Annotated in this window: 47 protein-coding genes and 1 pseudogene (1 of these 48 only partly in view); 17 read left to right on the top strand and 31 right to left on the bottom strand. The window is 71.7% G+C overall.

All coding sequences use genetic code 11. From position 1 onward, the window contains the following. Positions 1-206 precede the first annotated feature (206 nt). On the top strand, positions 207-668 hold the full coding sequence (locus IM770_RS10305; RefSeq protein ID WP_203581033.1) for a GNAT family N-acetyltransferase: 462 nt from the start codon (positions 207-209) through the stop codon (positions 666-668). Positions 669-758: 90 nt separating this feature from the next. On the opposite strand, the gene recQ is transcribed toward IM770_RS10305, so the two are convergent. Further along, positions 759-2,771, bottom strand: a complete 2,013-nt coding sequence (gene recQ, locus IM770_RS10300) for a DNA helicase RecQ (protein WP_203581032.1) — start codon at positions 2,769-2,771, stop codon at positions 759-761. 307 nt (positions 2,772-3,078) lie between these two features. Next, positions 3,079-3,669 (bottom strand): DUF1697 domain-containing protein, encoded by a 591-nt coding sequence (locus IM770_RS10295; protein WP_239065986.1) that lies wholly within the window; start codon positions 3,667-3,669, stop codon positions 3,079-3,081. Between the two features lie 99 nt (positions 3,670-3,768). Between IM770_RS10295 and IM770_RS10290 the strand changes: the two genes are divergently transcribed. Continuing rightward, positions 3,769-4,644, top strand: coding sequence for an SDR family oxidoreductase (locus IM770_RS10290; protein ID WP_203581031.1), 876 nt, complete (start codon positions 3,769-3,771; stop codon positions 4,642-4,644). A gap of 159 nt (positions 4,645-4,803) precedes the next feature. On the opposite strand, the gene IM770_RS10285 is transcribed toward IM770_RS10290, so the two are convergent. From IM770_RS10285 to IM770_RS10245, 9 genes are all read right to left on the bottom strand, one after another. Beyond that, positions 4,804-6,234 carry a hypothetical protein gene (locus IM770_RS10285; protein WP_203581030.1) on the bottom strand — a complete coding sequence of 477 codons (1,431 nt, stop codon included), beginning with the start codon at positions 6,232-6,234 and terminating at the stop codon, positions 4,804-4,806. A gap of 245 nt (positions 6,235-6,479) precedes the next feature. Next, positions 6,480-9,116: a DEAD/DEAH box helicase gene (locus IM770_RS10280; protein ID WP_443673273.1), complete on the bottom strand. Its 2,637-nt coding sequence runs from the start codon at positions 9,114-9,116 to the stop codon at positions 6,480-6,482. Further along, complete coding sequence (locus IM770_RS10275) at positions 9,113-10,579, bottom strand: sodium/solute symporter (protein WP_239065985.1); 1,467 nt, start codon at positions 10,577-10,579, stop codon at positions 9,113-9,115. Before IM770_RS10275 ends, IM770_RS10280 begins: the two co-directional genes overlap by 4 nt. Then, positions 10,579-10,989: a heavy metal transporter gene (locus tag IM770_RS10270; RefSeq protein WP_239065984.1), complete on the bottom strand. Its 411-nt coding sequence runs from the start codon at positions 10,987-10,989 to the stop codon at positions 10,579-10,581. The genes IM770_RS10275 and IM770_RS10270 overlap by 1 nt, the downstream gene beginning before the upstream one ends. Positions 10,990-11,083: 94 nt before the next feature. Beyond that, complete coding sequence (locus IM770_RS10265) at positions 11,084-11,863, bottom strand: LytR/AlgR family response regulator transcription factor (RefSeq protein ID WP_203581027.1); 780 nt, start codon at positions 11,861-11,863, stop codon at positions 11,084-11,086. Continuing rightward, positions 11,863-13,071, bottom strand: coding sequence for a sensor histidine kinase (locus tag IM770_RS10260; RefSeq protein ID WP_203581026.1), 1,209 nt, complete (start codon positions 13,069-13,071; stop codon positions 11,863-11,865). Before IM770_RS10260 ends, IM770_RS10265 begins: the two co-directional genes overlap by 1 nt. A 39-nt stretch (positions 13,072-13,110) precedes the next feature. Next, positions 13,111-13,347, bottom strand: coding sequence for a YbdD/YjiX family protein (locus IM770_RS10255; RefSeq protein ID WP_203581025.1), 237 nt, complete (start codon positions 13,345-13,347; stop codon positions 13,111-13,113). Positions 13,348-13,361: 14 nt separating this feature from the next. Continuing rightward, positions 13,362-15,632, bottom strand: a complete 2,271-nt coding sequence (locus tag IM770_RS10250) for a carbon starvation CstA family protein (RefSeq protein ID WP_203581024.1) — start codon at positions 15,630-15,632, stop codon at positions 13,362-13,364. A gap of 230 nt (positions 15,633-15,862) precedes the next feature. Next, positions 15,863-16,762: an SGNH/GDSL hydrolase family protein gene (locus IM770_RS10245; RefSeq protein ID WP_203581023.1), complete on the bottom strand. Its 900-nt coding sequence runs from the start codon at positions 16,760-16,762 to the stop codon at positions 15,863-15,865. A 204-nt stretch (positions 16,763-16,966) separates the two neighbouring features. Here IM770_RS10245 and IM770_RS10240 point away from each other — a divergent pair, with 204 nt between their 5' ends. Beyond that, the gene (locus IM770_RS10240; RefSeq protein WP_203581022.1) at positions 16,967-17,287 is read left to right on the top strand and encodes a GNAT family N-acetyltransferase; all 321 of its coding nucleotides are present in this window, start codon (positions 16,967-16,969) and stop codon (positions 17,285-17,287) included. A gap of 13 nt (positions 17,288-17,300) precedes the next feature. Beyond that, positions 17,301-18,290 (top strand): pirin family protein, encoded by a 990-nt coding sequence (locus tag IM770_RS10235; protein WP_203581021.1) that lies wholly within the window; start codon positions 17,301-17,303, stop codon positions 18,288-18,290. Positions 18,291-18,408: 118 nt separating this feature from the next. Here the strand turns inward: IM770_RS10235 and IM770_RS10230 are convergent, their stop codons facing one another. Beyond that, positions 18,409-21,426, bottom strand: coding sequence for a S8 family serine peptidase (locus IM770_RS10230; RefSeq protein WP_203581020.1), 3,018 nt, complete (start codon positions 21,424-21,426; stop codon positions 18,409-18,411). A 141-nt stretch (positions 21,427-21,567) separates the two neighbouring features. Between IM770_RS10230 and IM770_RS10225 the strand changes: the two genes are divergently transcribed. The 5 genes from IM770_RS10225 (at position 21,568) to IM770_RS10205 (ending at position 26,698) form a co-directional block, all read left to right on the top strand. Then, positions 21,568-22,119, top strand: coding sequence for an ECF transporter S component (locus tag IM770_RS10225; RefSeq protein WP_203581019.1), 552 nt, complete (start codon positions 21,568-21,570; stop codon positions 22,117-22,119). An 84-nt stretch (positions 22,120-22,203) separates the two neighbouring features. Further along, positions 22,204-24,165: an ABC transporter ATP-binding protein gene (locus IM770_RS10220; protein WP_203581018.1), complete on the top strand. Its 1,962-nt coding sequence runs from the start codon at positions 22,204-22,206 to the stop codon at positions 24,163-24,165. Beyond that, on the top strand, positions 24,162-25,013 hold the full coding sequence (locus IM770_RS10215) for an energy-coupling factor transporter transmembrane component T (RefSeq protein ID WP_203581017.1): 852 nt from the start codon (positions 24,162-24,164) through the stop codon (positions 25,011-25,013). Before IM770_RS10220 ends, IM770_RS10215 begins: the two co-directional genes overlap by 4 nt. 102 nt (positions 25,014-25,115) lie before the next feature. Next, positions 25,116-25,988 (top strand): siderophore-interacting protein, encoded by an 873-nt coding sequence (locus IM770_RS10210; protein WP_203581016.1) that lies wholly within the window; start codon positions 25,116-25,118, stop codon positions 25,986-25,988. Then, entirely contained in the window at positions 25,985-26,698 is a 714-nt protein-coding gene (locus tag IM770_RS10205; protein WP_307785428.1) for an ECF transporter S component, read from the top strand. Before IM770_RS10210 ends, IM770_RS10205 begins: the two co-directional genes overlap by 4 nt. Positions 26,699-26,895: 197 nt before the next feature. On the opposite strand, the gene IM770_RS10200 is transcribed toward IM770_RS10205, so the two are convergent. Further along, positions 26,896-28,059, bottom strand: coding sequence for an acyl-CoA dehydrogenase family protein (locus IM770_RS10200; RefSeq protein ID WP_203581015.1), 1,164 nt, complete (start codon positions 28,057-28,059; stop codon positions 26,896-26,898). A 144-nt stretch (positions 28,060-28,203) separates the two neighbouring features. Continuing rightward, positions 28,204-29,451 carry a M15 family metallopeptidase gene (locus tag IM770_RS10195; RefSeq protein WP_203581014.1) on the bottom strand — a complete coding sequence of 416 codons (1,248 nt, stop codon included), beginning with the start codon at positions 29,449-29,451 and terminating at the stop codon, positions 28,204-28,206. 249 nt (positions 29,452-29,700) lie between these two features. On the opposite strand from IM770_RS10195, the gene IM770_RS10190 reads away from it, so the two are divergent. Next, on the top strand, positions 29,701-31,869 hold the full coding sequence (locus IM770_RS10190; protein ID WP_203581013.1) for an intein-containing Rv2578c family radical SAM protein: 2,169 nt from the start codon (positions 29,701-29,703) through the stop codon (positions 31,867-31,869). A 9-nt stretch (positions 31,870-31,878) separates the two neighbouring features. On the opposite strand, the gene IM770_RS10185 is transcribed toward IM770_RS10190, so the two are convergent. Next, positions 31,879-32,817, bottom strand: coding sequence for an alpha/beta fold hydrolase (locus tag IM770_RS10185; protein ID WP_203581012.1), 939 nt, complete (start codon positions 32,815-32,817; stop codon positions 31,879-31,881). Between the two features lie 70 nt (positions 32,818-32,887). Between IM770_RS10185 and IM770_RS10180 the strand changes: the two genes are divergently transcribed. After that, the gene (locus IM770_RS10180; RefSeq protein ID WP_203581011.1) at positions 32,888-33,547 is read left to right on the top strand and encodes a TetR/AcrR family transcriptional regulator; all 660 of its coding nucleotides are present in this window, start codon (positions 32,888-32,890) and stop codon (positions 33,545-33,547) included. 60 nt (positions 33,548-33,607) lie between these two features. Here IM770_RS10180 and IM770_RS10175 read toward each other — a convergent pair whose 3' ends face one another. Together IM770_RS10175 and IM770_RS10170 are read right to left on the bottom strand one after the other, a co-directional pair. Further along, positions 33,608-34,561 carry an SGNH/GDSL hydrolase family protein gene (locus IM770_RS10175; protein ID WP_203581010.1) on the bottom strand — a complete coding sequence of 318 codons (954 nt, stop codon included), beginning with the start codon at positions 34,559-34,561 and terminating at the stop codon, positions 33,608-33,610. A 133-nt stretch (positions 34,562-34,694) separates the two neighbouring features. Then, positions 34,695-36,473 (bottom strand): glycosyl hydrolase family 18 protein, encoded by a 1,779-nt coding sequence (locus tag IM770_RS10170; RefSeq protein WP_203581009.1) that lies wholly within the window; start codon positions 36,471-36,473, stop codon positions 34,695-34,697. A 148-nt stretch (positions 36,474-36,621) separates the two neighbouring features. Between IM770_RS10170 and IM770_RS10165 the strand changes: the two genes are divergently transcribed. Then, a complete protein-coding gene (locus IM770_RS10165; RefSeq protein WP_203581008.1) occupies positions 36,622-37,914 on the top strand; it encodes a glycosyltransferase in 1,293 nt (430 codons plus the stop codon). Positions 37,915-37,984: 70 nt separating this feature from the next. Here the strand turns inward: IM770_RS10165 and IM770_RS10160 are convergent, their stop codons facing one another. After that, positions 37,985-39,763, bottom strand: a complete 1,779-nt coding sequence (locus IM770_RS10160; protein WP_203581007.1) for a DEAD/DEAH box helicase — start codon at positions 39,761-39,763, stop codon at positions 37,985-37,987. Positions 39,764-41,010: 1,247 nt separating this feature from the next. Between IM770_RS10160 and IM770_RS10155 the strand changes: the two genes are divergently transcribed. Beyond that, the gene (locus tag IM770_RS10155) at positions 41,011-41,625 is read left to right on the top strand and encodes an antibiotic biosynthesis monooxygenase (RefSeq protein WP_443673272.1); all 615 of its coding nucleotides are present in this window, start codon (positions 41,011-41,013) and stop codon (positions 41,623-41,625) included. A gap of 133 nt (positions 41,626-41,758) precedes the next feature. Then, on the top strand, positions 41,759-42,844 hold the full coding sequence (locus IM770_RS10150; RefSeq protein WP_203581005.1) for a DUF998 domain-containing protein: 1,086 nt from the start codon (positions 41,759-41,761) through the stop codon (positions 42,842-42,844). A gap of 85 nt (positions 42,845-42,929) precedes the next feature. On the opposite strand, the gene IM770_RS10145 is transcribed toward IM770_RS10150, so the two are convergent. Further along, a complete protein-coding gene (locus IM770_RS10145; protein WP_203581004.1) occupies positions 42,930-43,112 on the bottom strand; it encodes a hypothetical protein in 183 nt (60 codons plus the stop codon). Between the two features lie 157 nt (positions 43,113-43,269). On the opposite strand from IM770_RS10145, the gene IM770_RS10140 reads away from it, so the two are divergent. Together IM770_RS10140 and dinB are read left to right on the top strand one after the other, a co-directional pair. Continuing rightward, a complete protein-coding gene (locus IM770_RS10140; RefSeq protein ID WP_203581003.1) occupies positions 43,270-44,208 on the top strand; it encodes a DUF1214 domain-containing protein in 939 nt (312 codons plus the stop codon). A 68-nt stretch (positions 44,209-44,276) separates the two neighbouring features. Next, the gene (dinB, locus tag IM770_RS10135; protein ID WP_203581002.1) at positions 44,277-45,473 is read left to right on the top strand and encodes a DNA polymerase IV; all 1,197 of its coding nucleotides are present in this window, start codon (positions 44,277-44,279) and stop codon (positions 45,471-45,473) included. Between the two features lie 29 nt (positions 45,474-45,502). On the opposite strand, the gene IM770_RS10130 is transcribed toward dinB, so the two are convergent. From IM770_RS10130 to IM770_RS10110, 5 genes are all read right to left on the bottom strand, one after another. Further along, a complete protein-coding gene (locus tag IM770_RS10130) occupies positions 45,503-46,135 on the bottom strand; it encodes a hypothetical protein (protein ID WP_203581001.1) in 633 nt (210 codons plus the stop codon). A gap of 96 nt (positions 46,136-46,231) precedes the next feature. Beyond that, the gene (locus tag IM770_RS10125) at positions 46,232-46,693 is read right to left on the bottom strand and encodes a GNAT family N-acetyltransferase (protein ID WP_203581000.1); all 462 of its coding nucleotides are present in this window, start codon (positions 46,691-46,693) and stop codon (positions 46,232-46,234) included. Positions 46,694-46,773: 80 nt separating this feature from the next. Beyond that, positions 46,774-47,091 (bottom strand): hypothetical protein, encoded by a 318-nt coding sequence (locus IM770_RS10120; RefSeq protein WP_203580999.1) that lies wholly within the window; start codon positions 47,089-47,091, stop codon positions 46,774-46,776. A 97-nt stretch (positions 47,092-47,188) separates the two neighbouring features. Then, on the bottom strand, positions 47,189-47,416 hold the full coding sequence (locus IM770_RS10115; RefSeq protein WP_203580998.1) for an RNA-binding S4 domain-containing protein: 228 nt from the start codon (positions 47,414-47,416) through the stop codon (positions 47,189-47,191). Between the two features lie 63 nt (positions 47,417-47,479). Continuing rightward, positions 47,480-48,682 carry an MFS transporter gene (locus tag IM770_RS10110; RefSeq protein ID WP_203580997.1) on the bottom strand — a complete coding sequence of 401 codons (1,203 nt, stop codon included), beginning with the start codon at positions 48,680-48,682 and terminating at the stop codon, positions 47,480-47,482. Positions 48,683-48,808: 126 nt separating this feature from the next. Between IM770_RS10110 and IM770_RS10105 the strand changes: the two genes are divergently transcribed. After that, positions 48,809-49,312, top strand: a complete 504-nt coding sequence (locus IM770_RS10105) for a hypothetical protein (RefSeq protein WP_203580996.1) — start codon at positions 48,809-48,811, stop codon at positions 49,310-49,312. A 240-nt stretch (positions 49,313-49,552) separates the two neighbouring features. Here the strand turns inward: IM770_RS10105 and IM770_RS10100 are convergent, their stop codons facing one another. The 7 genes and pseudogenes from IM770_RS10100 to IM770_RS10070 form a co-directional block, all read right to left on the bottom strand. After that, entirely contained in the window at positions 49,553-50,074 is a 522-nt protein-coding gene (locus IM770_RS10100) for a hypothetical protein (RefSeq protein ID WP_203580995.1), read from the bottom strand. 1,263 nt (positions 50,075-51,337) lie between these two features. Continuing rightward, positions 51,338-54,472 (bottom strand): annotated as a pseudogene (locus tag IM770_RS10095) (efflux RND transporter permease subunit); the annotation flags it as partial. A 125-nt stretch (positions 54,473-54,597) separates the two neighbouring features. Further along, a complete protein-coding gene (gene crcB, locus IM770_RS10090) occupies positions 54,598-54,972 on the bottom strand; it encodes a fluoride efflux transporter CrcB (protein WP_203580993.1) in 375 nt (124 codons plus the stop codon). Next, complete coding sequence (locus tag IM770_RS10085; RefSeq protein WP_203580992.1) at positions 54,969-55,382, bottom strand: fluoride efflux transporter FluC; 414 nt, start codon at positions 55,380-55,382, stop codon at positions 54,969-54,971. The genes crcB and IM770_RS10085 overlap by 4 nt, the downstream gene beginning before the upstream one ends. 476 nt (positions 55,383-55,858) lie before the next feature. After that, positions 55,859-56,875, bottom strand: coding sequence for a DNA topoisomerase IB (locus IM770_RS10080; protein WP_203580991.1), 1,017 nt, complete (start codon positions 56,873-56,875; stop codon positions 55,859-55,861). Positions 56,876-56,959: 84 nt separating this feature from the next. Further along, the gene (locus tag IM770_RS10075; protein WP_203580990.1) at positions 56,960-57,226 is read right to left on the bottom strand and encodes a DUF7218 family protein; all 267 of its coding nucleotides are present in this window, start codon (positions 57,224-57,226) and stop codon (positions 56,960-56,962) included. Between the two features lie 45 nt (positions 57,227-57,271). Next, positions 57,272-57,671 carry the 3' portion of an SDR family oxidoreductase gene (locus IM770_RS10070; protein WP_203580989.1) on the bottom strand. It continues 488 nt past the right edge of the window, so only the last 400 of its 888 coding nucleotides appear in the window; the start codon falls outside the window, past its right edge — the gene reads right to left on this strand; it ends in the stop codon at positions 57,272-57,274.

Here is a 57,671-nt window from a genome sequence, read left to right as displayed (position 1 = left end):
ACGTGGCGGTCCCGCACCGGACGACGGACGACGGATGCCGCGTCCCACGGCCCCGTGCGAGCCGAAGTCGCGCGGGCGCGAGCGGCCCGGCCCCGCGCCGTTGCAGGGGCCGGAGCCGGCCCAATCGCGCGCCGGTCGCGCGTCGGCGGCCCCTCGCCCGACCGAGCCCCCTGGCGGATCGCTCGGGGCGTCCCTACCGTGGGGCCATGACCGAACCCCCGGTGCGCCGCGCCACGGTCGACGACGCCGAGACCGTCGCCGCACTGCTGCACGACTTCAACGAAGAGTTCGACACCGACACGCCCGGACCGGCCGTGCTGGCGGAGCGGCTGCGGTCGCTGCTCGCCGGGACGGGGATGTTCGCGCTCCTGGGCGGCGCTCCCGCCGTGGGCGTCGCTCTGGTCAGCCTGCGGCCCAACGTCTGGTACCCCGGACCGGTGGCGCTGCTCGACGAGATGTACGTCGCACCGTCCGCCCGAGGCGGCGGGATCGGCGGGGCGATCATCGAGCACCTCGTCGAGGACTGTCGGCGCGACGGCGTTTCGGCGATCGAGATCAACGTCGACCAGGCCGACGTCGATGCGCAGCGGTTCTATGAGCGGCACGGCTTCTCGGGCGTCGACCCCGACACCGGCGAGCGGGCGTACTACTTCTCGCAGGAGCTCTGAGCCTGCGCGCTCCGTCGCGGTGCGGCAGACCCGCGGGGCGACGGGGCCGATCTGGTCGAGACCCCGGCGGCCCGTGCACCGGGCGAGAGCTCAGGCGGCGGCGACGACGGCGAGCACGGCCTCGCCGTACGCCTCGCGCTTCTTCGCGCCGATGCCCGAGACCCCGTCGAGGTCGGCGAGGCTCTCGGGCCGGCGCTCGGCGAGGGCGCGCAGGGTCGCGTCGCCGAAGACGATGTAGGCCGGCACCCCGAGCTCCTTGGCGACGCCGGCGCGCCACGCGCGCAGGGCCTCGAACAGACCGGCGTTCGCAGGGTCGAGCGTCTCGGGGGCGTTGGTCTTGCGCACGCGGGCGACCCCGCCCGACCGGCCCATCACGTCGCGCCGCAGCGGCACGGGCGTCTCGCCACGCAGCACGCCGGCGGCGGGCTCACCCAGGGCGAGAGTGCCGTACTCGCCGCGGGCGACCAGGATGCCTCGCGCCAGCAGCTGCCGGATGACGCTGCGCCAATCCTGCTCGCTGAGGTCGGCGCCGAGCCCGTAGGTCGAGAGCTGGTCATGCCCTTGCTGGCGGATGCGATCGGTCGACGAGCCGCGGAGGATGTCGATGAGGTGCCCGGCGCCGAACGCCTGGCCTCGCTCTCGCTGCAGGCGCACGATCGTCGAGAGCAGCTTCTGCGCCGGAATGAGCCCGTCCCACGTCTCGGGCGAGTCGAGGCACGTGTCGCAGTTGCCGCACGGCTGCGAGGGTTCGCCGAAGTAGGCCAGCAGGTTCTGCCGGCGGCATCCGACCGTCTCGCAGAGACCCAGCATCGCGTCGAGATGCTGGCCCAATCGGGTCTTGAAGGCGCGGTCGCCCGGCGACTGGTCGATCATGCGGCGCTGCTGCACGACGTCGCCGAGACCGTAGGCCATCCAGGCGACGGATGCCTCGCCGTCGCGCCCCGCGCGGCCGGTCTCCTGGTAGTACCCCTCGACCGACTTGGGCAGGTCGATGTGCGCGACGAAGCGGACGTCGGGCTTGTCGATGCCCATGCCGAACGCGATCGTCGCGACCATCACGACGCCGTCCTCGCGGAGGAACCGCGACTGGTTCGCGGCCCGCGTCTCGGCGGGCAGTCCGGCGTGGTACGGCAGCGCATCGACGCCCTGGGCCGACAGGAACTCGGCGGTCTGCTCGACCGACTTGCGGCTGAGCGCGTAGACGATGCCGGCCGCCCCGGAGCCCTGCGAGCGGATGAAGGCGACGAGCTGTCGCCGCGGATCGGACTTGGCCTCGATGCGGTACTGGATGTTCGGCCGGTCGAAGCTCGAGACGAAGTGCCGGGCGCTCGGCAGCTGCAGCCGCTCGGTCATCTCGCGGTGCGTGGCGGGTGTCGCCGTCGCCGTGAGTGCGAGCCGGGGCACGCCGGGGAACCGCTCGGCGAGCGCGCCCAGCGCCAGGTAGTCTGGCCGGAAGTCGTGGCCCCATTGCGACACGCAGTGCGCCTCGTCGATCGCGATGACGCTGAGCATGCCGCGCGCGAGGAAGCGCAGCGTCGCCTCGGTGTTGAGCCGTTCGGGTGCGACGTAGAGCAGATCGAGCTCACCCGCGAGATAGGCGCGCTCGACTGCGGCCCGCTCGGGCGGCGCCTGGGTCGAGTTGAGGTACGCCGCACGCACACCGTTGGCGACGAGCGCGTCGACCTGGTCGTGCATGAGCGCGATGAGCGGGCTCACGACGAGGCCGGTGCCCGGCCGGACGAGCGCCGGCACCTGGTAGCAGACGCTCTTGCCGCCGCCGGTGGGCATGAGCACCACGGCGTCACCGCCCGCGATCACGTGATCGACGATCGCGCCCTGCTCGCCGCGGAACGAGTCGTACCCGTACACCTCCCGCAGCACCGTGACCGCGTCGGCGCCGGTGAAGTCCCGGCGCGGACCCGCCCCGGCGAAGGGGGCGAGCTGCGTCGCCCCACCCGCCATCGGATCGGGCGGGGGCATCCAGCCGTCCTCGGGCGGCGCCCACGAGTCGTCGGGCGGAGGCGCGAACTCTTCGGCAGGCGGCGCCCAGGCGTCGGCCTCCCACGCGATGTCGGCGTACGGGTCGCCCTGCGGGATCGTCATCGACTCCAGCGTAACCGCGGCATCCGACGCGGTCCCCCGTCGCCGGCAAGCCGTGGGCCCTCCGCTACGACCGCCCGCCCAGCTCGTCTGTGGAGGAGCCGCGGGGCGTCCTCAGTTGAGGAGGACTTCCTGTCCGGTCGAAGGCTTCCTCAGTTGAGGACGAGGGCCGAGTTGAGGAGCTCGACGCCCGGAGTGATCCGCATCTCGGCTCTCGTCCTCAGTTGAGGATCCAAGCGCAGTCCAGTCAGGGACCGAAGCGTCCTCGATCGAGGATCGAATCGGGTGCGAGCGTCGCAGGGGCCCCCGCTCAGCACCACTTCTCGGCGATCGCCCGGATCACCGTGCTGTTGCGGTTCGTCGCCACCCCGAGCAGCTTCGCCGCGTTCAGCGGATCGACGTAGCCCGCCTGGTAGCCGGGCCCGAGCAGCGCGTGCGCCGCGCGCCCGCGCACGACCATCTGCCCGGCATCCGTCGCTGACTGCTCGATCCGCGCGACGGCATCACGCGAAGGCGTCTCCTTCAGCAGATACACGTAGTGCCGCGCGAGGCCCGGATGCTCCTCGCTCAAGGTCGCCGCGTCGTCGGCGATCGCCCGAACCTCGGCGACCGTGAAGACGATCGTCGGCACGTCGAACCCGCGGTCGGCGGCGAACACGTCCTCGAGCGCCTTCTCGATCTTGGCGCGCGAGCGCATCGGCGTCGCGAACCGCACGTTGCCGGTGTTGATATGCGTCTCGACGTCGGTGAACCCGGCCTCCTCGACGACGCGCCGGATGTCGTCCTTCGCGAACTTGCGGGTCGCCCCGAGATTGATCGCGCGCAGGAACGCCACGTAGGTCGGCATACCGTCATCATCCCGGATGCCGGGTGCCACGGCATCCGTTATCGTCGTCGTCATGCAATGCCAGTGAGCCGCCTCCGTCACCACTCCGTCCGTCGCGCTCTGCACGGACGCCGAAACGGATGCCGTCACCCGGCGTCCACGGAAAGGCATCGCATGCACCCCTCAGACTCCCTGCCGCTGCGCGGCAAGACCGCCCTCGTCACCGGCGTCTCGCGCCGTCGCGGCATCGGCTTCGCCGTCGCGACGCAGTTCGCGCGGCTCGGCGCCGACGTGTTCGTCCACCACTACCGCCCGCACGACACCCGCCTGCCGTGGGGCGGCGACGACCTCGACGCCGTGCGCGACGGCCTCCGCGCCGAGCTCGCACCGGACGCGCAGCTCGGCGACCTCAGCGCCGACCTCAGGGACGCGGCATCCGTCCCGCTCCTCGTCGAAGCGGCGCGGGCCCTCACCGGGCGGCTCGACATCCTCGTCTGCAACCATGCGCAGTCGGGCGACGACGGATCGATCCTCGACATGACCGCCGAGCGGCTCGACGCGTTCTGGGCGACCAACACGCGCTCGACGCTGCTGCTCACGCGCGAGTTCGCGGCGCTGCACGCGGTCGCCCTCGACCCCGGCGCGCGGCCCGGCGAACGCGTCGGGCGCAGCGGCCCGTTCGCCGAGCCGACCGGACGCGTGTTCTGGATGACCTCGGGGCAGATCCACGGCGCGATGCGCGGCGAGGTCGCCTACGCCACGAGCAAGGCCGCACTCGCCGGCGTCACGAAGACCGTGGCGGCGGAGCTGCTCGACCTCGGGATCATCCTCAACACGATCGACCCCGGCCCTGTGAACACCGGCTACCTCGACCCGGAGACGACCGACCGGCCGCTCGACGAGATCGAGTCGTGGATGCGGTCGACGCCGTTCGGCCGGTACGGCGAGCCCGCCGACCCCGCACGCCTCATCGGCTGGCTCGCGACGCCCGATGGCGCATGGGTCGTCGGCCAGGTGCTCTCGACCGACGGCGGCCTCGCCCTCGCCTGACCCTCAGGCACGACCACGACGCGCAACTGCGCCAGATCCCTGCACCCGCGGCGCGCATCGACGCAGCAGGTGCAGAAAAGTGCAGCGGATGCCGCGTCAGCAGGCCTCCGACGCGCCCGGACCCCGCGCACGCGGCGCGGACCCCGGGCGTGTCCTCGCTCAGGCCAGCGCCGCCTCGCCGCCGGTCACCCGCGCGCGGTGGTTGACACGGTGGCCGATCCAGAACCCGAGGGCGATGAGCCCCGCCAGGGAGACGCCAAGCATCCAGGGCAGGACGTTCGGCGTGGTCGCGGCCGTCGCGGCCGCAAGGGTGTCGGAGCCGTCGGCGACCTGTCCGCTGCCGTCGGCGAGCGTGGTGGCTCCCACGGCGAGCGTCTCGCTGCCGTCCGCGAGCTGCTCGGAGCCGGCAGCCAGCGTGCCGGCACCCTCCGCGAGCGCCGTCGCACCCGTGGAGAGATCGGCCGCACCGGTGGAGAGGGCACCCGTTCCCGCGGCGAGCGACGCGGCGCCCTCGGAGAGCGTCGTCGCGCCGCCGCTGAGGTCCTGCGAGCCGACGCCCAGCCGTGCGACACCGCTCACGAGCGACTGCGTGCCCATCGCCAGCGACGCCGCACCGTCACGCACCTGCGCCGTGCCGGCGCTCAGCGACTGCGCGCTGGAGGCGAGGAAGGGCGCGCCCTTCGCCGGGTCCGCGAGTCCGACCGTGCCGGGCCACCCCTTGGACGCATCGCCGTTGACGAGCGCGTTGAGCCCTCCGGCGAGCTGCTGAGCACCCCCGGTGGCGTCGATGACCCCCGCCAGGAGTGGAGCGGCGCCCGCGGCGGCGGAGATCCCGTCCACCTGCTTGTCGAGGCCGGTCGCGAGGGCGCTGAGCTGCTGCATCTGCTCGGTGGGGTTGGCCGCGGCCAGCGCGGCGAGCGCGTCGGCCAGCTTCTGCGAGTTGCCCGGAGCGCCGGCGGCAGCGGTCTGGATCTGCGTCTTGCCCGCCGCCAGCGCCTTCACGTCGTCGGTGACGCTGGGAACCAGCTTGTCGCGCATCGTCGTCGCGCCGACCAGGAGGTCGCCCGAGATCCTGTGCGCCGCACCCACGCCGGTGGCGAGCGTCTGCGCACCCGCTGCCAGCTTTGCGGCGCCATCCGAGGCGATGCTCGCGCCGGCGGCGAGGCTCGTCGCCCCCGCGGCCGCCGAGCGCGTCCCGGTCCCGAGGGTGCCGACACCGCTCGCCAGCGACTGGGCACCGGAGACCAGGCTCGCGGCGCCGGCTGCGAGCGACTGGGCGCCCGTGTCAGCCGACGATGCGCCATCCGCCAGACGGGCGGCACCGGAGCTGGCGGAGGCTGCGCCGTCGTCGAGGTCGGACGCGCCCGCGGCGAGCTCACCTGCGCCGGCGGCAAGCACGGATGCGCCCGCCGCCAGCTCGGTGGAGCCCTCATGCGCCTGGCCGGCGCCATCGGCCAGCTTCGTCGAGCCGTTCGCGATCTGCGACGTGGTCACGAAGTAGAGGAGGATCATGGCCGCCAGGGCCACGCTGAGGACGATGACGGCGACACGCATGCCGACGCCGTGGGTGTGGGTTTCTGTTCTCGTCATTGAGAGCACTCCGGTTCATCGCCTGGGGGCAGGCGCGGTGGACGTCGACGGCCGGTGATCGGCCGCGCGGCGACACAGCGGCAGGGTGTGGGATCCCGTCCTCGTCGGCGGGGTCCGGCCTGCTGTCGCGAGTGCAGTGTATGGACACCGCCCGCGGTGCACGCCTTCGTGGTGGGAGGAACCCAGTTTCAGACGTATTGAGACTCAGTTTCGTTGTGCACTGCGCACAACGGGACGCTTCCGGGCTACAGCCGCACGACCTCGGTGACCCGCAGCACGGCGGTGCCGGCCTCTTCCGACGCGGCGAGGTCGATGACGCCGCGGATCCGCCAGTCGTGGTCGCCGGCCGGGTCGTCGATCGTCTGCTCGACGCGCCAGAGCCCCGAGGACGCGGCATCCGTCTCGTCCACCGTCACCAGTCGCGGCGAGCGCGCCGCGCCACCGGTGAGGATCTCGTCGTGGTCGTCGAAGTACGCGTCGAGGGCGGCCGGCCAGTCCACGTCGGGATCGAGCTCGACGAGCTCGTCGTCGCGCTGCAGCGCGGCGAGCTGCACGCGGCGGAACAGCTCGTTGCGCACCAGCACGCCGAACGCGCGGCGGTTCGTCAGCACCGACGGCGGCGCCGGCGGCACGACCGGAGCGGAGGGGTCCTCAGCGGGGTTGACGAGGGCCTCCCACTCGTCGACGAGGCTCGAGTCGACCTGCCGCACCACCTCGCCGAGCCACGCGACGAGATCGTGCAGGTCGTCGGTCTGCGCCTCGGCCGGCACCGTCTGGGCGATCGCGCGGTACGCGTCCGAGAGGTAGCGCAGCACGAGCCCCTCGCTGCGGGCGAGCTGGTACAGCGAGATCAGCTCCGAGAACGACAGCGCGCGCTCGAACATGTCGCGCACCACCGACTTGGGCGACAGCTCGAAGTCGCGCACCCACGGCTGGCTCGACGCGAACACCTCGTACGCCTGGCTCAGCAGCTCTTCGAGCGGCTTCGGGTAGGTGACCTCCTCGAGCAGCGCCATGCGCTCGTCGTACTCGATCCCGTCGGCCTTCATCGCCGCGACGGCCTCGCCGCGCGCCTTGAACTCCTGCTGCGACAGGATCGGCCGCGGGTCGTCGAGCGTCGCCTCGATGACGCTCACGACGTCGAGCGCGTAGTGCCCCGTGCCGACCCCGTTCCCGGTCGCGTTTCCTCCCCCGGTCGCTGAGCCTGTCGAAGCGTCCTCCGGGTCGAGCAGCTCGATCGCCGCGAGCGCGAACGGCGAGAGCGGCTGGTTGAGGGCGAAGTTCGGCTGCAGATCGACCGTGAGACGGATCTGATTCGGGATGCCGGCGGCCGCGGCCGTTTCGTCTCGCTCGTTCCTCGCTCGCTCAACGACCGAAGGGCTGCGGTCCACCTCGACGACGCCGGCGGTGACGAGCGTGCGGAAGATCGCGATCGCCCGGCGCGCGAGCTCGTAGCGGCGGGCACGCGGCTCGTGGTTGTCGAAGACCAGCGACCGCACGTTCGAGAACACGTCGCCGCCGCGGGCGATCACGTTGATGAGCATGGCGGCGGTGAGGGTGAGCTGCGGCACGAGGGGCTCGGGCTCGGCCTCGACGAGGCGCTCGAACGATCCGAGACCCCAGTTGACGACCCCCGTCGGCGCCTTCTTGCGCACGATCTTCTTGCGCTTGGCGGGGTCGTCGCCTGCCTTGCGCAGCGCCGCCTCGTTCTCGATCTCCCACTCGGGAGCCATGACGACGACGGTGCCCGACGTGTCGAAGCCGGCGCGGCCCGCGCGACCGGAGATCTGGTGGAACTCGCGCGCCGTGAGCTGGCGCATCTTCGTGCCGTCGAACTTCGACAGGGCCGTGATGAGCACCGTGCGAATGGGCACGTTGATGCCGACCCCGAGGGTGTCGGTGCCGCAGATCACGCGCAGCAGCCCGCGCTGGGCGAGCGTCTCGACCAGGCGCCGGTAGCGCGGCAGCATGCCGGCGTGATGCACGCCGATGCCCGCGCGCACATAGCGCGAGAGGGTGCGGCCGAAGGCGGTGGTGAAGCGGAAGCCGCCGATCGCCTCGGCGATGGCGTCGCGCTGCTCGCGACTCACGATCCTGATGCTCGACAGCGCCTGGGCCCGCTCCATGGCGGCGGCCTGCGAGAAGTGCACGATGTAGACGGGCGCCTCGCCGGTCTGCAGCAGCTCCTCGACCGTCTCGTGCACGGGCGTGCGCGCGTACGAGAAGTGCAGCGGCACCGGGCGCTCGACGCCGGTGATGCGCGAGACCGCGCGCCCGGTCCGGCGCTCCAGGTCTTCGGCGATGTCGGTGACGTCGCCGAGCGTGGCCGACATCAGCACGAACTGCGCGCGCGGCAGGAGCAGCAGCGGCACCTGCCAGGCCCCGCCCCGCTCGGGGTCGCCGTAGTAGTGGAACTCGTCCATCACGACCTGGTCGACGGCGGCGTCGGCGCCCTGTCGCAGTGCGAGGTTCGCGAGGATCTCGGCGGTGCAGCAGACGATCGGGGCGTCCGGGTTCACCGACGAGTCGCCCGTCACCATGCCGACGTTCGCGGCGCCGAAGATGTCGACGAGCGCGAAGAACTTCTCGCTCACGAGCGCCTTGATGGGCGCGGTGTAGTACGTGCGCCCGCCGCGGGCGACCGCCGCGGCGTGGGCCGCGACCGCGACGAGCGACTTGCCCGTGCCGGTCGGCGTCGACAGGATCACGTGCGAGCCCGAGACGATCTCGATGACCGCCTCGTCCTGCGCGGGGTAGAGCGCGAAGCCCTGGTCGCCCGCCCACTCGACGAACGCGTCGTACAGCGCGTCGGCATCGGGAACGGCCGCGGGGATGCCGGATGCCGCGCCCGCAGCCGCGATCGTCTCGAGAAGCGTCGTCACCCGATCGAGTCTGCCCGACGTTCGGGCACATGCAGGCGCGTGAGGTACCGCTCGGCGCGCGCCGGCACCCGGTGGCGGTCGACAAGCGACACGACCACGACGACGGCGGTCGCGAGCGGGATCGTCCACGCCGCGGGCTGCGCGAGCACAGCCTCGGCCGCTCCGCCGCGGGCGAGCGGCGTCGCCACCAGCGCCGCACCGCACGACAGCGCACCGGTCACCATGCCGGCCACCGCGCCCCGTGCCGTGAGCCCGGGCCACCACACCCCGAGGAGGATGACGGGCGTGAGACTCGACGCGGCCACCACGAACACGGTGCCGACGCTGGAGACCAGGCCCTCGGGCTCGGTGAGCAGCGCGAACGCGAGCGGAACCAGCGTGCACAGCACCGCCGAGACGCGGAACGAGCGGACCGAGCCGTCGAAGACGTCCTGGCTCACGACGCCGGCGAGCGAAACCACCAGGCCCGACGACGTCGCGAGGAACGCCGCGAAGGCCCCCGCCACGATGAGCGCGGTGAGGAGGTCGCCGGCGAGGCCCGGGAAGACACGGGAGGGGAGCGCCAGCACGACGGTGTCGGCGACGCCCGGCACGGCGAGGTCGGGCGCGACCACCCGCGCGATGAGCCCCATGGTGCCCGACGCGGCGTAGAAGACGCCGACCATGGCGATGACGAGCACCGTCGTGCGGCGCGCAGAGCCGCCGTCGGGGCTCGTGTAGAACCGCACCAGGACGTGGGGCAGCCCGATGGTGCCGAGCAGGAGCGCGATCATCAGCGAGACCGTCTCGTAGGCGTCTGCGCCCGACGGTCCGCGCTCCGCCGGGAACACGACACCGGGATCGAAGGTCGTCTCGCCGCCGGACAGCGCCATGAGGATCAGCACCGCCGGCAGCGCCAGCGCGGTGAGCTTGAGCCAGTACTGCATCGCCTGCACGGCGGTGATGGCGCGCATGCCACCCGCCGCCACGATGCCTGCCACGACCACCGCGACCAGGACCGCTCCCGTCCACGGCGGCACGTCGGCCACGACGCCGAGCGCCAGCGACGCACCGTGCAGCTGCGGCACGATGTAGAGCCAGCCGATCACGAGCACGAGCAGACTCGTCACGCGGCGGGCGCCCTGCGACTCGAGCCGCGCCTGGATGAAGTCGGGGATCGTGTACGCGCCGCTGCGCCGCAACGGCGCGGCCACGAAGAGCAGGAGCAGCAGGTAGCCGGCGGCGTACCCGATCGGGAACCAGAAGCCCTCGGCGCCCGACAGCAGCACGAGGCCCGCGAGTCCGAGGAACGTCCCCGCCGACAGGTACTCGCCGCTGATCGCGGACGCGTTCCACACCGGCCGGACGCTGCGCGAGGCGACGAAGAAGTCGCTCGTCGTGCGGCTGATCCGCAGGCCGACGACGCCGAGCACGACGGTGACCAGCAGCAGCGCGCCCACCGCGAGGAGATCGAGCAGCGGCATCACATCGCCCCGCCTGCGCCGGCGGCCGGGTCCGTGGGCCTGGCCACCCGCACCACCTCGGCCGCGGCATCGGCCTCCGCCAGACTGCGGTACCGTCGCTCGTTCCGCGACGCCGCACGCGCGTACAGCACCGCGAACACGAGGATCAGCGGGTAGTAGCCGTACGCCTGCAGCAGCCACGAGAGCGGCACCCCGAAGACCACCGGGTCGCCCGCGTGCGCGACCACGAAGATGGCCGCGGTGAAGGCGCCCGCGACCAGCAGGAACCCGAGCAGGCAGCCGAAGGCGAGACGCAGCTGCGAGCGCACGAGACCTCCGACGTACACCGCGCCGGCCTCCCGGACGGGCGCGCCCGGCAGTGCGATGCCGTAGGTCGGCGCCGCCGCGGGCGCCGGGACATCGGCCGTCACCCGCACCCGTGCGGGGCGTCCCGGCTCGCGCGGTCGCCCGTCGGCGGTCACCGCGAGCCCCGCTCCCGCCGGACCGGCCGCGCGCCCACGGCCGTCACCGCGAGCCCCGCTCCGGCCGCGCCAGCTGCTCCCGCACCGCCGGCACCAGGCGCCGGCTCACCGGAAGCTCGATCTCGCGCAGCACGACCGCGGGTGTCGACCCCGACAGCCGCACCTCGGTGACGGCATCGCGGTGCACGAGATACGACCGGTGCACCCGCACGAACCCGGCGCGCAGCCACCGTTCCTCGAGCTCCGAGATGGGCGCGCGCACGAGGTGGCTCCGTCCGTCCGCCGTCCACAGACGCGAGTAGTCGCCCTGCGCCTGCACCCATCGCACGTCGCTGCGGCGCACCCGTCGCACGGTGCCGCCGACGGGGACCGGGATCGTCTCGTCGTCGGCGGGGAGGAGAGCGGATGCCGCAGCCGCAGCGGTCGCGGCATCCGTCGCCGTTCCCTCCGGCACCGCGCCGCGGACGGCTGCGACGCGGTCGATGGCGCGGCGGAGGCGCTCGAGGCGCACGGGCTTGAGCACGTAGTCGGCCGCGTGCACCTCGAACGCCTCGAGGGCGCCGGCCTCGTCGGCGGTGACGAAGACCACGACCGGGCGGACGACGAAGCGGTCGAGGGCGCGCGCGAGGTCGAAGCCGCTGAGGCCGGGCATGTGGATGTCGAGGAACGCGGCGTCCACCGTCTCGGCGGAGAGGATCCGGAGAGCCTCGGCGCCGTTGGCGGCGGGGATCACGCGGCCGATGCGCGGATCGGCGCCGAGGAAGGCCACGAGCTCGGCGAGCGCGGGAGGCTCGTCGTCGGCGACGAGGACGTCGAACGGCATCAGGCGTCCGTCTCGTGCAGGGGCTGCGACTTCGGGACCCGCATCCGCACCATGGTACCCGCGCCCCGATTCGTCTCCACGACGAGACCGCCGCGCGCCCCGTAGAGCTGGCGCAAGCGGGTGTCGACGTTGCGCAGGCCCACGTGGGTGGTCGGCTCGGTCCCCGACAGCAGCGCGCGGAGCACGTCGGGATCCATGCCGACCCCGTCGTCCTCGACGGTGATCACCGTGTGCGTGCCCTCGTCGTTCGACGCAATGGAGATGACCCCGCCGCCCTCTCCCGGCTCGAGACCGTGGCGCACGGCATTCTCGACCAGCGGCTGCACTGACAGGAAGGGGATCACGGTCGCGAGGGTCTCGGGCGCGATCCGCAGCCGCACGGTGAGCCGGTCGCCGAACCGCGCCCGCTCGAGCTCGAGATAGGAGTGGATGCTGCGCAGCTCTTCGGCGAGCGTCGTGAACTCGCCCTGCCGACGGAACGAGTAGCGCGTGAAGTCCGCGAACTCGAGCACGAGCTCGCGGGCGCGGGGCGGGTCGGTCGAGATGAACGACGCGATCGCCGTCAGGGCGTTGTAGATGAAGTGGGGGCTGATCTGCGCGCGCAGGGCGCGGAGCTCGGCCTCGGCGAGTGCGGCGCGCGACGCGTCGAGCTCTTCGAGCGCGAGCTGCGCCGAGCACCACTGGGCGACCTCGCCGGTCGCACGCACGAGCGGGGCGCGCACGGAATCGGCGAAGGCGACCAGCACGCCCCACACCGCGCCGTGCACGACGATCGGGGCGCCGACGGCCTCCGGCGCTCCGGGCTCGCGCCGCGGGAACACCTGCCGCCGGTTGGTCGCACGCACGCGCTCGGCCACGCGCCGCGCCGCGTTCTCGAAGCCGGGCGCGACCGGCGGCCGGGCGCCGATCGACCCGATCGCCCCGTCGACGGCCACGACGTCGTCGGGGCCTACGATCGCGACCGCGCTCGCACCGAGCAGCCCGCGCAGATGCCGCGCCGCGCGCTGGGTCGACGGCAGGTCGCCCGCACTGCGCAGTTCGGCGGCCGCGAGCCCGGCGACGTGGAGCGTGCGATACGTGGCGCGCTCCGCATCGCTGCCCAGATCGCGCGCGCCCGTCGCCAGCCGTCGCGCGAAGACGAGGGCCACCACGAGCGCCGCTCCCACGACGACCCCGACGGCCGCCGCGATCCACACGGCATCGGGCATGATCCGAGCCTAAGCTCCGTCAGGCATGGAGCAGCCGCGTCAGCAGCACCGCGCGCCCGGGTCGCGGTCCTGCGCATCCATGCGCTCACGCCAGAAGGCGCGCTCGCTGAGCGGCTGCTCCCCGGGGTGGTGCAGGCCGTGGTGCTCCAGGTACACGCGGTACGCGCCGTCGCCCATCAGCTCGGTGACGTACCAGCGGATGCCGCGGCCCACCCGGCACACGACGCTCCAGAGCGTCGCGTGCGGGCCGGCGGCCGCGGCATCCGTCCGATCCATGCTCGTGACCTCGATCAGTGGTTCGCCGCCACGCGGCGGGCGTCGGGGTTCTCGGCCTCGTACTCCACCCACTGCTTCTCGATCTCGCGCTCGGCCTTCGTGGCGATGAGGCTCGCCGGCGCGAAGCGGCGCGACGGCACCGCCTCGTCCTCGTGGTTCTCGCCTCCGCCTCGCACGATGGCCTTGATGGCCACGCCCAGGGCGATCGCGATCACGACGATCGCGAGGGTGACGAAGATGATCGAGAGCGTGCCCTGCACCGCGGTGTTGCGGATGACCGCCGACACCACCTCGGGCGAGCCGAGACTGTCGTCGCCCGACTGCTGTGCGGCGAGGTACTTGAAGTGGTTGGCCCAGTATCCGATCGCCGGCACGGGCGAGAAGATCTTGTACATCGAGGCCGTGATCGTCACCACGGAGGCGAAGGCGAGCGGCAGCCCGATGATCCAGAGCCACTTCACGTAGCTCGGACCGCGCTTCGCCACGATCGCGAACACCACCGCGAGGGCGATCGCCGCCAGCAGCTGGTTGGCGATGCCGAACAGCGGGAAGAACGTGTTGATGCCGCCGAGCGGGTCGGTGACGCCGAGGATGAGGATCCAGCCCCAGCCGGCGACCATGATCGCGGTGCAGATCCACACGCCCGGGCGCCACGACACGTCGCGGAACTTCGGGATCCATGCGCCGATCGAGTCCTGCAGCATGAAACGGGCGACGCGCGTGCCGGCGTCGACGGCGGTGAGGATGAACAGCGCCTCGAACATGATGGCGAAGTGGTACCAGAACGCCATGAGCGCGGGTCCGCCGAGCGCCTGCTGCATGATGTTCGCGAGCCCCAGGGCGAGGGTCGGGGCGCCGCCGGTGCGCGAGACGATGGTCTGCTCCCCCACCGCCGCAGCGGTCGACGTCAGCATCTCGGGCGTGATCTGCACGCCCGTGAGGCCGAGCGAGTTCACGAACGCGACCGCTCCCTCGACCGTGCCGCCCGTCGCGGCGGCCGAGGAGTTCATGGCGTAGTAGATGCCCTGGTCGATCGACAGCGCGGCGACCAGCGCCATGATCGCGACGAACGACTCCATGAGCATGCCGCCGTATCCGATGAAGCGCGTCTGGCGCTCCTTCTCGATGAGCTTCGGCGTCGTGCCCGACGAGATGAGGGCGTGGAAGCCCGACAGAGCGCCGCACGCGATCGTCACGAACAGGAACGGGAAGAGCGGCCCCGCGAACACCGGCCCGAGGCCCGTCTCGGCGAACTCGGTGAAGGCCGGGACGGTGATCTCGGGACGCACCAGCACGATCGCGGCCGCGAGCATGACGATCACGCCGATCTTCATGAACGTCGAGAGGTAGTCGCGCGGCGCCAGCAGCAGCCACACCGGCAGGATGGCCGCGATGAAGCCGTAGACGATGATGCCCCACGCGATCGTGGTGCGGTCGAGGTGGAACATCGCCTGACCCCAGTCGGTGGCGGCGACGGCGCCACCGCCGATGATCGCGAGGATGAGGAGCACGAAGCCGATGATCGAGACCTCGGTGACCCGGCCGGGACGCAGGTAGCGCAGGTACACGCCCATGAAGAGGGCGATCGGGATCGTCATCGCCACCGAGAAGACGCCCCACGGGCTCTCGCCGAGGGCGTTCACGACCACGAGCGCGAGGATCGCGATGATGATCAGCATGATGAGCAGCGACGCGATGATCGCGGCCGTGCCGCCGATCTTGCCGAGCTCGTCCCGCGCCATCTGGCCGATCGTGCGGCCGCCGCGACGCATCGAGAAGAAGAGCACCGTGTAGTCCTGCACCGCGCCGGCGAGCACCACCCCGACGATGATCCAGATCGTGCCGGGCAGGTAGCCCATCTGGGCGGCGAGCACCGGGCCGACGAGCGGACCGGCGCCGGCGATCGCGGCGAAGTGGTGGCCGTAGAGCACGCGGCGGTCGGTCGGCACGTAGTCCTTGCCGTCGTACTTGACCTCGGCCGGGGTGGCGCGGCGGTCGTCGGGGCGCGTGATGTACCGCTCGATCACCTTCGAGTAGAAGCGGTAGCCGATGAAGTAGGTGCAGACGGCGGCGAACACGAACCAGATCGCGTTGACGGTCTCACCGCGCACGATCGCGATCATGGTCCAGGCGACACCGCCCAGCAGGGCGATCACCGCCCACAGTGCGATCTTCGGAAGGGTCCAGCGGGACTCGCGTTCGAGCTCCTGGTCGGACACGGCGACGGGTGGCATGCGGTCCTGGACGGCGTCTCCGCTTCGGGAGGCGCGGGAGGATGAGGACATCGGGGTTTCTCCTTGCGGGCGCGACATTGCGTCCCGCAAGGCTAGGAACCCGCGACTCCGCCACTCCCCCCTCCGGCGGCGGATGGATCGTCCATGCGACGAGCGGCGGCGCGCGTGCGACGAACGGCGGGCCGAGCGGTGCGCGGCCGGCACCGCGAGGAGCCGTGGAGCGCACGGAGAGGACGGATGCCGTGGGCCGCGGCATCCGTCCTCTCCGACGACAGCGGGGCTCAGCGCGGCGGGAGCTGCCCGAGGATCGCCATCGCCCAGGCCTGCTGGCCTGCCGCGTTGGCGTGGAAGGCACGGTCCTTGTTGGGCTCGCCGGCGGAGGCGCCGTAGATCCAGCGGTCGGCGGTGTCGCACAGGCCGTGGGTCATGAACGCGTCGGCGACGGGCACGTAGTCGACGCCGAGGTCGCCGGTCGCCCCCATGTACCCCATGACACCGCCGAGGATCGCGGAGTTGATCCCGGCCACACCGGCGTTCACCTCGAGGACGAAGTCGGCCGGCAGCCTGACCGGACCGCCGCGGGTGGCTCCGATCGTGCAGCTGTCGGCGACCTGCCCGAAGAGCAGCGGGTACCCCGTGACCACGATGTAGGCGTTCGGCGCAAACCCCCGAATCAGGAAGATCAACTGGGCGATGGCTTCGCCGATGGCCGGGATGCGTGCGATCGCGGCGTCCTTCGCGTCCTCACAGGCCTGCGTCGCGCCTCCGCTGCACAGCTCCAGCACCATCTGCCACTGGATGTCGTTCACCCCTGCGGTGATCGTCACGAGTTGCGTCGCCGAGCCCAGGATTCCCAGCCCGTGCAGGTAAGCGGCCTGCTCCCTGACGTCGGCCGTCGTCGCTCCCGGGCACGCCGCCGAGACGACCGGCACTCCCAGCGCGGCGCTGAGCACCGTCGGGTAGGACTTCTTGGACTGCTGGCAATCGGGCACGCCGTTGCCGTCGATGTCGACGACGGCGTCGACGTAGGGCATGTTGCCGGAGCCGGCGGCCTCCGAGTCGCCAAGCGCGACGTACAGGGCGCCGGGCGTGTGCGAGGCGACCGCGGCAGACGACGTGCCGAGAACGGCGGTGAGCCCCAGAGCGAGTGCCGCGATGGCGGCGAGAATGCGTCGTTTCATGATTCCTCTTCGAATCCCCAGCGGTTCGAGCGACCCTCCCCGTGGATCGGCCCGCGCGGAGCGTGAGCGCTTCTCGCTGAGCGCGGACGCCGCGGACGATGCCGACGATAGACCCGCGGCATCCGTCCCGCCAGGGGTGTGCGTGCGCGCTGGCGGAATCGGCCGCGCGGAGCCTACGTTGGAACCGACGACGGAAGGACTCCCGTGACCCAGACCGACGCGCAGCCCATCGTGACGCGCAACGACGAAGACCGCCGCTACGACGTGCACGTCGACGACGTGCTCGCCGGATTCACCGTGTTCCGCGCCGACGCGCAGGGGCGCCTGCACTTTCCCCACACCGAGGTGGACCCCGCGTTCCGCGGGCGTGGGCTCGCGCAGGCCGTCGTCGCCGAGGCGATGGCGGATGCCGCACGCCGGGGCGAGACGGTCGTGCCGCACTGCCCGGTCGTGGCGAAGTACCTCCGCGAGCACGAGGTGCCCGGTCTCACGATCGCGTGGCCCGATCAGCCGCACCCCGAGTGACGGGTTCTCGCTCATGACCCGGCTGGACGCCGACGACGCCGTCGCCACCGAGACGTCGGTCGAGTGCGCCGGCCCGCGCACCCTGCTGCTCGAGGCGCGCGAGGTTCCCCTCGGCGGCGTGCGGGCGATGTCGGTGCACCGCGCACTGCCGCAGCGCGACCTGCCGCTCGTGGGCGCGTGGTGCTTCCTCGACCGGTTCGGGCCGCAGGAGACGCGCATGCGTGTCGAGCCGCACCCCCACATCGGCCTCCAGACCGTCACCTGGCCGTACCTCGGCGACGTGCGCCACCGCGACTCGGTGGGCAGCGACGTGGTGGTGCGTCGCGGCGCCCTCAACCTCATGACGAGCGGCGCAGGCATCTCCCACTCCGAGTATTCGACGGGGACGGATGCCGCGCCGCTGGACGCCCTGCAGCTCTGGGTGGCGCTGCCCGAATCCCGACGGCACGGCGGTCCCGCGTTCGAGCAGCACGCGGTGCTGCCCGAGCTGGAGCTTCCCGCCCTCTCCGGCGGCCGTGGCGCGGCGACGGTCGTCCTCGGCGAGCTGGCGGGAGTGGCGTCGCCCGCGACCGTCTACACGCCGATCGTCGGCGCCGAGCTGCGGATCCCGGCAGAGTCGACAGTGCGCGTGCCGCTCGAGTCCGGTTGGGAGCACGCGCTGGTCGCCGTCTACGGCCAGGCCGAGATCGCGGCGGAGGGCGGTGCGGGGCCCGTCGTCCTCGACGCGGCCCACCTGCTCTACCTCGGGACGCACCGCGACGACGTGGTCATCTCGAGCTCTGCCGGAGCCACGCTGTTCCTGCTCGGCGGCGAGCCATTCGAGGACGACGTGGTGATGTGGTGGAACTTCGTCGGCCGCAGCCACGAAGAGATCGTCGAGGCCCGCGAGGCCTGGGAGGCCGGCGCCGAGCGCTTCGGCCGCGTGGTCGACCACGGCGACGAGCGCATCCCCGCCCCGCCGCTGCCCGGCGTGCGCCTCACCCGCCGGCGCCGCCGGCTGTAACAGGCCGGGTGGCGAGGCGCGGCACCCGACGTCGCGCCGAGTGTCGCGGCATCCGTCTCCTCCGACAACGGAAAGGGCGCCCGGGCCGAAGCCCGGACGCCCTTTCACTGAGGAGCCGTTACGGAACGTCCACCGAGACGACCGTGCGCACCTGCGAGTCGCCGTAGCGGACGACGCCCAGGTAGCTGCCCGCCTCGAGACCCGACCACGACAGCTGATACTCCGTGGGCGTGGCCTCGGTCACCGGCAGCGGGTTCGGGGTCGCGGTGAGCGAGCCGACGCCGCCCGGCGTGACGAGCGCCGAGGTGGCCTCCCACGTGAACGGCTGCGTGTACGAGTACACGTGCGCCTCGATCAGGTAGTAGCCCGGAGTCGGCGCGATGAGCTGCACCGACTCGTCAGCCGACGACGACGCAGACTGCCAGTTCTCGTAGTAGCGCAGATCGGTCGGGCTCACCACACGGTAGACCGTGAGGTCGAGGTCGGAGCCGGAGTCGTCGGCCGAGTCGAGCGCGAAGCGCGCCAGCTCAGTGCCGGCGGTGACCTCGACCAGCTCGTACGTGTAGCCGTCGTCCTCGGCGCCCGTGGTCTCGGTGCCGTCGATCAGCACGTCGTTGCTCGCGAGGCCGGCCACGTTCAGCGGCAGGTCGCCCGTGAGGCCCGGCGTGATCTCCACGTCGATGCTGCCCTCGGCGCCACTGCCCTCGACGTCCGCGGGAGCCGCGGCCGTGACCGGGAACACCGCGATCGGCGAGCGCACCTCGGTGTCGCCCGACTTCCACGTGAGGAAGCCGGTGGTCCACTTCTCGACCGCCGCGTCCGCCTTGGTGAACGAGACCGTGAACGACTTCGACTCGCCTGCGGCGCCGAAGGTCAGCGTGCTGGGCTCGACGGTGACGTTCATGCCGGGGACCGATGCCGACGCCGTGAAGGTGCCGGCCTGCGTCGCGGTGACCGTGCGGGTCACCGTCTGCGGGCCGGGGAACGTGCCGACGCCGATCGAAGCGAGGTTGAGGTCGCTCGGGTCGCTCGGCTCGACGCCGTCGAAGACGTCCTCACCGAGTGCGCCCTCGAGGTACGACGCCCAGTCCTCTGCACCGTTGAGGTAGAGCAGGCCCGGGTCGAAGTACTTCGTCGGGTCGACGTGGCCCGCGCCCTGCGCGAACGGGTCGGTGCTCTCGCTGCCATCGGCGTTGACCGTGTTGTACGCGGTCGTCATGAGCGCGGACTTGATCTCGGCCGGCGTAGCGAGCGGGCGCTCGCCCAGGTACAGCGCGCCGAGCCCGGCGACCTGGGGCGACGACATCGACGTGCCCGACTTGAAGCCGAACGTCGGCGCCTCGGTCGGACCGTTGTGCGTGGCCGCGAGGATCGCGACACCGGGGGCCGAGACGTCGGGCTTGATGACGTCCGCACCGTCGGCGAGCATCGGTCCCCGGCTCGAGAAGCCGGCGACCTGCGGGGTCGGGGTCTCCTTGCCGGTGACGTTGTCGCCCACGAGGGTCGCGGTGGCACCGGCCGTCTTGCGCACGTAGTCGAGCAGCGCCGCACGGTACTGCGCGTCGATGTGCACGGTCGGGACCGAGTGGAAGTCGTTGTCGAGCGAGCCCGGCGTGACGTTCACGAGGATCATGCCCGTGCCGCCTGCGGCCTCGACCTCCTGCGACTTCTCGACGCGCGCGTTCGTGCCGCGGTCGCAGACCACGATCTTGCCGGCGACCTTGGCCGGGTCGAGCGTGCCGAGGAAGCACAGCGCCGCCTCGTTGGGGGCGGCGCCGGCCTTCGCCACATCAGCCGAGTACACGACCGGGCCGGTCATGGTCTGGCCGAACGGAACCGTCACGGAAGCGCCGGCGGCCTGGAAGCCGTTCGGCAGCTGGACGGTGCCCTCGTAGGTCGGGATGGTGGATGCCGCGACCGTCGTGTACCACGGCGAAGCGTGGTCGGCCGTGGTGGCGCCGGGACCGTCGTTGCCCGCGCTCACCGCGACGAACACGCCGGCGGCAGCCGCGTTGAAGAACGACACGTCCTCGGGCTGCAGCACGGTCTTGGCCGAGCCGCCGCCGATCGAGTAGTTGATGACGTCGACGCCGTCCTCGACCGACTTGTCGATCGCCGCGAGCAGGTCGCTCAGGGCGCAGATGTCGTCGGTGGTGACCAGGTCGTCGGGACCCACGTAGCACGCCTTGTACGAGGCGATCTTCGCCGCGGGCGCCACGCCCGACACCTCGCCGAAGCCGATGCCCTCGACCGACGCCGGAACGCCGAAGTTGCCTGCCGCGGTGCTCGCGGTGTGCGAGCCGTGCCCGTCGCCGTCGCGGGGCGAGAGGAAGTCGTAGCTGAAGTCGAACCCGGCCGCCGCCGCGCCGTCGGCGAAGTACTGCGCGCCGATGAGCTTGGTGTTGTAGAGGTCCTTCGTCCAGCCCTGGTCCTCGGCGGCCACGCGGCGAGCGCGGAACTCAGTGCCGTCGGACTTCTGGAAGACGATGTGGTCGCCCTTGTTGTAGGGCGCCTCGCCGCGCTTGCCCTTGATCTTGTCGCCCGCGAACAGGGGGTTCTCGGGGGCGATGCCGGTGTCGACCACACCCACGACGACGCCCTTGCCCGCCTCGGCCACGCCGCCGACGGCGTCCCAGACGCCGCCCGTTCCGGCGTCGCCCGAGCCGAGACCGAGGAACTCGGTCGACGGAACGGCAGCGGTGGGGTGGCGGACCTCGTCGGGGTAGACGCCCAGGACGTTCTTGTCGCTCTGCAGCTTCGCGACCTGAGCGCTGTCGAGGTCGGCGCTGAAGCCGTTGAGCGTGACCTGGTAGGTCACCGCCGGGGTGACGCCGGCGTCGGCGGCCACGGCCTGCTGCTCGTTCTTGAGGTGCGCGACGTACTTCTGCGAGTTGGCGGAGTGCGCGTCGAGCTGCTTGCCCTTGTCGGGCTTGGTGCGCTGGATGCCGCTCTGGCCGCCCTCGTAGGTCGCCAACGGCGCGTCCTTGAGCATCACGATGTAGCGGCCCGAGGGCGCGTCGATCGGGATGGGAGTCTTCACCTCCTCGGGCGCGGCGCCGAAGCTGGCGGTGGCAGTGCCCGTGAACAGTGCGGCGAGTGTGACGACCGCGGCTGCTCTGACGGAGGTTCGACCCATCAGTGGCCTCCAGTTTTGTTATGGGGGAGTCGCCGCGCCACTTCGTCGGGGCGCAGCGACCTCAAACCTAACTCCCAGTGGAATCCCAGTAAATGAGAGATGTATGAGAAACGCGAGCTGTCGACTCGGTAACCTGGGCAGGTGGCTGCCCGCACCCGGATTTCAACGAGCGTTCTGCTCACCTGCGCCGCGATCGGCGTCGCGACGGGTGTGCTCCAGGCCGGCGCCGGCGCGATCAGCGGCTTCGTCTCGGCCGGCGCGCCGATCCTCTACGGACTCGTGCTCGGCGTGCACGTGCTGCCGGGGGTCGTGGCTCAGGAGCTGCTGCGCCGCCCCTGGGTCGCGCTCATCACCCACCTGATCGCCGCGCTCGTCGCGAGCGCGGTCGTGCCGCTGTGGATCGGCCGCTACATCGGCACCGCTCTCCTCATCGGCGGCCTGCAGGAGCTCATCGCCGCCTTGTCGCGCTACAAGCGCTGGGAGCCGTGGCGGTTCTTCCTCTCCGCGGTGATCGTCGGCGCCGTGATCGCGGTCGCCATCTGGTTCGCCGCCGACGTCACGCGCTTCCCCCTGTGGGGCCAGATCGTCTACGTCGCGCTCTTCATCCTCGGCCCCCTCGCATGGACGGCGGTGGGCCTCGCCATCGGCAGCGCGCTGCGCCGCGCCGGGGTCGCCCGTCGCAGCCGCAACTGAGGCATCCGTCCACTCCCACGGCGGTTCCGTGGCGGGGTGACGGGCCGGTAAGTTAGGGAAGGCTAAGTTTCCCTCGACGATCGGATGCCCGTGTCCTCTGCCGTGCCGCTGCTGCGGGTGCGCGAGCTCGGCGTCACCCACGACGGCGAGAGCGTGCCGGCACCGGCGTCCGTCTCGTTCGACGTCGCCCCCGGCGAGGTCGTGCTGCTGCTCGGGCCGAGCGGCTCGGGCAAGTCCACGCTGACCCTCGCGCTCAACGGGCTGCTGCCGCAGGCCGTGCCGGCGACCGTCACCGGATCCGTCGAGGTCGACGGGCTCGACACCCAGACCACTCCGGTCGCCGAGCTGAGCACACGCGTCGGCATGGTGTTCCAAGACCCTGACGCGCAGCTCGTGACCGGCACGCTCCTCGACGAGGTGGCCTTCGGACCAGAGAACCTGCGGATGCCGGTGGCCGAGGTGCTCGCCCGCGCCGAGGAGGCGCTGCGACGGGTGGGTCTGTGGGAGCGGCGCCGGGAGAACCCCGACCGGCTCTCGGGAGGAGGGCGCCAGCGCCTCGCGATCGCCTGCGCCCTGGCGATGGGCTCGCCCCTGCTGGTGCTGGACGAGCCCACGGCGAACCTCGACCCCGCCGGCATCGAGGAGGTCTACGCGGCCCTCGCCGAACTGGTCACGGCCGGCGACCGCGCGATCGTGCTCGTCGAGCACAACCTCGACGCGGCGGTCGGGTTCGTCGACCGGGTGGTCGTACTCGACCACGACGGCCGGCTCGCCGCCGACGGCACGGTCGACGAGGTGCTGCGCGGGCGCGCCGAGGAACTGCACGAGATGGGGGTCTGGCTGCCGGTGTCGACCATCGCGGCGCTGCGGCTCCGCCGCGCGGGCTTCGCGCTCGACCCGCTGCCGCTCACGCCCGGCGAGCTCCGGGACGGCCTCGACGCCGCGGACGCGCCGGCGCCCCTCCGGTCGTCGAGCGAGGAAGGCCCCCGGTCGTTGAGCGAGCGAGGAACGAGCGAGACGAAACGCCCCGAACCCGGCGCACACCCGGACCCCGGCGCGTTTCGTCTGCGGGCGCCGGGGCGCCCTCCGCTCAACGACCCCGGCGCACACCCCCACCCCCTCATCACCGTGCGCGACCTCACGCTCCGCCGAGGCCGCACCGAGGTGCTCCACCACGTCGACCTCGACGTCGCACGCGGTGCGTTCGTCGCCGTCGTCGGCGCCAACGGCGCGGGCAAGACGAGCCTCATCCAGGCGCTCGCGGGCGTCGTGTCGCCGCCCAAGGGCACCGTCCACGTCGACGGACTCGACGTCGGCCGCGCCGACGCCCGCACCCTGAGCTCGCGCATCGGCTTCGTGTTCCAGAACCCCGAGCACCAGTTCATCGCCCACACCGTGTTCGACGAGATCGCGCACGGACTGCGCCGGCGGCACCTGTCCGACGACGAGGTCCGGTCCCGCACCGAGGCCCTGCTGGAGCGGTTCGGTCTCTCCGGCAAGGCCGCCAGCCACCCCTTCCTGCTCTCGGGCGGGCAGAAGCGCAGGTTGTCGGTGGGCACGGCGCTCGTGGCGGGGGCACCGGTGCTCGTGCTCGACGAGCCCACCTTCGGGCAGGACCGTGCCCGCGCCGACGAGCTGCTCTCGCTGCTGTCGGAGCTCAACGCCGACGGCACCACGATCGTCGTCGTCACCCACGACATGCAGCTCGTCACCGATTACGCCGATCGCACCGTGGTGATGGCGGACGGCAGCGTGCTCGCCGAGGGCTCGACGGCCGATGTCTTCGCCGACGACGAGCTGATCGCCCGTGCGGGCCTGCGACCGCCGCCCCTACGCCGCGCGCTGCAGGGACTCCGCCGGCATCCCGCACTCGCCGGCGTCGCCCGCCTCGCCGACCTCCCCGTCGCGCCCGCTTCCCGTTCGCAACTCCGGAGAACCGACGCGGATTCCAGCGAAACGGCCCGATCCGGGCCCGGGGTCGCGGAAACTCCGGAGTACGGGACACAGGCGACCCGTGCCACGCACGCGTCGGGAGGCGTCGCGTGACCGACACCGGCCCGCTGACCGTCGCCACGGCCGCGCATTCGTCGTTCGATCCATACGCGCGGCGGGTCGAGGCATCCGCTGTCCGCTTCCTCTACGGGATCAATCCGCTGGCGAAGCTCGCCGCGCCGCTGCCGGCGATGGTGCTGCTGGTGTTCGTGCGGGATGCCGCGACCCCCGCCGCGTTCCTCCTGCTCGCGTACGCGGTGCTCTTGGTCGGCGTGGACTTCACGCGCCGCCTCGCCGCCATCCTGTTTCTCGCGCTGCCGCTCAGCGCCCTCGTGATCGGCTTCGGCTTCGCGCTGTGGACCGACGCGTCGCGCGTCGACCAGTCCGTCGTGGTGTGGCAGGTCGGCAATTGGACGATGTACGGCGGTGCGCTCGAGGTCGGGTTCGCGACGGGGCTGCGTCTGTGTGCGATCGTCGCGCTCACGCTGATCGCCGGGCTGTCGACCACGGGTCCCGACCTCGTGCGCGCGGCCGTGCAGCAGCTGCGGGTGCCGTACCGCATCGGGTACACCGCCCTCGCTGCGTTCCGCTTCGTGCCGCGCTTCGGACACGAGCTCGACGTGATCCGCCAGGCGCACCGCGTGCGCGGCGCCCACGGCGGACGCGGCCCGTTCGCCGCCATCGCACGGTGGTTCGGCTACGTCGTGCCGCTCATGGCCGGTGCCATCCGGCACGCCGAGCGCGTCGCGCTCGCGATGGATGCCCGCGCCTTCGGCGCCTACCCGGATCGCACCGAGCGCTACCTCGTGCCGTGGCGGGTGCGCGACACCGTGTTCGTCGTGGCGTTCTGGGCGGTCTCGGCCGCGCTGTTCGCCGCGCTGTTCCCATGGGGTCTGTCGTGACCCTTGCCGCACCGCTTCGCCCGATCTCGCCCGACCTCCTCACCTCGCCCGACCTCCTCACCTCGCCCGTCCTCCTCACCTCGCCGAACAAGGAGCACTGACATGGCTCACCCCCGACTGGTCAAGCCCGAGACCCAGGGTCTCGTGCATCTCACGGTGCTGCGCACCGAGCGGCTGTCGTCGCACTGGCTGCGCGTGACGCTGGGCGGCGGTGAGATCGACCGCTTCCGCGCGATGGGCTACGACCAGTGGTTCCGCCTGTTCCTGCCGCTCGGCGGCGACGAGGGCCTCGAGCGCCTGCCCGCGAGGGCGAACAAGATGTTCGGCTACCTGAAGTACCTGCGCATCCCTGACGGCGTGCGACCGGTCATGCGCAACTACACGGTGCGCGCGTTCCGCCCGGCGACGGCGTCGACGGATGCCGAGATCGACGTCGACTTCGTCATCCACGGCTCCGCGGCAGACGGCACGGCGGGACCGGCCTCGCGCTGGGCCGAGTCGTGCCAGCCCGGCGAAAGCGTCGTCGTGATCGACGAGGGGCTCACGTTCAACCCCGAGCGCGGGACGGACCGCGTGGTGCTCGTCGCCGACGAGACCGGCGTGCCGGCCGTCGCGGGCATCTGCGCGGCGCTGCCGGCCGATGCGACCGGCCTGGCGATCGTCGAGGTCCCGGCCGCCGACGACGCGCTCGACTTCCCGCACCCCGCCGGGGTGACGGTGCGCTGGATCGTCCGCGACCACGGCACCAAGCCCGGCGCCCTCGCGCTCGAGGCGCTCCGCGAGGCGGCGCTGCCCGCGGCGCCGTTCCACGCGTACGTGGTCGGCGAGCAGGCCCTCGCGACGGAAGGCCGCCGGCACCTCGTCGGCGAGCGCGGCGTCTCGAAGGACCTGGTGAGCTTCTGCGGGTACTGGCGCGTCGGTGCCGCGTCGCCCGCCCCCAAGTCGCAGCGTGCGACCGCCGAGGCGCACTCGTGAGCGGCCCGGGCGAGGCGCCGGCGAACCCGCCCGCCGCCGAGGCAGCCCCCGCGCCGCGCACCGACGCCGCGGTGCCGCGCACCGACCCCGCCGTGCCGCGCACCGACCCCGCCGCCGCGCCGCGGCACCGGGCCGGCCGCGGTCGCGTCACGACCGCGTACCTGCTGACCTGCGCCGCGATCGGCGTCGCCGGCGGCGTCATGCTGTGGGGTGCCGGATGGGTCTCGACCGTGCTGTTCGCGACCGTGCCGTTCGTCTCGGTCGCGATCGCCGGGCTCTGGCTGCTGCCGGCGACGGTCGCGCTGCGCCTGCTCGAGCGACCGTTCGCCGGCATCCTCGTCGGCGTGATCTCGGGCCTGGTCGTGTTCCCGTTCCTCGGGGCCGCGGTGTGGTGGGCGTTCTTCGCCGAGCTCGCGTTCCTTCTCGGCTTCTACCGCTTCTGGAGCACCTGGCAGTACTACGCGGGCGCCCTGTTCGTCGGGGCGGTCTACCCCGTGCTGGCGGCGGAGTCGTTCAACCTCTGGGCCATGGCGCCCTGGGCGCTCATCACCTTCTTCGCGCTCACCATCGCGAGCTGCGTGGCCGGCGTCGCGCTGGGCATCCTCGTCGCCGACCGGCTCCGCAAGGCCGGCGTCGCGAAGCTCGCGCGTCGACGCGGCCTGGCCTCCCGCGGTCTCGGCCGCGGCGCCGGCCCTGCCGGCCAGCACTGACCTGTCGTCCGTCGCAGTGCGGTCAGCCGCGGCCGGGCGCGGCGCAACTGCTGCTGTTCTCGGCAACTGCTGCGTCGCGCGACGCAGCAGTTGCAGGAAAGTGCAGCAGTTGCGACGCGTCGCGCCCGGACGACGGATGCCGCGACCCGGGGCCTCCGAGAAGGCGCCGGGTCGCGGCATCCGTCAGCCAGAAGGCGTCAGCGCTTGCCCACGATCTGGCGCGACACCAGGTCGCGCATGATCTCGTTCGTGCCGCCGTAGATGCGGTGCACGCGGGCGTCGAGGTAGGCGCGCGCGATCGGGTACTCGGTGATGTAGCCGTAGCCCCCGTGCAGCTGCACGCCGACGTCGAGCAGCTCGGCCTCGCGGTCGGTCGTCCAGAACTTCACCTTCGCGGCCTCTTCGGCGGTGAGCTTCTGGTCCTTGTAGAGCAGCATCGCGCGGTCCACGTAGGCCCACATCACATCGACGGTCGTCGCCATGTCGGCGAGCTTGAAGCGGGTGTTCTGGAAGTCGGCGATGCGCTCGCCGAACGCCTCGCGGCTGAGCACGTAGTCGCGCGTCCACGCGAACGCGGCCTCGCCCGCGGCCGCGGCCGCGACGCCGATCGACAGGCGCTCGAGCGGCAGGTTCATCATGAGCTGGATGAAGCCGAGGCCCTCCTTGCCGCCGATGAGGTTCTCCTCGGGCACGAAGACGTCGGTGAACGAGAGCTCGGCGGTGTCCCAGCCGTGGAAGCCCATCTTCTCGAGCTTCTTGCCGTGGTCGAAGCCCTCCATGCCGTCCTCGAGGATCAGCAGGCTGAAGGCGTCGGGGCGGTTGCCCTCGCCGGTCTTCACGAACGTCACGACCATGTCGGCGGTCTTGCCCGACGAGATGAACGTCTTGGCGCCGTTGACGACATAGCCGCCCTCGACCCGCTTCGCTGTGGTCTTGATGCCGCGGAGGTCCGACCCGGCGCCCGGCTCGGTCATCGCGAGCGCGCCGAGGATCTCGCCGGTCGCCATGCCCGGCAGCCACTTCTCCTTCTGCTCCTGCGTGCCCATGTGCACGATGTAGGGCACGGCGAGGTCGTCCTGGATGCCGAGCGCGCCGGCGAGCGAGCCGAGGCCCGCGCCGATCGTCTCTTCCAGCACGATCGAACGGAAGCGGTAGTCCTGCAGCATGCCCGCGCCGCCGAACTCCTCGGGCACCGACAGGCCGATGATGCCGGCCTCGCCCGCCGCGAGCATCGTCGCGCGGTCGATCTCGCCGGCCGCGTCCCACTGCTTGCGCTTCTCGTCCGACGCGTAGCGCTTGACGAACTCCTTGACGACGTCGCGGAACGCCTCGTGGTCCTCGTCGTAGATCTCGCGCTCCATGGTGCGCCTTCCTCTCGTCCTCGAGTGTCTGTGGAGCTGCATCCCCGGTGGAATTGCATCTCACCTCGTATGGTACTCAGTTTCAGGTGAACGGAGGCCACGAGCCTCGGCATCCGTCATCCGCCGAGGTGTCGGCGCCGCGGCTCAGCCCGCGTAGTCGGGGGCGGGGTCGAGCGCGAAGAACTCCTCGAGCGAGGTCCAGCCGCCGTCGTGATACGCCCGCGCGAGCTCGGGACCGATGAAGCGCAGATGCCACGGCTCGGCGGTGTAGCCGGTCACCGGCGTCTTGCCGTCGAGGTACCGCACGATCCAGCCGTGCTCCCATGCGTGGTCGGCGACCCACTGCCCCTGCGCGGTGGCGGCCAGCTGGTCGAGGGTGCCGCACGCACCCGCACACGCGACGACGTCGGCCCCGAGGCCGAGCTGATGCTCGCTGTACCCGGGGCGCGCGCTCACCTGGTCGGCGCCTTCGCCGCGCTCGGCGAAGTGGCGCCCGTACGTCGCCTGCTGGGTCTCGTACGACCGGAAGCCGCTCTCGAGGGCGATCTCGCCCACGCCGGCGTCACGGGCGGCGGTCACGAGCGAGGCGAGGGCGGATGCCGCGTCCGCACGCAGTGCCCCGCCCTCGATGTTGCGCACGCCGTCGGGCAGCACGAGCCCGCTCGGGCGGTAGTCGATGGGATTCGCCGCGCGGATCTTGTCGACGACGGTCCAGATGCGCGACGAGTCGCCGAGGTCGACGCACGAAGCCCTGCCGTCGACGACCGCGGCGCGGAAGGCCTCGCCGCCGCCCGCGGCGACGATCGCCCCCTCGTCGTTCCCCGTCTGCAGGGCGGCGACCACGTCGGGGAGCGCGCACAGGTCGGCGGCCGGCGGCGTCTGCGAGACCTCCGGCACGGGAAGCTGCTCCACCTTCTGCGGCTGCACGGCGGTCATCGTCACGGCCGCGTCGGGGCCGGCGTCCGTCGCCGGAGGCAGCATCATCGCTGTCATCGCCGCCGATCCCATGAGCAGCGCCGCCCCCGCGGTGAGGCCGGCGACGACCGCGATCCGGCGCGTCAGCAGGCGAGGCCGCGCGTGCCGCACCGGCTGCGCGTCTTCGTCGACGTGGAGCAGCTCGGCGGCGCGCGCCGCGCGGCGCTCGCTCCACGCAGGGCGGGATGTCCTGCGCGCACGATCCCGGCCACGCACGCGCGCCTGCGGCGCCGCCGCGGCCGCGGCCGCGGCCGCCTGCCGACGACCCTCCCCGGTGGGTGGCGTCGGCGTGACGCGCAGCTCGACCGGCAGCGCGGAGGGTGCGGCGGCCGCGGCAGAGGTCGGCACGAAGTCATCGCTCGGGAGCTCGAACACGACGACGTCGGCGATGGGCGCGAGGGTCTCGGGGCGGGGCATGGAAGCCGGTTCGACGTCCCGGGAATCCCCCGTGCGGGCACGCCGCTCGGCCTCTTCGCGCATCGCCCGGGCGGCGCGACGAGTCTCGGGGGCGGCTCGGGGGGTAACGAGCCCGCCTGGCTCCGTCACGGTGCCATTCTTACCTGAGTCGGTCGCATTCGGCCAGGCGGAGCGCGGTCGACTCGTCGATGTTCGATCACTCCAGCCCGACGCCTTGACGTGCATTCGAATCTTTGTTCTCATTGTTCCATGCGGTGGCAGGGTCAGGAACTCGGAGTGGCGGATGCCGCGGCCCTGCCCGGCCTCGAGCAGCTGAACGGTCTCGTGCGCTCGGTGACCACTCCCGAGTTCGCCGGCGTGACGTTCCACGAGGTTCTCGCCAAGTCGGCCCTGAACCATGTGCCGAGCGCCTCGGCCATGCCCTTCGACTGGACCGTGAACCCGTATCGGGGCTGCAGTCATGCGTGCGTGTACTGCCTGCATCCCGATACGCAGGTGCTGATGGCCGACGGGCGCAGCAAGCGCATCGCGGACGTGCGCCCCGGCGATGTGGTCGTCGGCACCCGCCGAGAGGGCGCGTATCGCCGCTACGTCCCGTCGAAGGTCTCCGCTCAGTGGGGGACGCGCAAGCGTGCGTACCGGGTGACCCTGGCGGACGGCACCGAGCTCGTGGCGAGCGGCGATCACCGGTTCTTGACGGAGCGCGGCTGGAAGTTCGTGCAGCCGGCGCCGGCGGGGTCGCCCCAGAGGCCGTACCTCACGACGAACAACAAGCTTCTGGGTTTCGGGATCGGCGGTCCGGCTCGGGGCGCGCGTGAAACGGCGGACTACCGTCAGGGCTACCTGTGCGGCATGATCCGCGGCGACGCGATGATGTTGAAGCGGCGCTACAGCCGCTCCGACGGGAGCGGCTCCTACACGGCGCACCGATTCCGGTTGGCGCTGGCGGATTCCGAGGCACTGTCGCGCTCGCGCGGATTCCTGGACGAAGCGGGGGTGGCGACCACATTGCGACCGTTCACCACCGGCACGTCGACGCGACGTGCAGTGAACGGCATCTTCACCTCCAAGCGAGCCGACTACGAAGCGATCACCGACATCATCACGTGGCCCGAAGCGCCGTCGACCGAGTGGTCACGCGGATTCCTGGCAGGGATCTTCGATGCCGAGGGCAGTTGCAGTCGTGGCATCATGCGAATCGCCAACTCCGATGCAGCGATACTGTCCCGCATCGGCTCGGCGCTCCGCAGTCACGGCTTCGCATTCGTGCAGGAGGCACCTCGCAGCAACGGGGTCAGCAACATCCGCCTGCTGGGCGGACTCGCGGCGCGGCGGCGGTTCTTCGAACTGACGAATCCCGCGATCACACGCAAACTGAGCCTCATCGGTGACGCCGTGAAGTCCGATGCACCGCTGAGGATCGTGTCGATCGAGGATCTCGGAGAGACCATCGACATGGTCGACATCACAACCTCCACGGGTGATTTCATCGCCAACGGCGTGATCAGTCACAACTGCTTCGCGCGGGGCACGCACGAGTACCTCGAACTCGATGCCGGGCGCGACTTCGACACCCAGGTCGTGGTCAAGATCAACGTCGCCGAAGTGCTCGAGAAGGAGCTGCGCCGCGGCAGCTGGCATCGCGAGCCGGTCATGCTCGGCACGAACACCGACCCGTACCAGCGGGCCGAAGGCCGCTACAAGCTGATGCCGGGCATCGTCTCGGCGCTCACCGAGTCGGGGACGCCGTTCTCGATCCTCACCAAGGGCACGCTGCTGCGGCGGGATCTGCCGCTGCTGACGGATGCCGCGAAGAACGTGCACGTGACGCTCGCGATGTCGATCGCGGTGTTCGACGACGAGCTGCAGCACCTCATCGAGCCCGGCACCCCCAACGCGACCGCGCGCCTCGAGACCGTGCGCGCCGCGACCGAGGCCGGCTTCCGCGTGACGGTGTTCCTCATGCCGATCATCCCCCACCTGACCGATTCGATCGCCGCGATCGACCACGCCCTCACCCGCATCAAAGAGGCCGGCGCCGTCCGGGTCGTGTACGGCGCACTGCACCTACGGCCGGGAGCGAAGCAGTGGTTCCTGGAGTGGCTCGCGGAGCGGCATCCGGAACTCGTCTCGTCGTACCGCGGGCTGTACCCGGGCGCGACGGCCAACGCACCCAAGGCCTACCGGGCCTGGCTCGCCCGGAGGGTCCGGCCGCTGCTGCGCGTCCACGGCCTCGACGGACGCGCCGAGGAGGAGCATCCGCGAGGCACGCCCGTCGCGGGCTTGGCCGACCGGGCCGACGCCCGCAGCGCGCCGCCGATCATCACGACCTCGCGCGGGCGAGCGGCGACCTCGCTCCGGGCGGCGGCGGCGCGGCCGGCGGCACCCGGGTCCGAGGCATCCGCCCGGCTCTTCTGAACCGCGGACCTACGCCGCGACCGACACCTCGCTCCGCTCGTCCGCCGTCGGGAGCGGTGTCGCCTGGGTGAGCAACCCGCCCTGGGCGACCGGGGCCTCGAGGTGCTGCAGCACCGCGTCGAGCACGACGTCGGCCGAGAGGATGCGGCTGTGCCCGAGCCGGCTGGTCGCCAGCAGTTCCGCGCCGGGGTGAGCCGCCACGATGCGCCCGGCCTCGGCGAACGGCACCACGCGGTCGCCTTCGTCGTGCGCCACCAGCAGGGGGGTCCCCGCGGCCAGCGGTCGCCGCACGCTCGACAGCCACGCGAACGGGTCGGGCTGACCCGCGAAGTAGCGGCTCGCGAAGCGCTCGCGCATCCGCTGCGAGACGGCGTCGGGGTAGCGGAGCATCGCCTGGAACTGATCCAGCAGCAGATCGGCGTCCGCCGGTGCCGCGATCGTCACGACTCGTGCGGCATCCGTTCCCCCGGCGACGCCGACGAGCGCGGCGAGGCCGCCGAAGGAGTGGCCGACGACCGCGTCGAAGGCGCCGTGCCGCTCCTGGAGCAGCGCGAACACGTCGAGCCAGTCCACGAGGTACGTCCGACGACCGCCCGACGCGCCGTGCGCCGGAGCGTCGAACGCGACGACGCGGTAGCCCTCGGCCACGAGATCGCGCACGAGCACCGTGAACTGGCTCGCGCGACCGTTCCAGCCGTGGGCGAGGACGACGGTGCGAGCGCCGGCTCCCCACTCGTAGGTCTCGACCTCGACACCGCTGCGGTCGACCCCGGCGATGCGCAGCGTGCCGCGCCGGGCCCGCGACATCGTCTGCTCGTCATCGCGATGCACCGGTCGGGCCCGAGAGACGTGGCCGAACAGCGGCATCGCGACGGCGGCGCCCCAGCGTGGAGACAGCGCGCTGACAGCGCGGACGTACGAGCCGGCGGCGTTCACTGCGAGATCCATGATGCTCCGATCGGAAGAATACGAACGGTCGTGCTTATGAATACGAACGATCGTACGGTAAACTGACGGCGTGACACAAGCCCCGGTTGACCGCCGCCGCCTACGAGGCGACGAGTCACGCCGCGCCGTCCTGTCCCACGCCGTCGACACGGCGACGATCGACGGTCTCGACGGGCTCACGATCGGCCGGCTGGCGGATGCCTCGGGGCACAGCAAGAGCGGCATCGCCACGCTGTTCGGCTCCAAGGAGCAGCTGCAGCTCGCCGTCGTCGCGGCGGCGCGTGAGGTGTTCATCGACCGGGTCGTCGCGCCGGCTCGTGCGCGCACGCCGCGCGGACTCGTCCGGGTCTGCGCGCTGCTGGCGGACTGGCTGGCCTACTCCCGCGACCGGGTCTTCAGCGGCGGCTGCTTCTTCGCCGCGACCTCGGTCGAGTTCGACGCGAAGCAGGGCGTGGTGCGCGACGCGATCGTGGCCGCCTCCGGCGAGTGGGAGGACTACCTCACTTCCAGCATCGAGCACGCGATGGCGGCCGGCGAGCTCCCCCTGCTCGACGACGCGCGGCAGCTCACGTTCGAGATGGTGTCGTTCCTCGAGGCGGCCAACACCCGCTCGCTGCTCCACGCGAGCGTCGAGCCCTACGGCCGCGCCGAAGCCGCGCTCCGCGCACGGCTCACCTCACTCGGCGCGGACCCGGCGATGGTCGCGTCGATCGGCGCGGCCACGACCTGATCCGACTCGGCGGCGATGACGGATGCCGGGGGCCCCGGCATCCGTCCCCTTCCGCCTGTGTCAGCCCGCGCGGATGGCGGCGGCGTACGCGATGTAGCCCGACGCGTTCGGATGGAAGCCGTTGGTGGTGTTGAACCAGCTCCAGTCGTTGATCCACGGTGCCGAGCTGCCGATGCCGTGGCCGGCGAAGTCGTCTTCGACATCGATGAACGCCGCGCCGTTCGCGAGCGCGATCGCCTGGATCCGGTCGTTCAGCACCACGGTCTGCGCGTTGACCTCATCCGCCCACGAGTACTTGGTGTTGACGCCGTTGGTGAGCGCGAACAGCAGCGGATAGCCGGCGACGACGACCCGTGCGGCCGGGGCTTTGACCTTGATCGCCGTGATCACGCCGGCGATGTTCGCAGCGAACGCGTCGGAGGTGGCGATCGCCGAGGCGGCGGCGATCTTCGACGCGCACGTCGAGTTGGGCAGCACGAAGCAGTTCTGCATCACGTCGGCGAAGCCGACGTCGTTGCCGCCGACGGTCACGGTGACCAGCGCCGCACCTGCGGGAACGCCCGCGACCTGGCCGACGACCGCCGACGTGTTCGCCCCGGAGCAGGCGAGGAATGCCGACAGGAGCTTGTCGGTGTCGGCGTCCAGCAGCTTCGGGTAGCTCCGGGAACTGCGGTAGCACGAGGTGTCGAGGTAGCTCCCGGCACCCACTCCGGCCGCGAACGAGTCGCCGACCGCCGCGTAGACGGGCTCGGTCGTACCGCCCCCGCCGCCCGGCTTGCCGCCGCCGTTGCCGGCGCCACCGCCGCCGCCGGGTTTGGCGGCCACCACCTGCGCCGCCCCCGCCGGGTCGGCCGGCGTTGCGACGGCGACGAGGCACACCGCCATGAAGATCGCGATCAGCGCCGCGACCGACCTCCCGCGTTCGTGCGCGTGCGCGCGCACCGATGATGCGTCCATCGAAACCCCCAGTCCCTCGACTCCCCAGCCGATCGACGCCGTCGTCGATGGACTCACCTATACCACCGGCGCGGGGCCGCCGGAAGGGGCCGAGCGCGCGAGCAGCCCCGGCAACGGCACGACGCACGAGTGTGAACGCGCACGGCGGGCGCCCCTCTCGAGGACGCCCGCCGTGTCGGCGGAAGCGAGGTCAGCGCTTCCAGGGGCTGTGCTTGCCTCCGGGGATGTCGTTGCGGCTCCACCACTGCGCCGTAAAGGTGACGCCGTCGAAGACGACCTGGTCACCCTTGACGTAGATGCGGTCGGCGTACCAGTCCTGCACCGTGTCGGGGTCGACGCCGCACGCGGTGAGGGTGCTCCACGGGCCGCGGACCGAAGTGCCCGGCTCGTCGCCCTTGGCGTACCACTGCGCTTCGAACACGCGTCCGTCGAGGTACACGAGCTCGCCGCCCCGGTACGTCGTGCCGGCGTTCCACGGCTGGGCCGCGGCATCCGGAGTGGTCGCGCACGACAGCAGCTCCCCACCGGCGACGGGCCCCGGGGCCGCGGCCCGCAGGACGGCGGCAGACGCCGACGAGAGATCGCCCGCGACGTCGTTGCCGACCTCCCAGAAGTCCACGCCGCCGAGACCCTTCGACAGCGCCCAGGCGGTCTTCTCGGCCACCGCGACCTCGTCGTCGAACGACCAGAACTGGCGCGCGCCGGCGTCGTAGCCCCACGTCGCATTGAAGCGGCCGTCGACGGTGCGCTCGTGGTGGATCTCGAGGTCACGGGCCTTCAGCTGGTCCCACGTGATCTGGCCGATGCCGCCGCCGGACAAGGTCCAGGGCTCGGGTTCGGCATCCGTCCATCCCTGCCCGTACGCGGCGAGACCGAGGTTCAGCTTCGACGGCTCGACGCCGGCGTTGACGTACGAGGCGACGACGGTGTCGAGCCCGAGCCCCCAGTTGTGGGCGGGATCGCCGTACACGTTGCCCTGATGCCCGGTCTCGGGCGTCCACGAGCCCCACAGGTCGTAGCCCTGCAGGTTGCCGTAGTCGAGGCTCGCCCAGAGCTCGGGGCTGTTCCAGCCGCCGGCGTTGATCTGCGTCGGCCCGGCCGGCAGGAACGCCGAGATCTCGTAGTCGGCGCCGGTCTCGGCCTCGAGCGCATCGAGCTGAGCGCGCAGCTCGGCCGCGAACGCGATGAAGTTGGCTCTGTCGTTGACCGGGTCGACCGAGTTGCCGACCTCCTGCGCCCAGTCGGGCGCACCCGGCCACTCCCAGTCGAGGTCGAAGCCGTCGAAGATGCCGGCCGCGGCGCCCGCGCCGCCGCGCCCGTCGATCACCGGAAGATCGCCGCGGATGTAAAGGTCGATGCACGACTCGGCGAGCGCCGCGCGTCGCTCGGCGGTGGCGACGGCTTTGGAGAACGACTTCGACCACGACCACCCGCCGAGCGACACGTTGACCTTGAGGTCGGGGTGCAGGCGCTTGAGCTGGGCGAGCTGATTGAAATTGCCGGCGAGCTTCTGCGTGGCGGTGTCGGCGATGCCGAGCACGGACTGCTCGGCGGTGAGGGCGTGCACGAAGTCGCTGTCGGCGTCGCCCGCGGTGTCGGTCTGGCCGGGGCCTGCCGCCGGGGTGTCGGAGATGAAGCACGTGTACGGCTCGACGTCGTCGAGACCCTGCGCCCCGGCGGCGCGGGCGGCATCGAGCGCGTCCAGATCCCCGGCGATGTTGCCGAACGAGTAGTTCAGATGGGTGAGGTTCGCGCCCGCCGCACCGTCGACGAACAGGCGCTTGAGCGTGGCCTGCGCCTCGCCGGTCGCACGCCACTGGCCGTAGTAGCCGACGTTGCGGTAGCCGTTGATCGTGGTGGTGGGGGTGGCATCCTCGGATGCCGCGAGGGCCGGCGGCGCGGCGACCAGGCCGACGGCGAGGGCTCCGGTGATGGCGGCGGCGAGCGCCGGGAGGGGATGTTTCGACACACGAGCTCCTTCGGTTGTGAGGGGGAGGCATCCGAGGCACGGGTAATTAGGCAACCGTCCTAACAAATACCGTGCTCACCATTCTGGCATCGGAGGTCCTCCTGACGGAAGCCTTTCCACGCCACCGGAGTCCCTGGCGGTGATCGCCGTGCTGCGCCACGATGGCCGCATGGCGCGGTTCCTGCTGGCAGCGATGCCGTTCACCGGGCATGTCACGCCGCTCCGCGCGGTGACGCAGGCCCTGGTCGCGCGCGGTCACGACGTGCGGTTCTACACCGGCGAGGCCTTTCGCGGCGGGATCGAGGCATCCGGCGCCGCGCTCGTGCCGTGGCGCGCAGCCCCGGACTTCGACGAGAACGATCTGTCCGCCACCTTCCCCCGCCTACGGGGGAAGAAGGGCCTGCGGCAGGTCTTCATCAACCTTCAGGACCTCTGGATCGACACTGCCCCCGCACAGGTCGCCGACCTGCAGGCGGAGTGGGACCGAGAGCCGTGGGACGCGATCGTCGCGGACGACACCTCCGTCGGCGCGGCGCTGTTCGCCGACCGCTCCGGCTGCCCGCGGGTGACGGTGGCCGTTGTGCCGCTCCACCTGACCAGCTCGCAGGGCCCGCCGAGCGGGATGGGGCTCGCGCCGGGCCGGAACCCGCTCACGAGGGGGAGGGATGCGGCACTTCGCGGCATCGCGCCGCTGGCGATGCGCCCGCTCACCAGGCCGCTCATGCGGGCGCGCGCCGCTGTCGGGCTGCCCGCGGCGCCGCTGACGCTCGAGCAGACCGTGATCTCGCCGCAGCGGGTGCTCGCGACCGGCTCGCCGGCACTCGATTTCGCACGAACAGATCGCCCGGCCCACCTGGACTTCGTCGGACTGCTCACGATCGCGGCATCCGCGTCGCCGCTCCCGCCGTGGTGGGACGACCTCTACGGACGCACCGTCGTGCATGTGACCCAGGGAACGCAGAACATCGACCCCTCCGACCTGATCCGTCCGGCGCTGGAGGCCCTCGCCGACCGCGACGTGCTCGTCGTGGTGTCGACCGGCGTCCGCGGCCGCGACGGGCTTCCCTTCCCAGTGCCGGCGAACGCGCGCGTCGCCGGCATGGTGCCGTACGACGCGCTCCTCCCCCGCGTCGACGTCGTGATCACCAACGGCGGCTGGGGCGGCACGCTCGCCGCACTGGGCCACGGCATTCCGCTGGTCATCGCCGGCGGCGACCTCGACAAGCCCGAGATCGCCGCCCGCGTCGCGTGGATCGGCGCCGGCGTCGACCTGCGGACGGGCACCCCTACCGCCGAACAGGTCGCGCGTGGCTACGAACGCGCATCGACGGATCCGGCGATGAGAGCCGCCGCCGAGCGCATCGGTGTCGACCTTCGCTCGCGGGGCGGGGCTCCGCGCGCCGCCGAACTGATCGAGGAATTCGCCGCGGCCGCCCGCTGACCGACGGTCGAGCCCTCGCGCAGCGCGCACGCGCGGCGCGCGTGCCGCGCGTGCCACACGCGCCGCGCGTTCAGCGGCCGGCGAGCTCCGCGAGCAGCTCGTCGCCCGGACGCACCTCGTCGAAAGGCGCCTCGATGTCGGCGCGCTCGAGCAGGTCGGCGAGCCGCTCGCGCCGGCCGCGCGTCACGAGTGTGACGACGGTGCCGGCGCGTCCGGCCCGCCCGGTGCGGCCCGAGCGGTGCAGGTAGGTCTTGTACTCGTCGGGCGCGTCGGCCTGCACCACGAGATCGATGTCGTCGACGTGGATGCCGCGGGCTGCGACATCCGTCGCCACCAGCACGCCGATGCGACCCGAGGTGAGCTTCTCGAGGTTGCGGGTGCGGCGGGCCTGGTCGAGGTCGCCGTGGAGGGCGAGGGCACGGATGCCGTCCTCGTCGAACTGTTCGGCGAGCATCTCGGCGAACGCACGCGTGCGCGTGAAGACCAGGGTCTTGCCATCGCGATCCACGAGCGCGCGCAGGATCTCGCGCTTGTCGCGGTGGTCGATCACGAGCACCCGATGATCGATGGTGCCCGAGCCCTGCGTCTCGCCCGCCACCTCGACGACGGCAGGCTCCGCGAGGAACTCGCGCACGAGCGTCGCGACCTGGCCGTCGAGCGTCGCCGAGAACAGCAGGCGCTGCGCGTCACGCGGCGTGCGCCGCATCAGCCGCTGCACCGGCTCGAGAAAGCCCAGGTCGCACATGTGGTCGGCCTCGTCGAGCACGGCGACCCGCACGTGCGAGAGGTCGAGCGCGCGGGACTCGACGAGGTCTTCGATGCGGCCGGGCGTGCCGATGACGATGTCGACGCCCTTCTTCAGGGCTCCGAGCTGACGCGCGTGGGGTACGCCGCCGTAGATCTGCGTCGTGAAGAGGCCGACGCTGCGGGCGATCGGCTGGATCGTGGCGTCGATCTGCAGCGCCAGCTCGCGCGTGGGAGCCAGGATCAGCGCGCGCGGCGGCCGACCGATCTCGCGCTTCTGGCCCGCCTGCGAGCGCAGCACGCTCTCCACGAGCGGGGCGCCGAACGCGATGGTCTTGCCCGAGCCGGTGCGTCCGCGCGCGAGCACGTCGCGTCCGTCGAGGATGGCCGGGATGGTCGCCGCCTGGATGGGGAACGGATGCTGCGCCCCCAGCTCCGCGATCGTCTTGACGATGTTCTGCCCGAGGCCGAGATCGCCGAACGTCACGCCGTCGAGGTCGTCCGCGACGACGGCATCGGCGTCGAGCCGGTCGTGCACGACGTCGCTGCGGGAGGAGTCGCCGGAGCGGGCGGCTCCACCGCGGTCGTCTCGTCGCGTCGCGGCCCCGCCCTGCGCGGCCCGGGCGCGATCGTCACGCACCGGTGCGGCTCCGCCCCGCGCACCGCGACCCCGGTCATCTCGGCGCGGCGCGGAATCAACGCGCCCGCCCTGGAAGTGTTCGTCCCGCCGCTCCCCCGCCGCCGACCCGCCGGCGCGCCCCCGGGTGTCGCGCGCGTGAGTGCGGATCGCTCGCGCCTCGTCGCGCCCCGCGCGCTCCTGCTCGGTCCACCGGCGCTTGCCGGCACCGCCGCCGGCGTCGCCGGAACGGCCCGCGCCGTGTGAGCCCGGTCGCCCCGCGGCGGCACCCGGACCTCCCTCGGCGTCGGCCCGATACCCGCGGTGACCAGGGCTTCGACTGCCGACCTTACCCGTCGACGACTCCCCGGGGCGCCGCTTGCCGTCGGCCGACTCCCGTCCCTCGCTCGCGGAGCGGTACTTGGGGTTGTAGCGGGGATCGAAGTTCTTCGCCGCGCGTCCGCCGCCGGGCTTCTTGTTCTTGGGCATCCGGCTCCTTCTGCGTGCGGGTCCGCGGCACTCCCCGGCCGCCGCACCTGACGGCGCGTGACCGGCTCCCCCAGCGTACCCGCGGGGGCGGTCCGCCCCGGGTCGCCGCGAGACGACCACCAGCCACCTGTCGGGTCTGCGGGTTACTGTGGGCACAGCGGTTCGCCGCGTGCAGCTCTTGATGGCTGTGAACTGGGGATTTGTCGTCAAAACCGACGAGCGCCGAATCGGGGGTCTTGGGGTCCTCGGCGCGGGGGCACGTCGCAAAGAGAACCGATCGTGAGTCGTATGCCTCCCACGACCCTTTCCGACGCCATCAGCGCTCCCGCCATGCAGCGTTCGGCAGCGGCATCCGTCACCCTGTCGCCCGTCGCATCGCCGGCGACCCGTCCGGCACGCCACCGCGTCACCGATCCCGCTGCCGCGAGGACGACGGATGCCGGCACCGACGCTGTGTCGCCGCCCCCGGCGCCCGACGTCTCGGCCCTCGCGCACCGGATAGGGCGCTTGGCGGTGCTCTCGCTGCCCGTCGGCGTCGCGGTGTCGATCCTCGCGACGCACGACGCGACGTGGTGGCAGCTCCACTTCTCGCAGCTCGGCACGCACTCGGACCTCTCGGGCCGCGTGTTCAACACCATCACGATCTTCTCGGGCTTCCTGCTGGCGACCTACGGCGTCTTCCTCGCCGTCGCGCTGCCGGGCGCCGCGCCCCGGGCCCGCCGGGCCGCTCGGCGACGCACCCGGCGCGGTCCCGCCGCGAAGGGATCACGCCGCGGTCGTCGGCCCGGCCGCGCCTTCCGAGCGTCGGTCGTGTCGTCAGGCCTGCACCTCACCGGCGTGGGGCTCGTGCCCATCCCGGTGAGCACCGTCATGCACGACCTCATCGCGACCGGGCTGGGGCTGTCGTTCCTCGCGACGGTCGCCACCGGCCTCGCGATCCCCGGCCGCAGCCGTGCCTTCCGATGGTGCACAGCGCTGTGCGTCGCGGTGCTCGCCGCCGGCATGGCGGTGCTGACCGCGGGGCTGATCACGCTGGCGCTGTTCGAGTTCGTCGCGTTCGTCACCATGGGCATCTGGCTGCTGAGGCTGCCGCGCGTGCTGGCACGCCCGCACGCGCCCGCGCCCGCCCGGGCGCTCGCACGCGCTCGGGCGCTCGCGCTCGTTCCCGCCCTCGCGCCGGAGCGAGCTCACGACCTGTGCGACACCGTGACCGCGCCCGCGCCGGGGCCCACCGGAGAATGGATGCCATGGCAGAACCCGTGGCCCACCCCATCACCGTCGCGATCGAACGGCGCATCGACCCCTCCCGCACCGCCGAGGCCACGAGCTGGATGCAAGCGGGCACCGACCTCGCCGCGGGCTTCGCGGGCTTCCTGGGGTCGGGCTGGGTCCGCGCGGGCGAGGGCAGCGACCTCTGGTACATGCTCTACCGCTTCCGCGACATCCCGACGCTCGAAGCCTGGGAGGACTCGCCCCAGCGCTCGTGGTGGCTGGATTCCGGCCGCGCCTTCGCGAGCGAGGTCAGGGTCGAGCGGCGGACCGGCATCGAGGGCTGGTTCGACGCTCCGTTCGCGACGCACGTCGAGTCGCGCCACACAGGCACCGGCTCCGGGCCGGCCACCGGCCCGGTGCAGCAGCCCATCCCGGCCGCCCCGCCGCGCTGGAAGCAGGCTGTCACGATCTGGCTCGGCTTCTTCCCCACGAACCTCCTCGCCTCGTGGCTCCTCGGGTTCATCCCGGGCTTCGCGGAGTGGCCGCTGATCGCCCGCGTGCTGCTGGCGACGGTGCTCCTCACGCCGGTGATGACGTACGCGGTGCTGCCCTGGGTGACACGGATGCTGCGCCCCTGGCTGCAGCGCTGACCCGGGTGCTCGCCGCCGCAGGCCGGTCCCCCACCCGGACCGAGCCGTCCCGTGCGGCCGGGTGCGGCATCCGTGATCGAATCTTGTCCCGCCGTTCGCCCCTCGAAATCTCGCGCGGTCGTACTCTGACCTCGTGAGCACACTGAACACCTCGCCGGCCTCCGATGCCGAGGCGCCGACGCCCGGTCGTCGCGCCGAGTCGGAGGCGGTGTACGCCGCCCTCTCCGCCGGCGCGCTGGGCGCTCTCTACGGCCTGGTGGTCGGGCTGTTCGCCCCCGACCTGCAACTGGCCGGCGAGGCCGACTCGTTCGCCGTCTGGGCCGCGGTCGGCGCGGCGGTCGTCGCCGCGGTGGCCTCGACGATGGAGTACTGGCGCTCGCGCGATCGCCCCGGCCAGGAGTGGCGGCACTCGCTGCCGTCGTGGAAGTACACCGTCAATACGGTCTCGGTCGTCATCGTGCACACCGCGCTCGCGTTCGTCGCCGTCTACGCGCTGTACCGCGTACTCGCGATGGGGTTCATCGGCCTCCCGATCGTCACGTTCTGGGCCGTCGTGCTCATGGCCGTGACGCTGGGCCTCACCACCTGGATCGTCTACCTGTCGGTGTCGGCCATGACCACGCAGCGCATGTCGTCGCTGCTCCTCGCGTTCATCGCGATCGGCACGCTCACGGCGATGGTGACGACCCCCGACCCGCGCTGGTGGACGATCCACTTCAGCCACCTCGGCACCTTCGAGGACGACCTGTCCACCTGGGTGTTCAACGGCACCCTGATCGCCGCCGGCCTTCTCGTCACGACCTTCGCCGTCTACATCGCCAACGACATGCGCGAGCTCGCCGCGGCGGGCGTTCTCGAGAATCCGCGCGGACCGCGGACCGTGCCGGTGCTCTTCGTCGTCATGGGCATCATGCTCGCGTGCGTCGGCATCTTCCCGGTCGACGTGAACCTCGCCCTCCACAATCTCTCCGCGTCGGGCATGGCGGCGATGTTCCTCGTGCTCCTCATCGGCGGTCCCAACTTCCTCCGGGGCATGCCGCGCACCTACTTCGTCGCCTCGTGGGGCTTCCTCGGCGCGATGGTGGCGTCGGTCATCCTCTTCATCCCCGCGGTGGGCTACTTCTCCCTGACGGCGTTCGAGATCATCGTGTTCGCGCTGATCTTCGGCTGGATCGCCGTGTTCATCCGCTTCCTCGGCGTCGCCGGGCGCAGGGACTGACGGTGACGGATGCCGCGGCCCCCGGCATCCGTCATCACACGACTCGATCCGGGCCGTGAGGCCCTCGTGCCGGGAGCGGTCTTCCTCAGGCGCGTTGGTCCTTGGCCGGGGCCTGCTCGTCCTCTTCGGGCTCGAACGTCGACGGCTCGCCCGTGTGACCGGCGGCGACGCCGTCGGGGTCGTTCGGGATCGTGTTGTCCGGGCCGAGGCCGCCCGGCTTCGGCGTGCCCTCGGGGTCGGGCGTCGGGGTGTCCTTGTTCTCGCTCATGGTCGACCTCCCGTGTCGTTGGAAGGACTGTAGGCCGTGGTGCGCTCGCGCGGACCCCGGTTGACAAACCCGGCGCGGCAGGGTGGCGGCGGCAGCTCATCGCCCCGACGGGACCGGCGGGTGAAGTCGGGCGCGGCGGCCTGCCAAGATCGAAGACATGACCACTCTCGTCAACGTGGATAACTTCGCCCTCGCCGAAACCCACCGCATGATGCACGACCTCCAGGCAGACGCCGGCGGCGTGAACCGGTTCCTGCACAACCGCGAACCGGCCGCGATCGACAGGCAGACGGTGATCCGCCTCAACCGCGACACGCTGTACAGCTTCGCCGTCGTCGACATCAGCGAAGGCGCCACGCTGACGATCCCCGACCACGGCGACCGTTACCTCTCGGCGATGGTGGTGAACGAGAACCACCACATCAACGCCGTCTTCCACGACGCAGGCTCGCACGAGCTGTCGATCGATCGATTCGGCTCTGCCCACGTGGTCGTCGCACTGCGGATCCTCGTCGACCCCAACGACGCCGCCGACGTCGCCGCCGTCGGTGACCTGCAGAATCAGGTCGGGCTGTCGGCCCGCTCCTCCACCGCGTTCGAGCCGCCCGCATACGACAAGACCACGCTCGATGAGACGCGCGACGCGCTGCTCGCGCTCGCGCGCAACCTCACCGGCTTCGACCGCACGTTCGGCTCCCGCGACGAGGTCGACCCGGTGCGCCACCTCATCGGCACGGCGGCGGGGTGGGGAGGCCTGCCGTCCGCCGAGGCGAGCTACATCGGCGTCGACCCCCGCCTCCCGGTGGGCCGCTACGAGCTCACCATCGGCGACGTCCCCGTCGACGGGTTCTGGTCGATCTCGGTCTACAACGCCGCGGGTTTCTTCGAGCCCAACGAGCGCGGCGCCTACACGATCAACAACATCACCGGCGTCCGCAACGACGACGGCACCATCACCGTCCGGTTCGGCGACTACCCCGACGACACCCCCAACGCGCTCCCGATCACGGAGGGGTGGAACTACCTCGTGCGGCTGTACCGGCCGCGGCCCGAGGTGCTCGACGGCGACTGGTCCTTTCCGGCGCTGGCTCCCTGATCCGCGGCCGCCGATGTCGCAGGTAGGTGCGACGATCCGCAGTGCGGAGGAGCGGCGGGAGGGGCGGCATGCGGGGCGAGGCGACCGTGCTGCACGCGGATCTCGACGCGTTCTACGCGTCCGTCGAGCAGCGTGACGCGCCTGCTCTGCGAGGGCGGCCGGTGATCGTCGGCGGCGGCGTGGTGCTGGCGGCGAGCTACGAGGCGAAGGCCCGTGGCGTGCGCACCGCGATGGCAGGCCGGCAGGCGCGCGAGCTGTGCCCCGACGCCGTGGTCGTGACGCCCCGCATGGAGGCGTACTCGGCGGCCAGCAAGGCCGTGTTCGCGATCTTCCGCGACACGACGCCGCTCGTGGAGGGCATCTCGATCGACGAGGCCTTCCTCGAGGTGGGTGGCCTCCGGCGGATCGCAGGCTCACCCGAGCAGATCGCCGTGGGGCTGCGGCAGCGGGTCCGCTCGGAGGTGGGGCTGGCGATCTCGGTCGGGGTCGCGCGCACCAAATTCCTGGCGAAGGTGGCGAGCGCGGTCAGCAAGCCCGACGGGCTGCTGATCGTCGAGCCGGAGCGCGAAGAGGAGTTCCTGCTGCCGCTGCCGGTCGAGCGCCTCTGGGGCGTCGGCGCGGTCACGGCCGAGAAGCTGCATCGCCTCGGCATCCGCACCGTCGGTCAGCTCGCCGAGCTCGAGGCCGCGACCGCCGAGCGCCTGCTGGGGAGAGCGGCGGGCGCCCACCTGCACGCGCTGTCGCGGCTGCGTGACCCCCGGCCGGTCGACAGCACGCGGCGGCGCGGGTCGATCGGCTCGCAGCGCGCGCTCGGCAGCCGCCCGCGCTCACCCGAAGAGCTCGACGTGATCCTCAGCCAGATCATCGACCGCCTCGGCAGGCGGCTGCGCGACGGCGACCGCGTGTGCCGCACGGTCGTGCTGCGCCTGCGCTACGGCGACTTCGCCAAGGCCACGCGATCACGCAGCCTCCGCTCCGCCACGGGGAGCACGACGGTGCTGCTCGCCATGGCGCGCGGTCTGCTGGCGGCCGCTCAGCCTGAGATCACCGCGCGCGGCATCACGCTCATCGGCGTCTCGCTGTCGGGGCTGGCGCGTGCCGACAGCGTGCCGCCCGAGCTGCCGCTCGACTGGGACGACGGCGTGCGCCTCGACACCGTCCTCGACGCGGTCCGCGATCGCTTCGGCGCGGCATCCGTCTCCCGCGCCGCCCAGCTGGGCCGCGACCCGGGCTGGTCGACGCCGGTGCTGCCCGAGCACGAGTGACGCCGACCGGCCCTCGAGGGGGAGAACGGCTATTCGGCTGCCGGCGACGAGAAGACCGGGACGGTCGCCTCGCGTGAGCGGTGTGCGAGGACGATCGACAGGATGCCGAGCCCCACGGTGCCCGCGAGAAAGCCGAGCATGCCGAGTGCCGAGAGCAGCCCCGGCATCTGCATGATGACCGTCGGCGCCGCCACGCCCATCGCCTGGGGCACCGCCCACAACACGACCTGACCGACGAGCACCCACAGCGGCGCCTGGTTCCACGGGCGCGGGATGATCCCCGCCCGCGCCACCTGCACCGCGGCGATGAGCCCGGCGAGCACCGGCAGCACCATCGCGAGGTACGCCCAGAACAGCAGGGCCTCGGCCTGATCGGGAGTCCAGGGGCTGAGGAAGAGGCTGACCAGCGTGTCGATCAGCGGCCACACCGCGACGATCGCCGCCGACGCCAGCCCGAGCGGCCTGCGCGCCACGACGCTCTGCTCGCGGGTGAGGCCGACGGCGAGGAGCAGGATCGCCCCGGCCCACAGCGCATCCGCGAGGAGCGAGAGCGCCGCCGTCGCGCCGGGCTCACCGAGGAACGACCACCGGAGCATCCCGACCACGCCGCACGCGACCAATGCGATGCCCCCGACCAGCCACGTCGTTCTGCGTCCTTGCATGCCCCCACGCTAGCCGTGCCGCGTCGCCGGGATTCGCCCATTCTGGTGTCCGTCCGAGACGGAGCGGATCCAGCCTGTCCTGTACCGAGGGCGGTCCTACGCCGGTCTGCGTTCGAGCAGGACCGGTGATGCACGGAATCCCGCCCCGAGGTACAGCGGCACCGCCGCATCGTTCGCGCTCACCGTGACCCTGGGAATGCGGCGTTCGTCTGCCTCCTCGAGCAGCGAATTCACGAGCGCCCGGCCCACGCCGTGCCCACGATGCTCCGGCAGGACGAAGACGCTCTGGATGTCGCCGGTCGAGCGGCGTCGATCGTCGAGGTCGGGCACGCGGTCGAAGATCACGAGCCATGCCATGCCGACGAGACCATCGTCGCCTTCGGCCACGCGGGCGATCAGCGAGTCTCCCTGCGCACTCATCCACGAGGCGAGGTCGTCTGAGAACGACCGCACCTCCTCGGCCGAAGCAGGCTTCCGCCGTCCCGCCCAGATCACCTTCAGCTCGGCGAGCGCCGCTGCGTCCTCGCTCGTCGCTCTGCGTACCACCGCACCGGTCACTCCTCGAGCATCCTCAAGGCGAGGGCATCCATGCAACCCGACCCTCCTGCGCGCGGCAGGTCGGAGCCCGCGTCCGGGTGCTACGAGACCTGCGTCCAATGGCGGACCACGTCGTCGCGCTCGACGAGGTAGCGGTCGTCCTCGGGGTAGTACACGGCGGTCTCGATGTCGGCGCCGGCGAACCCCTTGATCGCCTCGATGCTCTGCCACCGCGACACCGTCACGATCTCGGTCGTGCCGTCGCCGAGGTCGCGTGTCAGCATCCACGCATCGAGGTTTCCGGGCGTCTCCCGATACTCCCGCATGCCGGTGCGGTCGATGTAGGCCACGTACTCCGCGGCATCCTCGCTCCGCACACCGCCACGCCACATCCGGACGATGCTCTTCTGCGCTGTCATGCCGTCATTGTGCGCGGAAGACGGATGCCGCGCACCCGGGTGAGCGGGCAACCGTCGCGCGCTTTCCGCCAACGTCGCCCCGTGGGAGGAAGCGCCCTCAGGGGCACACCCGCACGTTGCGACCTTCGAAGCTGACGACATCCCCGAGTCGCAGCTGTCGTCCGCGTCGCCGATCGATCTCACCGTTCACGCGCACGAGGCCGTCGAGGATCGCCTCTTTCACGTCGCCGCCGGAATCGAGAAGCCCGGCGAACTTGATGAACTGCCCGAGGCGGATGACGTCACCGGCGATCGAGATGTCGGTGATCGGAGTCGAGCTCATCATTCGGGACGCTTCTCCTCGCACGTCACCATGCGGCGACCGACGGCTTCAGGCATGTCGGTCAGTCTACGAGGCACGCGAGGGGTGCTCTTCGCGGTGGGGAAGCCGCGTGGCGACCAGCGCGCCCGCGGCGGCCAGGATGCCGAAGGCGGCGAATCCGAGCGGGAGGGTGATCATTCCGACGGTGCCGACGACGAGCGGCCCGATCGCGTCACCGGTCTCGCGGCCCAGTTCGGCGGTGCCCATCGTGCGGCCCAGGCGCTCGGGCGGCGAGGTCGCTGCCAGGTGCGCGAACGCGACCGGCGTGAGCACCGCCACGCCGGCACCGGTGAGCAGTGCCGCGGCCAGGACGGTGGCGGCCGACGGGAGCGCCGCAACGAGGAGGAAGGCGACGGCGATCGCGCCGGCTCCGGTGACGCTGGCGGTGCGCGTGCGGAGTCGTCCCGCGTCATTCCAGCGGCCGACGACGGGCTGGGCGAGCGAGGAGGTGATCGCGAGGAGCGTGACCGCGCCGACGGAGGCGATGAGCGGGATGCCGAGTGCCGTCGCCAGCGCCGGCAGCATGCCGACCAGGGCGCCGACGGCAGCGCTGCCCACGGAGAGCACGGTGACGGGAATGAGGAAGTCGCGCGCCGTGACCGCCCGCACCAGTGTGGCAAGGGTCGATCGCTGACGTGGAAGCGGAGCGATCGGTTCGACGGCGGCGAGCACGGCGATGGCGGTGACGACCGACATCGCGGCGAGCAGAACGAACAGCATCCGGATGTCGCTGACGAGAACGATCCCGGCACCGATCAGCGGGCCGCCCGCATATCCCAGACCCTTCCACGATCCGTAGCGACCGAAGTAGGTGGCCTTGAGGTCCGCCGGGGCGAGGCGTGCGAGTGCCGCCGACGACGAGGGCGAGAACGCCGATGCACCGGCCCCTTGCAGCAACCGGGTCACGGCCAGCCAGATCGGATCGGTGAGGAACACACCGATCAGCGAGGCCAGACCGAAGGCGATCAGTCCTCCGACGATGACCGGGCGAGGACCGATCCGGTCCGAGAGAGCGCCGAACACCGGCTTGAGGATCAACTCGGCGACGTCGTAGAGCGCCAGGAACAACCCCAACCACGCCAGCGACAAGCCCAGCTCCTGGTGCGTGCCGCCCACCACCGCGGCGACGCCGTTCGCGCCGAACGCAGTGACGAACCCCGCGGCGTACAGGGGTGCCAGGCGAGGGCGTCTCCCCGTCGCCCGGTCAGGCTGCGAGGAAGGGTCGGTCACCCTGACGAATCTAACGCCCGCCGCGCCACCTCCACGCCGGATGCTCTGAAGCGGTCGGCGGCGGAGCGGTCCGGAGTATCGTTGGCCAATCTGAAGGGGGCGGGGTTGCCAGGAACGCGAGTGCGCATGCGGACGAAGATCGCAGGTCTTCTGGTCCTGTGGATCGCCGTCGGCGGCGCTCTCGCCGGCTGCTCGCAGTCGACCTCTGGCAGTCGACACACCCTCTACAACAGCGTCGACGCTCTCGCGGCCGACAGTTCGTCGATCGTCGTGGGAACCGTCGCGGAACAGTCGGTGGCAGACGACGTGACCGTTTCGACGATCACCGTCACCAATGCCCCGACGAACCCTCGGCTGGGCGCGAACCTCGACGATGACAGGGCTCCCGCCGCGGTGGGCGACACAGTCCAGGTTCGGCAGATCGCGCCGCCCGCGCTCGAAGTCGGCGAGGAGTACTTGCTCTTCCTGACCCCGACCATGCTGCCCGCGGAAGCAGGCACGCAGTACTTCGTCACCGGGGCTGTGGCCGGCCTCTACGTCCGGGAGGGCGATGACTTCCGGCGGGTCGTCGCCGACAGTGGCGACACCCTTCCGGACACCATCACGACAATCGGAGACGTGAGCGAGTGACGGTCCACGCGCAGGGCGTCGCCCTGGTCCGACTCAGGGGCGGTACTCGTCTCTGCGCGACGGGAAGGGTTCGGGCGGAAGCATCGTCTGGGCATTCGCCTGTTCCGGCGGTTTGAGTACCGAGAGGAAGAAGCCGACCGCTTTCAGGAGCGTGCTCCCCACGGCAGCGGCTACTCGCCAGCCTGCAGAGCGATTGCGATCGACCACTTCCCCAGCCTCCACCTTCGAGCGTCGGACTGTCTACTCGTCACCGCTCCGGAGCGGGAGGACACGGCCGTTCGCGCGGACCAGCGCTTGGACGCCCCAGGCGATCAGGCCGCAGATGAGGCCGGTGGCCAGGCCGGTGAGAAGACTGCTCACCGTCGTGGCACCGCGCAGGAGGGTCTCATCCATACCGGGAGCGAGAACGCCGGTCAGATTCCCGCCGAGCCGCGGCGGGGTGTCTCCCCAGACCGCTGCCCAGGAGATGTTGTGCACGACCGCCAGCGCGACGCCGTAGATGCCGCCCGCGACCACCAGCGACAGCAGCGGGCGCCGCGACCACAGCACGGCCACCACGACCCAGATCACCAAGGGCACCGCCGCGAGCAGCGTGTTCGCCATCGACGGCTGCGGCACCAGGTCGAGGTCGTGGGCGATCGCTCGGGGAACGGCCAGAGCGGCGAGACCCAGCACGGCGAGGACGGGCAGCCCGATCCCGCGGCGATCCGGGTGCCCGCTCCCTCGTGCGGGCAGAGACATATCGTGAGGTGAAGAGGTCATCCCTCGACGGTAGGCAGCGCGTCGAACCCGCCCCACCCTGCTGTCCATCGACTTCCGTGCGGGTTTTCCACCATCCTGAACGGGACGGGATCCGCCCGCCACCGGCACCGACGCCGCCGGGGCGCCTCGCGTCAGGGCGTCGGGGTCACGCACACGCGAGTCATGACGACAGCCGCGCTCTCGCCCGTGGCGCGACGCACCGCGACGAAGATCACCCATCCGGTGGACGGTGACGGATGCCGGGGGTGCGCCGTCCGTCACCGTCTCAGTCGTCGGCGGTCAGTGCCGCCCGCCGGGGTCGTCGCGCTCGCGGTGCTGTTCGCTGTGCTCCGAGTGCTCAGGGCTGTGCTCGGAGTCGGTCTCGGCGTCATCGTGCTCTGCCGACTCGGGAGCGGGCTCATGGTCGGTGTCGTCCGCCGACGCGACCACCTCATCCGCCTCGCCGTCCTCGCGGGCGGTGGCGTCCTGCTGCTCGAACGGCGCCGCGGCGTCGGGCTCCTCTGATGCCGACGGCTCGTCGTCATCGGAGACCGCTTCGGCGCCTTCATCCGAAGGCGACGGTGCTTCGTGCGGCTCCACCGATTCGCCCTCGGAGGCGTCCGCCGAGGCGGAGTCGCCCGACGGCACCGAATCGATGATCGTCGGCGGTGCGGCGACGGGCTCGTCGCGCTCGGCCTCGGCAGGCCCGCCCGCGACGGCCTCGACCTCGCCGGACTCGATCTCGGCGGTTTCGCCGCCCGCCGGCGCCGGGTCAGGGTGCGCGTCAGGCTCCGCGGTCTCGAGGCCCTCGGCGACTCCGTCCGCCCGCGGCTCGGACTCCGAGAGGTCGGGCTCGTCGACCCGCTCCACGCGAGAGTCCTCGACGGCATCGAACTCGGCCCCGTCCGCCTCGGCCCCGTCGGCCTCGGTGCCGTCCGGCTCGGCAATGTCCGGTACCGGGTCGGACGACGTCAGCTCGTCGGCGACGGCGGCCGCGTTCGCGGGCGCCGGCGTGGACTCCGACACCTCGACGTCGGGGCCTTCTTCGATCTCGGGCACGGCCACTTCGGAGGTCTCCGCGGCGACCGAGCCACCGGCTTCACGCTGACGGCGCTGGCGGCGCGTCTCGAACGCGACCGCACCGGCCGCTGCACCGGCGACGCCCGATGCGTCATCCGAGGCCTCAGCGACGCCACCACCGGCACCGGCACCAGCCGCCCCGGCCCCTGCGACGCCGGCGCCCACGAGCACGCCCGCGGTCGCGGCATCCGTTCCGTCCTCCGGGCCATCGCCCTCAGGAGCAGGGCCGCCGTCGCCGCCACCGTCGCCATCATCGCGCCCGCGGCGACGCTCCGCACGCCGTTCCTTGGCACCCTCGACGAGGTTGTACAGGGTCGGCAGCACGAGCAGCGTGAGCACGGTCGACGACACGAGCCCGCCGATCACGACGATAGCCAGGGGCTGCGAGATGAAGCCGCCCTGACCGGTGAGGCCGAGTCCCATCGGCACCAGCGCGAAGATCGTCGCGAGGGCTGTCATGAGGATCGGACGGAGACGACGCGAGCCACCGGCGATCGTCGCGTCGTGGGCCGACAGGCCCTTCTCGCGGTACTGGTTCACCAGGTCGACGAGGACGATCGCGTTCGTCACCACGATGCCGATGAGCATCAGCACGCCGATGAGCGAGGCGACGCCGAGCGGCACGCCCGTGATGATCTGCAGCAGGATCGCGCCGGTCGCCGCGAACGGCACCGAGATCAGCAGCAGCAGCGGCTGACGCAGCGACTTGAAGGTCGCGACCATCACGATGTACACGATGAGGATCGCCGCGAGCAGGGCGAGGCCGAGCTGCGCGAACGCGTCCTGCTGCTGAGTCACCACACCGCCGAGCGTGGCATCGGCCGATGACGGCAGGTCGGCGTCGGCGAGGGCGGTGGTGACCGAGGCCGACGCGGTCGCGAGATCGTCGGTCGACGGAGTGATCGTCACGGTCGACGTGCGCTGGCCGCCCTCGGTGGTGATCGAGGTCGGGCCCTCGCTCTCTTCCACGGTCGCGACGTCCGAGAGCGGGATCGGACCGGTGGCGCTCGGCACGGGCAGCTGACGCAGCTCGTCGAGCGACGCCGGCGTCTCGGATGCCGCGAGGTACACGGTGAGCGCAGTGTCGTCGATCTCGACCGAGCCGATCGACCGCGGCTGCATCGTGTTCGACACCAGGGCGCCGACGGCGACCTCCGAGAGGCCCAGCTCGGCGGCCTTGTCACGGTCCACCGTGACGGCGATGTACGGGAGCGAAGCCGACAGGTTGCTCGTGACCTGGCCCACGCCCTCGGCGCCGTCGACGGCGGCGATGACGGCATCCGTCGCCTCCTGCAGGGTCGAGGAGTCGGGGGCGGTGACGTCGACCGCGATATCGGTCGAGCCGAACCCACCGCCGCCCGCGGCCACCGTGATCTCGCCGGCGTCGTCGAGGTCGGCAACCGCGGCCTGCACCTCTTCGCGGAGGGCGACCTGGTCGGCGTTCGGGTCGGTGGTGATCGAGTACGTGACGCCGCTGCCCCCGCCCGAGAAGGCGTCGCGCAGGGCCGAGCCGCTCGATCCGATCGACACCTGCACGGTCTCGATTCCGTCGATGTCGAGGAGCACCTCTTCGACCTGCTCGGCGGCGGCGCTCTCGGCCTCGAGAGAGGGGGCCGGGCCGATGTCCTGCGTCATCGTGAACGTGTTCTGGCCCGAGTCGCCCAGGAAGTTCTGCTTCATGAACGGCGCAGCGGCGAGCGTGCCGACCAGCACGAGCACCGCGAGCGTCAGGGTGATCCACGAGTGCTTGAGCGTCCAGCGGAGGATCGGCAGGTACGCCTTCTGGAGGCGGCTCGGCGGTGCGGCCGGGTCCTCGGGGTCGATGGCGACGCCCTCTGCGTCGAGGACCGGCTTGCCGGGTCGCAGGAACCAGTACGCCAGCACCGGCACGATCGTGAGCGCCACGAACAGCGACGCCGTCATCGCGATCGTCACCGTCATCGCGAACGGACGGAACAGCTCGCCGGTGATGTCGCCGACGAAGGCGATCGGCAGGAACACCGCGACCGTCGTGATCGTCGACGCAGTGATGGCCGCGGCCACCTCGCGCACGCCGCGCAGGATGGCGGTCTTCTTGCCGGCGTCGCCGACGTAGTGCCTCTTGATGTTCTCGATCACGACGATGGAGTCGTCGACGACGCGTCCGATCGCGATCGTGAGCGCGCCGAGGGTCAGGATGTTGAGCGAGTATCCGAAGGCCTGGATGCCGATGAACGTGATGAGCACGCTGGTCGGGATCGAGATCGCCGCGACGAGCGTCGAGCGCACCGACAGAAGGAAGACGAAGATCACGAGCACCGCGAAGACGAGGCCGAGCAGGCCCTCCTTCGCGAGCGTGTCGATCGACTCCTGGATGTAGGGCGCCTGGTCGAACACGACGGTGAACTCGGCGCCGTCGAGGGAGTCCTCGAGGTCGGGCAGGATCGCCAGCACCCCGCGCGAGACGTCGACCGTGTTCGCGGCGGGAAGCTTGGTGACCGCGATGGTCAGCGCCGGCTCACCGTTCACGCGCGAGACGCTGGTGACGGGGTCCTGCTCCTCGGCGACGGTCGCGACGTCGGCGATCGTCTTCTGGCCCGCCGTGAACTGGTCGGCCGTCGACGGCACGAGCGGCAGCGCCGAGATCTCGTCGACCGAGGTGATCTTCGAACCTGTCTGCACGGTGAGCGTCTCGTCGCCTTCGGTGATCTCGCCACCGGGGAAGAGCACGCCGTTCTGCTCCAGCGCGTCGCTGATCGCCTGCTGCGTGTAGCCCGCCTCGGCGAGCGCCGCCTGGTCGGGGGTGATCGTGATGCGCTCGCCCACGCCGCCGACGATCTGCGCCGCGTTGACCCCGGCCACGTCCTCGAGGTCGGGGATGACGGATGCCTCGAGCTGCGACTGGATCGTCGCCTCGTTGTCGTAGCCCGTCACCGCCAGCTGGATGACGGGGAAGTCGTCGATGCTCGCCGAGAGCACGTTCGGCTCGATCCCCTCGGGGAGCTGCGCCTTGATGCGGTTGATCGCCTGCGTCATCTTCTGCTCGGCGGTCGCGAGATCCGTGCCGTAGGTGAAGGACGCCTGCACGATCGACGCGTTCGTGGTGCTCGTCGCGGTGGATGACTCCAGCCCGGGAACGCCCTGGATGGCGGTCTCGATCGGCACCGACACGTCGTTGCTGACGACCTCGGGCGACGCACCGGGGTACGTCGAGACGACGATCAGCGCGGGGAACTCGATCGACGGGATGAGCTCCTGCTTGAGGTTCGTGAGCGCGAGTCCGCCGAAGATGGCGGCCACGATCGTGATGAGCGCGATGAGCGCGCGGTTCTTCAGACTCAGAACGGCGAGGTTCGACACACGGAGGCCTTCGCTGGTGTGGTGGTGCAGGGATGCGGCGGTGGGGGCGTCCGCACGATACGGAGATGTATCGGTTTCAGTATTTCATGCAGCTCTCATATGAAACCGCTGGGACCGGGGTGGGGTCAGCCGGCGATGCAGGACCCCAGCACCAGGCCGAGCCCCGCCGCGAGCGCGGCGACGAGGAGCGTGCCGAAGAGGTTGACGGCGGCATCCAGCCACTGCTTCCGCTGCGCGAGCAGGACCGTCTCGACCGACACCGTGCTGAAGGTGGTGTAGCCGCCGAGCAGACCGAGCCCGAGGACGAGCGACAGCTCCGGGGCCACGGTGGAACCGAGCCCGGTGACGAGCCCGAGCGCGAACGACCCCGACACGTTCACCACGAATATCCCGATGGGGAACCGCGCGCCTCGCGTCGGGGTGAGCAGGCGGTCGACGACGTACCGCAGTCCCGCTCCGACGCCTCCGGCCAGCGCCGCGACCAGCAGCAGCGGGCTCACTCCGCGTCCTCCAGGAGCTCGACTTCGCCGGGCCGGTCCGCGAAGCGGCGTCCGACGAAGAGCCCGGCGATCGCGCCGATGACGCCCAGGACGACGGATGCCGCGCCCAGCCCCGCTGCGAGCCACGGCGTCGTGACCCACAGCGCCGTCGCGACGGCGAACGCGCTGTAGGTCGTGAAGCCGCCCAGCACCCCGGTGCCGAGCAACGCGCGCAGCAGCGGACGCCGGCCGTCGAGCCAGCCGACGACCACCCCGAGCAGCAGCGATCCGACGACGTTGATGCCGAGGGTCACCCACGGCACCGCAGCCGGGTCGGTGGTCGGCGCGAGGATGACTCCCCGGGCGAGGACCCCCGCCGCGCCGCCGGCCACGACCACCCCGAGCACGCGCGGATCGACGGGCTGCGGCATCCGTCCACGCTACTCCCGGGGCCCGACCCCCGGCCGTTGAGCGAGCGCAGCGAGACGAAGCGCCCCGGCGATCCCACAACACCGAGGCGTTTCGTCTTCGCGCGCCAGAGCGCGCTCCGCTCAACGGCCGGGGGCGGAAGCGCAGCGAGACGAACCGCCCCGGCGATCCCGCAACGCCCAGGCGCTTCGTCTGCGCGCGCCGGAGCGCGCTCCGCTCAACGGCCGGGGGCGGAAGCGCAGCGAGGCTAAACGCCCCGGCGATCCCGCAAACACCGAGGCGTTTCGTCTTCGCGCGCCAGAGCGCGCTCCGCTCAACGGCCGTTGAGCGAGCGCAGCGAGACGAAACGCCCCGGCGATCCCGCAACACCGAGGCGCTTCGTCTGCGCGCGCCAGAGCGCGCTCCGCTCAACGGCCGGGGGCGGAAGCGCAGCGAGACGAAACGCTCCGCATCTCCGAACGACGCAGGCCGGCGATCCCTACTCGGCGAGCTCGACGTCCTCCGGGAACTCGGGCTCGCCGCCCCGGCGCGCCGGACGCAGCAGAAGCGCGCGGATCGCCGACTCCCCGGTCTTCGAGAGATCGAGGAGGTGCCCGTCGCGGTAGCGCGCGAAGACCCGAGGGTCGATGTACGAGCCGCGGGCGACCGAGGGCGTGTTCCCCAGCGCTTCGGCCGTGGCGCGCACGGCGAGCACCTCGGCGCGCTTGAGATCCGTTTTGGTGTCGACCGTCCCGATGCGGGCGAGGGCCTCGGCGGCGAGGATCGTGCCGCGGAGAGTGCGGAAGTCCTTCGCGGTGAAACGCCCACCGGTGAGCGCGCGCACGTACGCGTTCACCTCGGCCGGGGTGAGCGGCACGCGTCGTCCGCCACGATTCCACGCCAGCAGCGGCGAGCGCGGCCGGCCCGGCACGAGCAGCTCGACCGCGGCGGCGAGGTCGGCGTCGTCGATCTCGAGGAACTGCTGCTTGCCGCTCTTGCCCGGAAAGGTGAGCGTGACGACGGATGCCTCGACCGAGGCGTCGCGGCGGTGCAGCGTCGTGAGGCCGCGGCTGCCGTTGGCGGCGAGGTAGCGCTCCGACCCGATGCGGGGAGCGGCGTCGTCGAGAAGCCGGAAGGCGACGGCGAGCACCCGCTCGCGGTCGAGGTCCTGGCGGCGGATCGACGTCGTCACGCGGGCGCGCGCCCGGGGCAGCGCCTCGGCGAGTGCGAGCGCCCGGGCGAACTTGCCGCGGTCGCGGCCGGCCGTCCAGTCCGGGTGGTAGATGTACTGCCGCCGGCCGGCGTCGTCCGTGCCGACGGCCTGGATGTGACCGTCGGGGCGCACGCTGATCCAGACGTCCTGCCAGGCAGGCGGGATCACCAGCGCCTGGATGCGGGCGAGGTGGCGAGGCCCGGGCGCGCGACCCCGAGCGTCGAGGTAGCGGAAGCCCGAACCCGAGCGCACGCGGCGGAAGCCGGGGTCGACGAGGGGCCGCACGCGGACGAGCTTCGGCATCCGCTCACGCTACCCGGGACATCGCGCGGCGGTCGCCGGGCTTGTCGAAGCGCTCTCCGGCGAGCCCGGCGGCCGCGTCCGACATCAGTGGTTTCGGATCATCGAGATGAGCTCGGACTTCTTCTTGCCCGAGTATCCCTTGAGGCCGAGCTCCTTGGCGCGCTTGCGCAGCTCGGGGACCGTGCGGTCGTCGTAGTCCTTGGCGCTGCCGCCGCGCTTGCCCATGGCCTTGCGACCCTGGTTGGCTGCGGCGTTCGAGATGCGCGCGGCCTTCTCCTTCGAGGCGCCGTCCTTGCGCAGCTCCTCGTACATGTCGCGGTCCTTGAGGTTCGATCCGCGTCCCTGAGGCATGGCTTCCTCCTTCCATCACCGCATCCGCCGGTGCGGGTGCGGACGTCACAGTCCCTTGCCGCCGGTCACCGGCAGGATCGCGCCCGACGTGTACGACGACTCGTCGCTGGCGAGGTAGACGTAGGCGCCGGCGAGCTCGGCGGGCTGACCCGCGCGACCGAGCGGCGTGTCCTGTCCGAACGTCGCGAGGCGCTCGGCATCCCAGCCCGTCGCCGGGATCAGCGGGGTCCAGATCGGGCCGGGTGCGACACCGTTCACGCGGATGCCCTTCTCGCCCAGCTCCTGCGCGAGCGCCTTCACGAAGGCGACCTGCGCGGCCTTGGTCATCGCGTAGTCGATGAGCCCCGGCGACGGGTTGAACGCCTGGATCGACGTCGTCACGATGATCGAAGCGCCCGGCTTCAGGTGAGGGATGGCGGCGCGGGCGGTGAAGATCTGCGCGAAC

Source organism: Microbacterium hibisci, assembly GCF_015278255.1.
Classification (GTDB): Bacteria; Actinomycetota; Actinomycetes; order Actinomycetales; family Microbacteriaceae; genus Microbacterium; species Microbacterium hibisci.
Note: the sequence above shows the minus strand (reverse complement) of the source record. Positions and strands in the feature narration are given on the sequence as shown.

What these genes read in the sequence shown, in the direction of transcription:
- IM770_RS10190 (WP_203581013.1), top strand. Translation starts at nt 29,701, where the DNA reads ATGCGGTGGCAGGGTCAGGAACTCGGAGTGGCGGATGCCGCGGCCCTG.
- recQ (WP_203581032.1), bottom strand. Translation starts at nt 2,771, where the DNA reads ATGACGATCCCGCAGGGCGACCCGTACGCCGACATCGCGTGGGAGGCC.
- IM770_RS10140 (WP_203581003.1), top strand. Translation starts at nt 43,270, where the DNA reads ATGACCACTCTCGTCAACGTGGATAACTTCGCCCTCGCCGAAACCCAC.
- IM770_RS10085 (WP_203580992.1), bottom strand. Translation starts at nt 55,382, where the DNA reads ATGCCGCAGCCCGTCGATCCGCGCGTGCTCGGGGTGGTCGTGGCCGGC.
- IM770_RS10235 (WP_203581021.1), top strand. Translation starts at nt 17,301, where the DNA reads ATGACCCGGCTGGACGCCGACGACGCCGTCGCCACCGAGACGTCGGTC.
- IM770_RS10155 (WP_443673272.1), top strand. Translation starts at nt 41,011, where the DNA reads ATGGCAGAACCCGTGGCCCACCCCATCACCGTCGCGATCGAACGGCGC.
- IM770_RS10200 (WP_203581015.1), bottom strand. Translation starts at nt 28,059, where the DNA reads ATGGAGCGCGAGATCTACGACGAGGACCACGAGGCGTTCCGCGACGTC.
- IM770_RS10260 (WP_203581026.1), bottom strand. Translation starts at nt 13,071, where the DNA reads ATGCCCGATGCCGTGTGGATCGCGGCGGCCGTCGGGGTCGTCGTGGGA.
- IM770_RS10115 (WP_203580998.1), bottom strand. Translation starts at nt 47,416, where the DNA reads ATGATGAGCTCGACTCCGATCACCGACATCTCGATCGCCGGTGACGTC.
- IM770_RS10195 (WP_203581014.1), bottom strand. Translation starts at nt 29,451, where the DNA reads ATGCCCCGCCCCGAGACCCTCGCGCCCATCGCCGACGTCGTCGTGTTC.
- IM770_RS10250 (WP_203581024.1), bottom strand. Translation starts at nt 15,632, where the DNA reads ATGTCCTCATCCTCCCGCGCCTCCCGAAGCGGAGACGCCGTCCAGGAC.
- IM770_RS10075 (WP_203580990.1), bottom strand. Translation starts at nt 57,226, where the DNA reads ATGCCTCAGGGACGCGGATCGAACCTCAAGGACCGCGACATGTACGAG.
- IM770_RS10145 (WP_203581004.1), bottom strand. Translation starts at nt 43,112, where the DNA reads ATGAGCGAGAACAAGGACACCCCGACGCCCGACCCCGAGGGCACGCCG.
- IM770_RS10285 (WP_203581030.1), bottom strand. Translation starts at nt 6,234, where the DNA reads ATGACGAGAACAGAAACCCACACCCACGGCGTCGGCATGCGTGTCGCC.
- IM770_RS10120 (WP_203580999.1), bottom strand. Translation starts at nt 47,091, where the DNA reads ATGACAGCGCAGAAGAGCATCGTCCGGATGTGGCGTGGCGGTGTGCGG.
- IM770_RS10230 (WP_203581020.1), bottom strand. Translation starts at nt 21,426, where the DNA reads ATGGGTCGAACCTCCGTCAGAGCAGCCGCGGTCGTCACACTCGCCGCA.
- IM770_RS10185 (WP_203581012.1), bottom strand. Translation starts at nt 32,817, where the DNA reads ATGGATCTCGCAGTGAACGCCGCCGGCTCGTACGTCCGCGCTGTCAGC.
- IM770_RS10275 (WP_239065985.1), bottom strand. Translation starts at nt 10,579, where the DNA reads ATGCCGCTGCTCGATCTCCTCGCGGTGGGCGCGCTGCTGCTGGTCACC.
- IM770_RS10305 (WP_203581033.1), top strand. Translation starts at nt 207, where the DNA reads ATGACCGAACCCCCGGTGCGCCGCGCCACGGTCGACGACGCCGAGACC.
- dinB (WP_203581002.1), top strand. Translation starts at nt 44,277, where the DNA reads ATGCGGGGCGAGGCGACCGTGCTGCACGCGGATCTCGACGCGTTCTAC.
- IM770_RS10160 (WP_203581007.1), bottom strand. Translation starts at nt 39,763, where the DNA reads ATGCCCAAGAACAAGAAGCCCGGCGGCGGACGCGCGGCGAAGAACTTC.
- IM770_RS10100 (WP_203580995.1), bottom strand. Translation starts at nt 50,074, where the DNA reads ATGACCTCTTCACCTCACGATATGTCTCTGCCCGCACGAGGGAGCGGG.
- IM770_RS10130 (WP_203581001.1), bottom strand. Translation starts at nt 46,135, where the DNA reads ATGCAAGGACGCAGAACGACGTGGCTGGTCGGGGGCATCGCATTGGTC.
- IM770_RS10290 (WP_203581031.1), top strand. Translation starts at nt 3,769, where the DNA reads ATGCACCCCTCAGACTCCCTGCCGCTGCGCGGCAAGACCGCCCTCGTC.
- IM770_RS10255 (WP_203581025.1), bottom strand. Translation starts at nt 13,347, where the DNA reads ATGGATCGGACGGATGCCGCGGCCGCCGGCCCGCACGCGACGCTCTGG.
- IM770_RS10265 (WP_203581027.1), bottom strand. Translation starts at nt 11,863, where the DNA reads ATGCCGTTCGACGTCCTCGTCGCCGACGACGAGCCTCCCGCGCTCGCC.
- IM770_RS10245 (WP_203581023.1), bottom strand. Translation starts at nt 16,762, where the DNA reads ATGAAACGACGCATTCTCGCCGCCATCGCGGCACTCGCTCTGGGGCTC.
- IM770_RS10080 (WP_203580991.1), bottom strand. Translation starts at nt 56,875, where the DNA reads ATGCCGAAGCTCGTCCGCGTGCGGCCCCTCGTCGACCCCGGCTTCCGC.
- IM770_RS10210 (WP_203581016.1), top strand. Translation starts at nt 25,116, where the DNA reads ATGGCTCACCCCCGACTGGTCAAGCCCGAGACCCAGGGTCTCGTGCAT.
- IM770_RS10295 (WP_239065986.1), bottom strand. Translation starts at nt 3,669, where the DNA reads ATGACGACGACGATAACGGATGCCGTGGCACCCGGCATCCGGGATGAT.
- IM770_RS10105 (WP_203580996.1), top strand. Translation starts at nt 48,809, where the DNA reads ATGCGGACGAAGATCGCAGGTCTTCTGGTCCTGTGGATCGCCGTCGGC.
- IM770_RS10220 (WP_203581018.1), top strand. Translation starts at nt 22,204, where the DNA reads ATGCCCGTGTCCTCTGCCGTGCCGCTGCTGCGGGTGCGCGAGCTCGGC.